Source organism: Sphingomonas sp. (genome assembly GCF_004799495.1).
Classification (GTDB): Bacteria; Pseudomonadota; Alphaproteobacteria; order Sphingomonadales; family Sphingomonadaceae; genus Sphingomonas.
In genome coordinates this window covers 1-56,311 of the sequence record NZ_SSMY01000004.1, presented here as the reverse complement: position 1 = coordinate 56,311, position 56,311 = coordinate 1, and the positions used below count along the sequence as shown (strand labels likewise).

The 56,311-nt window shown below is 66.4% G+C and carries 53 protein-coding genes, 1 tRNA gene and 1 pseudogene (1 of these 55 cut by a window edge); 22 read left to right on the top strand and 33 right to left on the bottom strand.

The genetic code is table 11. The features are described from left to right. The 4 genes from E7773_RS04035 to E7773_RS04020 form a co-directional block, all read right to left on the bottom strand. Positions 1-530, bottom strand: partial view of an efflux transporter outer membrane subunit gene (locus E7773_RS04035; RefSeq protein ID WP_293988520.1) — the start only. The gene continues 970 nt to the left of window position 1, outside the view; only the first 530 of its 1,500 coding nucleotides appear in the window; it begins with the start codon at positions 528-530; the stop codon falls past the left edge of the window. Next, complete coding sequence (locus tag E7773_RS04030; protein WP_293988518.1) at positions 527-3,703, bottom strand: efflux RND transporter permease subunit; 3,177 nt, start codon at positions 3,701-3,703, stop codon at positions 527-529. The genes E7773_RS04035 and E7773_RS04030 overlap by 4 nt, the downstream gene beginning before the upstream one ends. Positions 3,704-3,709: 6 nt before the next feature. After that, a complete protein-coding gene (locus E7773_RS04025) occupies positions 3,710-4,936 on the bottom strand; it encodes an efflux RND transporter periplasmic adaptor subunit (protein ID WP_293988516.1) in 1,227 nt (408 codons plus the stop codon). Positions 4,937-5,017: 81 nt separating this feature from the next. Further along, entirely contained in the window at positions 5,018-5,476 is a 459-nt protein-coding gene (locus E7773_RS04020) for a hypothetical protein (protein ID WP_293988514.1), read from the bottom strand. A 90-nt stretch (positions 5,477-5,566) separates the two neighbouring features. Between E7773_RS04020 and maiA the strand changes: the two genes are divergently transcribed. The 5 genes from maiA (at position 5,567) to E7773_RS03995 (ending at position 8,144) form a co-directional block, all read left to right on the top strand. Continuing rightward, positions 5,567-6,181 carry a maleylacetoacetate isomerase gene (gene maiA / locus E7773_RS04015; RefSeq protein WP_293988511.1) on the top strand — a complete coding sequence of 205 codons (615 nt, stop codon included), beginning with the start codon at positions 5,567-5,569 and terminating at the stop codon, positions 6,179-6,181. A 224-nt stretch (positions 6,182-6,405) separates the two neighbouring features. After that, the gene (locus E7773_RS04010; RefSeq protein ID WP_293988508.1) at positions 6,406-6,600 is read left to right on the top strand and encodes a hypothetical protein; all 195 of its coding nucleotides are present in this window, start codon (positions 6,406-6,408) and stop codon (positions 6,598-6,600) included. 82 nt (positions 6,601-6,682) lie between these two features. After that, complete coding sequence (locus tag E7773_RS04005; RefSeq protein ID WP_293988506.1) at positions 6,683-6,907, top strand: hypothetical protein; 225 nt, start codon at positions 6,683-6,685, stop codon at positions 6,905-6,907. Beyond that, complete coding sequence (locus tag E7773_RS04000; RefSeq protein ID WP_293988503.1) at positions 6,904-7,248, top strand: hypothetical protein; 345 nt, start codon at positions 6,904-6,906, stop codon at positions 7,246-7,248. Before E7773_RS04005 ends, E7773_RS04000 begins: the two co-directional genes overlap by 4 nt. Next, complete coding sequence (locus tag E7773_RS03995) at positions 7,245-8,144, top strand: aldo/keto reductase (protein ID WP_293988500.1); 900 nt, start codon at positions 7,245-7,247, stop codon at positions 8,142-8,144. The genes E7773_RS04000 and E7773_RS03995 overlap by 4 nt, the downstream gene beginning before the upstream one ends. 31 nt (positions 8,145-8,175) lie before the next feature. On the opposite strand, the gene E7773_RS03990 is transcribed toward E7773_RS03995, so the two are convergent. Further along, positions 8,176-8,250, bottom strand: a tRNA-Glu gene (locus E7773_RS03990). A gap of 166 nt (positions 8,251-8,416) precedes the next feature. Between E7773_RS03990 and E7773_RS03985 the strand changes: the two genes are divergently transcribed. The 4 genes from E7773_RS03985 (at position 8,417) to E7773_RS03970 (ending at position 12,918) form a co-directional block, all read left to right on the top strand. After that, on the top strand, positions 8,417-9,640 hold the full coding sequence (locus E7773_RS03985; protein ID WP_293988497.1) for a hypothetical protein: 1,224 nt from the start codon (positions 8,417-8,419) through the stop codon (positions 9,638-9,640). A 37-nt stretch (positions 9,641-9,677) separates the two neighbouring features. Beyond that, positions 9,678-10,304 (top strand): methylamine utilization protein, encoded by a 627-nt coding sequence (locus E7773_RS03980; RefSeq protein ID WP_293988495.1) that lies wholly within the window; start codon positions 9,678-9,680, stop codon positions 10,302-10,304. Further along, a complete protein-coding gene (locus E7773_RS03975) occupies positions 10,304-12,655 on the top strand; it encodes an EAL domain-containing protein (protein ID WP_293988492.1) in 2,352 nt (783 codons plus the stop codon). Before E7773_RS03980 ends, E7773_RS03975 begins: the two co-directional genes overlap by 1 nt. A 116-nt stretch (positions 12,656-12,771) precedes the next feature. Beyond that, a complete protein-coding gene (locus E7773_RS03970) occupies positions 12,772-12,918 on the top strand; it encodes a lmo0937 family membrane protein (RefSeq protein WP_293988489.1) in 147 nt (48 codons plus the stop codon). Positions 12,919-12,957: 39 nt separating this feature from the next. Here the strand turns inward: E7773_RS03970 and E7773_RS03965 are convergent, their stop codons facing one another. The 4 genes from E7773_RS03965 to E7773_RS03950 form a co-directional block, all read right to left on the bottom strand. Further along, positions 12,958-13,521 (bottom strand): lysozyme inhibitor LprI family protein, encoded by a 564-nt coding sequence (locus E7773_RS03965; RefSeq protein WP_293988487.1) that lies wholly within the window; start codon positions 13,519-13,521, stop codon positions 12,958-12,960. Positions 13,522-13,556: 35 nt separating this feature from the next. Further along, positions 13,557-14,075, bottom strand: a complete 519-nt coding sequence (locus E7773_RS03960) for a hypothetical protein (protein ID WP_293988485.1) — start codon at positions 14,073-14,075, stop codon at positions 13,557-13,559. A gap of 35 nt (positions 14,076-14,110) precedes the next feature. Beyond that, complete coding sequence (locus E7773_RS03955) at positions 14,111-15,652, bottom strand: YadA-like family protein (protein ID WP_293988482.1); 1,542 nt, start codon at positions 15,650-15,652, stop codon at positions 14,111-14,113. 207 nt (positions 15,653-15,859) lie between these two features. Beyond that, entirely contained in the window at positions 15,860-17,230 is a 1,371-nt protein-coding gene (locus E7773_RS03950) for a class II 3-deoxy-7-phosphoheptulonate synthase (RefSeq protein ID WP_293988480.1), read from the bottom strand. 165 nt (positions 17,231-17,395) lie between these two features. Between E7773_RS03950 and E7773_RS15535 the strand changes: the two are divergent. Next, positions 17,396-17,833 (top strand): annotated as a pseudogene (locus tag E7773_RS15535) (DUF2490 domain-containing protein); the annotation flags it as partial. A gap of 116 nt (positions 17,834-17,949) precedes the next feature. Here E7773_RS15535 and E7773_RS03945 read toward each other — a convergent pair. Beyond that, a complete protein-coding gene (locus E7773_RS03945; RefSeq protein WP_293988478.1) occupies positions 17,950-19,383 on the bottom strand; it encodes a carotenoid oxygenase family protein in 1,434 nt (477 codons plus the stop codon). A 60-nt stretch (positions 19,384-19,443) separates the two neighbouring features. Here E7773_RS03945 and E7773_RS03940 point away from each other — a divergent pair, with 60 nt between their 5' ends. Continuing rightward, a complete protein-coding gene (locus tag E7773_RS03940; RefSeq protein ID WP_293988475.1) occupies positions 19,444-20,016 on the top strand; it encodes a TetR/AcrR family transcriptional regulator in 573 nt (190 codons plus the stop codon). A 3-nt stretch (positions 20,017-20,019) separates the two neighbouring features. Here E7773_RS03940 and E7773_RS03935 read toward each other — a convergent pair whose 3' ends face one another. The 4 genes from E7773_RS03935 to cysS all read right to left on the bottom strand — a co-directional run bounded on the left by E7773_RS03935 (position 20,020) and on the right by cysS (position 23,429). Continuing rightward, entirely contained in the window at positions 20,020-20,955 is a 936-nt protein-coding gene (locus E7773_RS03935; protein ID WP_293988473.1) for a D-2-hydroxyacid dehydrogenase, read from the bottom strand. Next, positions 20,952-21,386 (bottom strand): TM2 domain-containing protein, encoded by a 435-nt coding sequence (locus E7773_RS03930; RefSeq protein WP_293988470.1) that lies wholly within the window; start codon positions 21,384-21,386, stop codon positions 20,952-20,954. Before E7773_RS03930 ends, E7773_RS03935 begins: the two co-directional genes overlap by 4 nt. A gap of 64 nt (positions 21,387-21,450) precedes the next feature. Further along, entirely contained in the window at positions 21,451-21,993 is a 543-nt protein-coding gene (locus E7773_RS03925; protein WP_293988467.1) for a hypothetical protein, read from the bottom strand. After that, positions 21,990-23,429, bottom strand: coding sequence for a cysteine--tRNA ligase (gene cysS / locus E7773_RS03920; protein WP_293988465.1), 1,440 nt, complete (start codon positions 23,427-23,429; stop codon positions 21,990-21,992). The genes E7773_RS03925 and cysS overlap by 4 nt, the downstream gene beginning before the upstream one ends. 280 nt (positions 23,430-23,709) lie before the next feature. Here cysS and rpsU point away from each other — a divergent pair, with 280 nt between their 5' ends. The 5 genes from rpsU (at position 23,710) to E7773_RS03895 (ending at position 27,273) form a co-directional block, all read left to right on the top strand. Then, the gene (gene rpsU, locus E7773_RS03915) at positions 23,710-23,916 is read left to right on the top strand and encodes a 30S ribosomal protein S21 (RefSeq protein ID WP_293989036.1); all 207 of its coding nucleotides are present in this window, start codon (positions 23,710-23,712) and stop codon (positions 23,914-23,916) included. Between the two features lie 103 nt (positions 23,917-24,019). Further along, entirely contained in the window at positions 24,020-24,616 is a 597-nt protein-coding gene (locus tag E7773_RS03910; RefSeq protein ID WP_293988463.1) for an FKBP-type peptidyl-prolyl cis-trans isomerase, read from the top strand. A gap of 130 nt (positions 24,617-24,746) precedes the next feature. Next, positions 24,747-26,150, top strand: coding sequence for a cytochrome ubiquinol oxidase subunit I (locus E7773_RS03905; RefSeq protein WP_293988460.1), 1,404 nt, complete (start codon positions 24,747-24,749; stop codon positions 26,148-26,150). Continuing rightward, positions 26,147-27,157: a cytochrome d ubiquinol oxidase subunit II gene (gene cydB / locus E7773_RS03900; RefSeq protein ID WP_293988457.1), complete on the top strand. Its 1,011-nt coding sequence runs from the start codon at positions 26,147-26,149 to the stop codon at positions 27,155-27,157. The genes E7773_RS03905 and cydB overlap by 4 nt, the downstream gene beginning before the upstream one ends. Continuing rightward, positions 27,157-27,273: a DUF2474 family protein gene (locus E7773_RS03895; RefSeq protein ID WP_293988455.1), complete on the top strand. Its 117-nt coding sequence runs from the start codon at positions 27,157-27,159 to the stop codon at positions 27,271-27,273. The genes cydB and E7773_RS03895 overlap by 1 nt, the downstream gene beginning before the upstream one ends. Here the strand turns inward: E7773_RS03895 and E7773_RS03890 are convergent. Beyond that, the gene (locus E7773_RS03890; RefSeq protein WP_293988453.1) at positions 27,270-27,527 is read right to left on the bottom strand and encodes a PqqD family peptide modification chaperone; all 258 of its coding nucleotides are present in this window, start codon (positions 27,525-27,527) and stop codon (positions 27,270-27,272) included. The two genes, E7773_RS03895 and E7773_RS03890, sit on opposite strands and share 4 nt — an antisense overlap. A gap of 121 nt (positions 27,528-27,648) precedes the next feature. On the opposite strand from E7773_RS03890, the gene E7773_RS03885 reads away from it, so the two are divergent. Further along, complete coding sequence (locus E7773_RS03885) at positions 27,649-28,197, top strand: aspartyl/asparaginyl beta-hydroxylase domain-containing protein (protein ID WP_293988451.1); 549 nt, start codon at positions 27,649-27,651, stop codon at positions 28,195-28,197. A gap of 77 nt (positions 28,198-28,274) precedes the next feature. Beyond that, positions 28,275-29,018 carry an FkbM family methyltransferase gene (locus tag E7773_RS03880; RefSeq protein WP_293988448.1) on the top strand — a complete coding sequence of 248 codons (744 nt, stop codon included), beginning with the start codon at positions 28,275-28,277 and terminating at the stop codon, positions 29,016-29,018. Here the strand turns inward: E7773_RS03880 and E7773_RS03875 are convergent. The 3 genes from E7773_RS03875 to asnB (E7773_RS03865) all read right to left on the bottom strand — a co-directional run bounded on the left by E7773_RS03875 (position 28,987) and on the right by asnB (E7773_RS03865) (position 33,224). Beyond that, on the bottom strand, positions 28,987-29,985 hold the full coding sequence (locus tag E7773_RS03875) for a GDP-mannose 4,6-dehydratase (RefSeq protein WP_293988445.1): 999 nt from the start codon (positions 29,983-29,985) through the stop codon (positions 28,987-28,989). The genes E7773_RS03880 and E7773_RS03875 overlap by 32 nt on opposite strands. A 9-nt stretch (positions 29,986-29,994) precedes the next feature. After that, positions 29,995-31,254, bottom strand: coding sequence for a nucleotide sugar dehydrogenase (locus tag E7773_RS03870; RefSeq protein WP_293988442.1), 1,260 nt, complete (start codon positions 31,252-31,254; stop codon positions 29,995-29,997). Between the two features lie 65 nt (positions 31,255-31,319). Next, on the bottom strand, positions 31,320-33,224 hold the full coding sequence (asnB, locus tag E7773_RS03865) for an asparagine synthase (glutamine-hydrolyzing) (RefSeq protein ID WP_293988439.1): 1,905 nt from the start codon (positions 33,222-33,224) through the stop codon (positions 31,320-31,322). Positions 33,225-33,335: 111 nt separating this feature from the next. Between asnB (E7773_RS03865) and E7773_RS03860 the strand changes: the two genes are divergently transcribed. Both E7773_RS03860 and E7773_RS03855 read left to right on the top strand, forming a co-directional pair. Continuing rightward, positions 33,336-34,289 carry a M48 family metallopeptidase gene (locus E7773_RS03860; RefSeq protein ID WP_293988436.1) on the top strand — a complete coding sequence of 318 codons (954 nt, stop codon included), beginning with the start codon at positions 33,336-33,338 and terminating at the stop codon, positions 34,287-34,289. Between the two features lie 115 nt (positions 34,290-34,404). Then, a complete protein-coding gene (locus E7773_RS03855; RefSeq protein WP_293988433.1) occupies positions 34,405-35,685 on the top strand; it encodes a sugar transferase in 1,281 nt (426 codons plus the stop codon). On the opposite strand, the gene wecC is transcribed toward E7773_RS03855, so the two are convergent. Further along, a complete protein-coding gene (gene wecC / locus E7773_RS03850) occupies positions 35,686-36,927 on the bottom strand; it encodes a UDP-N-acetyl-D-mannosamine dehydrogenase (RefSeq protein WP_293988430.1) in 1,242 nt (413 codons plus the stop codon). A 1-nt stretch (position 36,928) separates the two neighbouring features. Then, positions 36,929-38,062: a UDP-N-acetylglucosamine 2-epimerase (non-hydrolyzing) gene (wecB, locus tag E7773_RS03845; protein ID WP_293988427.1), complete on the bottom strand. Its 1,134-nt coding sequence runs from the start codon at positions 38,060-38,062 to the stop codon at positions 36,929-36,931. Between the two features lie 320 nt (positions 38,063-38,382). Here wecB and E7773_RS03840 point away from each other — a divergent pair, with 320 nt between their 5' ends. Further along, on the top strand, positions 38,383-38,634 hold the full coding sequence (locus tag E7773_RS03840) for a hypothetical protein (protein ID WP_293988424.1): 252 nt from the start codon (positions 38,383-38,385) through the stop codon (positions 38,632-38,634). Between the two features lie 103 nt (positions 38,635-38,737). On the opposite strand, the gene E7773_RS03835 is transcribed toward E7773_RS03840, so the two are convergent. The 4 genes from E7773_RS03835 to E7773_RS03820 are packed head-to-tail and all read right to left on the bottom strand — an operon-like array spanning position 38,738 to position 44,398. Then, a complete protein-coding gene (locus E7773_RS03835) occupies positions 38,738-39,988 on the bottom strand; it encodes a hypothetical protein (RefSeq protein WP_293988421.1) in 1,251 nt (416 codons plus the stop codon). A gap of 11 nt (positions 39,989-39,999) precedes the next feature. After that, the gene (locus tag E7773_RS03830; protein WP_293988418.1) at positions 40,000-42,219 is read right to left on the bottom strand and encodes a polysaccharide biosynthesis tyrosine autokinase; all 2,220 of its coding nucleotides are present in this window, start codon (positions 42,217-42,219) and stop codon (positions 40,000-40,002) included. 9 nt (positions 42,220-42,228) lie between these two features. Next, positions 42,229-42,987: a polysaccharide biosynthesis/export family protein gene (locus tag E7773_RS03825; RefSeq protein WP_293988415.1), complete on the bottom strand. Its 759-nt coding sequence runs from the start codon at positions 42,985-42,987 to the stop codon at positions 42,229-42,231. A 1-nt stretch (position 42,988) separates the two neighbouring features. Then, the gene (locus E7773_RS03820; RefSeq protein ID WP_293988412.1) at positions 42,989-44,398 is read right to left on the bottom strand and encodes an O-antigen ligase family protein; all 1,410 of its coding nucleotides are present in this window, start codon (positions 44,396-44,398) and stop codon (positions 42,989-42,991) included. A gap of 278 nt (positions 44,399-44,676) precedes the next feature. On the opposite strand from E7773_RS03820, the gene E7773_RS03815 reads away from it, so the two are divergent. Continuing rightward, complete coding sequence (locus E7773_RS03815) at positions 44,677-45,825, top strand: glycosyltransferase family 4 protein (protein WP_293988409.1); 1,149 nt, start codon at positions 44,677-44,679, stop codon at positions 45,823-45,825. Here E7773_RS03815 and E7773_RS03810 read toward each other — a convergent pair. The 9 genes from E7773_RS03810 to E7773_RS03770 form a co-directional block, all read right to left on the bottom strand. Further along, the gene (locus tag E7773_RS03810) at positions 45,809-47,014 is read right to left on the bottom strand and encodes a hypothetical protein (RefSeq protein WP_293988406.1); all 1,206 of its coding nucleotides are present in this window, start codon (positions 47,012-47,014) and stop codon (positions 45,809-45,811) included. The genes E7773_RS03815 and E7773_RS03810 overlap by 17 nt on opposite strands. Before the next feature lie 29 nt (positions 47,015-47,043). Continuing rightward, complete coding sequence (locus E7773_RS03805; RefSeq protein ID WP_293988404.1) at positions 47,044-47,904, bottom strand: FkbM family methyltransferase; 861 nt, start codon at positions 47,902-47,904, stop codon at positions 47,044-47,046. 7 nt (positions 47,905-47,911) lie between these two features. Next, positions 47,912-48,736 (bottom strand): FkbM family methyltransferase, encoded by an 825-nt coding sequence (locus E7773_RS03800; protein WP_293988401.1) that lies wholly within the window; start codon positions 48,734-48,736, stop codon positions 47,912-47,914. 63 nt (positions 48,737-48,799) lie between these two features. Next, positions 48,800-50,719, bottom strand: a complete 1,920-nt coding sequence (asnB, locus tag E7773_RS03795) for an asparagine synthase (glutamine-hydrolyzing) (RefSeq protein WP_293988398.1) — start codon at positions 50,717-50,719, stop codon at positions 48,800-48,802. A 1-nt stretch (position 50,720) separates the two neighbouring features. After that, positions 50,721-52,061: an oligosaccharide flippase family protein gene (locus E7773_RS03790; protein WP_293988394.1), complete on the bottom strand. Its 1,341-nt coding sequence runs from the start codon at positions 52,059-52,061 to the stop codon at positions 50,721-50,723. Continuing rightward, complete coding sequence (locus E7773_RS03785; RefSeq protein WP_293988391.1) at positions 52,058-53,242, bottom strand: glycosyltransferase family 4 protein; 1,185 nt, start codon at positions 53,240-53,242, stop codon at positions 52,058-52,060. The genes E7773_RS03790 and E7773_RS03785 overlap by 4 nt, the downstream gene beginning before the upstream one ends. Continuing rightward, entirely contained in the window at positions 53,239-54,009 is a 771-nt protein-coding gene (locus E7773_RS03780; protein ID WP_293988389.1) for an FkbM family methyltransferase, read from the bottom strand. The genes E7773_RS03785 and E7773_RS03780 overlap by 4 nt, the downstream gene beginning before the upstream one ends. Before the next feature lie 43 nt (positions 54,010-54,052). Continuing rightward, positions 54,053-54,913 (bottom strand): FkbM family methyltransferase, encoded by an 861-nt coding sequence (locus tag E7773_RS03775; protein ID WP_293988387.1) that lies wholly within the window; start codon positions 54,911-54,913, stop codon positions 54,053-54,055. Then, positions 54,913-56,049, bottom strand: a complete 1,137-nt coding sequence (locus E7773_RS03770; RefSeq protein WP_293988384.1) for a glycosyltransferase — start codon at positions 56,047-56,049, stop codon at positions 54,913-54,915. The genes E7773_RS03775 and E7773_RS03770 overlap by 1 nt, the downstream gene beginning before the upstream one ends. Between the last annotated feature and the right edge of the window lie 262 nt (positions 56,050-56,311).

The window sequence follows — 56,311 nt, the reverse complement described above, 5'->3', positions numbered from 1 at the left end:
CCGACCATGGTGAGCCGCGTCGCCCGCGCCGCCGCTTCGGTCGCGAAATAGCGGTTTTGCGCTTCGCTGGTCAGCGACCGCACGCGCCCGAACAGGTCGAGCTCGAACGAGGTAATGCCCAGCGTCGCATCGAAGCTGCTAGTGGTCGTGCGGTTGGTAGTCGCGCCGCCCGCGCCGTTCGACGTCGTCGTCTGGCCGTTGCGCGCAGTGACGCCGGCGTTGGCATCGACCTCGGGCAGCAATTCGGCGCGCTGGACGTGATATTGGCCGCGCGCGATCGCGATGTTCGCTGCGGCGACGCGCAGGTCGCGGTTGTTCGCCAGCGCTTGCGCGATGAGCGTCTGCAACCGGGTATCGCGGAAGATATCCTGATACCGCACCGTCGGCAGCGCCGCCTCGCTCGACCGCAGATAGGCGTCACCGACCGGCCAACTCGGCGGCACCGGCGCTTCGGGGCGGACATAGGGCGGCGCCAGCGAACAGGCGGTCAGGCTCGCGATCGCGGCGGCGGAGACGATACGGCGGATCACGCGGCGGCCTCCGGCTCGGGGGGTGGCGTGGGATGCTCGTGGTGCAGATGCTGCAACGCGCTGCGCGTCGTGCGGCGGACGAGCACGAAGAACAGCGGGATGTAGAACACCGCGAGCAACGTCGCGGTCAGCATCCCGCCGATCACCGCGGTGCCGATCGCGATCCGGCTGTTCGCGCCCGCACCGGTCGAAATCGCCAACGGCAGCACGCCGAAGATGAACGCGAAGCTGGTCATCAGGATCGGACGGAGACGGATGCGCGCGGCCTCCAGCGCGGCATCGATCACGCGCTTGCCCTGCTTCTCCGCCTGCTCGGCGAACTCGATCATCAGGATCGCGTTCTTCGCCGCCAGCCCCATCGTCGTCAGCAGGCCGATCTGGAGGTAGACGTCGTTCTGCAACCCGCGCAGTGTCACCGCGAAGATCGCGCCGACGAGTCCCAGCGGGATCACCAGCAACACCGCGACCGGGATCGTCCAGCTCTCGTACAGTGCTGCGAGGCAGAGGAACACGACGAGCAGCGACAGGCCATACAGGATCGGCGCCTGGCCCGACGCCAGTGCTTCCTGATACGACACGCCCGCAAGCGATACGGAAACGCCCGGAATCTGTCCGGCCAGTTCCCGCATCTTCGCCAGCGCCTCACCGGAGCTTTTGCCGGGGGCCGACTGACCGGAGAATTCGTAGGACGCGATGCCGTTGAAGCGGCTGAGCGACGTCGGTGCGGTCGACCAGCCGGTGCTCGCGAAGGCGGAGAACGGAGCCATCTGGCCGGTCGACCCGCGGACATACCATTTGCCGATATCGTCGGGTGCCGAACGGTACGGCGCATCGCCCTGAACGAAGACCCGCTTCACCCGGCCGCGATCGTTGAAATCGTTGACGTAGCGGCCGCCCCAGGCGGTCGACAGGGTGTTGTTGACGTCGGTCTGGTTGAGTCCGAGCACCGACAGCTTTTGCGCGTCCATGTCGACCTTCAGCGTCGGCTGATCGGGAAGGTCGCTGAGGCGAACGTTGGCGAGATCAGGGTCGCTGCGCGCAGCGGCGAGCAATTTATCACGGGCGTCGCGAAACTGGTCGCGCGTCAGGCCGCCGGTATTTTGTAGTTCGATGGTGAAACCCGACGACTGGCCCAGGCCGCGCACCGCGGCCGGCACCGTTGCGTAGAATTCGACGTCGCGCAGACCGCTCAACGCGCGCGTCGCGCGGCGTGTGATCGCATCGGCGCTGTTCTCGCTGCCCTTGCGCTTGTCCCACGGCGCGAGCGAAATGAAGCCTCGGCCGGCGTTCTGGCCGCCGCCGCCGCCGCCGGCGGCGCCCGCGACGGACAATATGGCAGAAGTGTTCTTGCCTTCGGTGGTGAGGAAATAATTCTCGATCGCCTTCTGCGCTGCCTGCGTGCGGTTGATCGTGGCGCCGCCCGGCAGGTTGAACTGGACTTGCGCGAAGCCTTGGTCCTCGGTGGGAAGGAAGCCGGTCGGCAACCGCACGAACATGATCACCAGGATCGCGACCACCAGGGCATAGATGCCGAGGAACAGCCATTTGCGGTCGACGACGCGCGACACCGTGCCGGTGTACCAGCCGACCAATCGTTCGAACCGGTCGTTGAACCAGTGCCGCGCGCGCTCGGTCTTGCGATAGACCCAGGTGTCGTGGTTCTCGTCCTCCTTGCGCTTAAGCAGGGTCGCGGTAAGCGCCGGCGTCAGGATCAGCGCGACGATCACCGACAGCACCATCGCCGACACGATCGTCAGCGAGAACTGGCGATAGATCACGCCGGTCGATCCGCCGAAGAATGCCATCGGCAGGAACACCGCCGACAGGACGAGCGCGATCGCGACCAGCGCGATCTGGATTTCGCCCATCGATTTGATCGTCGCCTCGCGCGGACCCATGTCCGGGTTTTCGTGCATCACGCGCTCGACATTCTCGACCACGACGATCGCGTCGTCGACCAGTAGGCCGATCGCGAGGACCAGGCCGAACAGCGTCAGCGTGTTGATCGAGAAGCCCGCCACCGCGAACACCCCGAACGTGCCGAGCAACACCACCGGCACGGCGATCGTCGGGATCAATGTCGCGCGCCAGCTTTGCAGGAACACGAACATGACGATGACGACCAGCACGATCGCTTCGAACAGCGTCTTCACCACGTCGTTGATCGACAGCTTGATGAAGGTCGTCGAATCGTTGGGGAAATCGTATTCGTAGCCGGGCGGGAAGTCCTTGGCCGACGTCTCGATCTGCTTCTTCACCAGCTCGGCGGTGCTCAGCGCGTCGGCGCCGGGGGCCAGGCTGACCGCGATGCCGGCGCCGGGGTGGCCATTCACGCGGCTGATCGACGCATAGCTTTCCGCGCCGAGCTCGATCCGCGCGACGTCGGCGATCCGCACGGTCGATCCGTCCGGCTGGCTCTTGAGCACGATGTTGGCGAATTGCTCCGGGGTCGACAGGCGCGACTGCGCGGTAACGGTCGCGTCGATATACTGGTCGGGGCCGCTCGGCACCGCGCCGACTTCGCCGGCCGCGAGTTCGGCGTTCTGTGCTGTGATCGCGGTGACGACGTCGCCCGGCATCAGCCCGACCGCGGCGAGCTTGTCGGGGTTGAGCCAGATCCGCATCGCATATTGCGACCCGAACACGTTGATGTCGCCCACGCCCTTCAGGCGGCCGATCGTGTCCTGCAGGTTGGTGACGAGATAGTCGGAAACGTCGATGTTACTGGTACGGTCGGTCGTGTCGTAGATCGCCGCGATCAGCAGGAAATCGGGGTTCGACTTGGTGACGGTCAGGCCTTGCTGCTGAACCTGTTGCGGCAAGCGGCTCAGCGCCTGCTGAACCTTGTTCTGGACCTGGACCTGCGCAACGTCCGGATCGGTGCCCTTGGCGAAGGTAATGCCGATCGACACCGCGCCGCGCGACGACGAATTGGTGCTGAAGTACAGCAGCCCGTCGATGCCCTGAAGCTGCTGTTCGATCACCTGCGCGACGCTGGTTTCAAGCGTGGCCGCAGACGCGCCCGGATAGCTGGCGCGGATGTTGACCTGCGGCGGCGCGACGTCGGGGAATTGTTCGACCGGGAGGGTAAAGATGCTGCCCAGCCCAACCAGCATGATGATGATCGCGATCACCCACGCGAAGATCGGCCGGTCGATGAAGATCCGTGACACGGCCGGTCAGCCCGCTCTGCTGCCGCGGTTCCCGCCTTGTTTTCCACCCCCGCCCTTGCCCGTGGGCACCAGGTTCTGCGGCGATCCCGCCGGGACCGGCTTGACCGGCTGGCCGGGCTTCACCTTGCCGATGCCCTCGGTGATGATCCGCTCGCCGGGTTTCAGCCCCGCCGTAACCACCCAATTGACCCCAACTGTGCGCGTCGCCGTGACCGGCCGCGCCGCCGCCTTGTTGTCCGCGCCGACGACATAGACCTGCGGATTGCCCTTGGGGTCGCGCGTCACTGCGACTTGCGGGATCAGGAAGGCATTGGGATCAGTCGCCTGTGCGAAGCTCGCGCGGACGAACATGCCGGGCAACAGCAATTGCTGCGGATTGGGGAAGCGCGCGCGCAGCGTGACCGTGCCGGTCGTAGTATCGACCATCGCCTCGGCGAACTCGACGGTGCCGGTGAAGCTATAGTCGCTCCCATCCTCCAGCTTCAGCCGCACCACGGCGCTCGCTGGGGTGGCGCCGCCATTGGCGAGCGCGCGGCGCAGCGCGAGCAGGTCGGCGGAGCTTTGCTGGATGTCGACATACATCGGGTCGAGCGACTGGATCGTCGTCATCGGGTCGGTCTGACTGGCGGTGACGAGCGCGCCCTCGGTGAACAGCGACCGCCCGATCTTGCCGCTGATCGGCGCGGGGACGTTGGTGAAGCGCAGGTTGATCCGCGCGGTGTCGAGCGCCGCGCGGTTCTGGTCGACCGCAGCACCCGCGGCGCGCGCGGCGGCGGCGGCATCGGTGTAATCCTGCGCCGCGACCGCCTGGTCGGCGGCGAGCGGCTTGTAGCGCGCGGCCTTGACGCGGGCCGCCTCGGCATTGGCTTGCGCGCTCGCGAGGTTCGCCGACGCCTGGTTGGCGGCGGCGCGATAGAGGCTGGGATCGATCTGATAGAGCGCCTGGCCCTTCTTCACGTACGATCCTTCGGTGAAGAAGCGGCGGCGGATGATGCCCGACACCTGCGGGCGCACTTCGGACGTCTGGAACGCGTTGGTGCGGCCGGCGAGTTCGGTGATCAGCGGCACCGCGGTCGGCTGAACGACGATATAGCCGACCTCGGGCGTGCCCTGCTGGCCGCGCCCGCCCTTTGCGGCGTCGTCACGCGCACCGCACGCGGCGAGAAGCAGCGCCAGCGACACGGTAGTGATGAGGGGACGCGCCGATCGTTGCCGGCCTGCAGACAAAAGCATCAAGGCCTAGTGGTTCCCCCGCTTGTGCGAGTCAAACATGGGTTTGTCGCAAGATTTGTCAGTTGCCGAACGCGCCGATCGTCATTTGGCTGCGATCAATATACGCATCGGCGCGGCTTTGGCGCCCGACAATTGGATCGCATAGCGACCCGGCGCCAGCGCGAAATCGACGATCTTGCGGATGCCCGAGCATGACGGACCTTCGGCATGCGCGACCGATTCCAATACCTTACCGTCGCGTACCACGTCGATCCACGCACCCGCTTCGAGCGCGATCCGGTACGTGCCCGCGGTCGTCACGGCGACTTGATAGGCTCCGCCGAACGTCCCCGGCCTGGGCGCGCGCGAAGGGGCGGGAGTGAATGTCACCTTGTCGACCGGCCGGAGCATCAGTCCGGTGGTCTGTCCGATTGCGATCGGACCCATCGCGATCGCGGAGACGGTGCCCCACGCCTCGAGCCCGGCAGGCGGCGCCACCGTCGCGGTGCAGACGGGGACGGGGGCGGCCTGAAGCGCCAAAGCGAGCAGGACGGAGATCATACGGGGATAGCCTTTCGATGCCTTGACCGGCACGATCTACGGCGCGACGGATGCGCCTGCAATGCCGCCGAACCACATCAGGATGTCGCGATGATACTCCACGATTTTCCCTTGTCTTCGGCGGCATTCCGCGTCCGCATCGTGCTCAACCTCAAGGGGCTGACATACGAGAAGCGCAACTACGCGCTGCGCGCCGGGGAGCAGCGCGCGCCCGATTACCTCGCGATCAACCCGGCCGGGCTGGTTCCCGCGCTGGAGGTGGACGGGCTGCACCTCGGCCAGAGCCTCGCGATCATCGACTATCTCGACGCGATGCATCCCGAACCGCGGATGATTCCGACCGATCCCGCCGAGCGCGCCCGCGCGCTGGAGATGGCGCTGACGATCGCGTGCGACATCCACCCGATCAACAACCTGCGTATCCTGCAATATCTCGAGCACGAGATGGGGCAGGACCGGGAAGCGGTCGAGCGCTGGTATCGGCACTGGGTCGGCACGGGGTTCGCGACGCTGGAGAAGCTGTTGCCCGACACGCCGTTCGCCGGCGGCGACGCGCCGAACATCGTCGATGCTTGCCTGGTGCCGCAGATGTACAACGCGCGGCGCTTCAAGACCGACCTGACGCCGTTCCCGCGCGTCACTGCCACGGCGGATCGCGCCGCGGCGCTGCCCGCGTTTCAGGAAGCCGCGCCACCGCCGCTGTAGGTTGTGCGAAAGGTCGCGCGCTGGCAGCGGCAGCACCCGCGCGAGATTAATCCAATCCGGTCCAAAGGTGCCCCTCGATCGCATCCAACGGAACGTCCGTATCGGATCATGTATCGGCTATGATCGCGTAAATGCGCCAAAGTAGGATGGCAATCGCCAGATCGATTCGCAGCAATACTCGAAAGAATTGAGTGCGATAGTCATCTGCGGAGAGGGAGGTTGATATGTCCGGTAAACCTGTGTGCGGTGTGGAAAGCCTCCACGCCGAAATAAAGAATGTCGTCTGCGGCGTCGAAAATCTGCAGGCGAAGATGAAGGACAAGCACGTCTGCGGAACCGAAAGCCTCCATGCGGAGATCAAGAACGTCGTGTGCGGGGTCGAAAGCCTCGGCGCGAAGCTGAACGAGCGTTCGCGCTGACGTTTCGTCGGAGGGGCGGCGCCTCTTGGTGGGAAGATGCGCCGCTTTCCGTCGCTGCCGATCGAACCACCAGAGGCGAGGCATGGCCGAGAATACGCTCATCACGGCGCGCAAACTGACGCCGATCGAACTCAAGATGCTCGACGTCGGTGCTCCGGTGATCGTCAATTGCCGGACGGCCGCGGGCGAGTCCGTCGCGGTCCGGCTTCAGACGGCCAACCTGTTGCAATCGGACGACGAAGCTGCCGGATATTGGCTGGCGCACGGCGCCTATGTGGCGGTGATGCCCGAGGGGAATTGGGAATGACGTCGTTGGCGATCGACCAGATGTATCGCGTGCTGCGCGGGTTGCCGGGCACGATGGAACTGCGCTCGGAGGGGGGCGACAGCTATACGCTGACCGTCGTGAACCCTAATGCCCCGGCCAATCGCTGCCAGGAAACGCCCGGCCTGGCGGTGACGCTCGACGGCCCGCGCGGCGACGCGGGCGCGCGATCGGTCACGCACGAATTCACGGGGGACGAGCTCGATGTGCTGCGTTCCGGCGCATCGCTCACGATCGCGTTCGGCGAGATCGAGGTGGACTTCCAGTCCAATCCGGGCGGGCACATGGTCGTGCTCGAGCAAGCCGAAGCCATGGCGCATTGACGCGACCTGCGGCCCCCGTCCGCCGGATGCTCGGCCGGACCGGGCGAACGGTGTTCCCGGTCGGGCTGGGCGCCATGCCGCTGTCGATGGGCGGCCGGCCCGACGAAGCCGCCGCGGTGGCGACGCTGCACGCCGCCTTCGATGCCGGGATCGATTTCGTCGACACGGCAAACGTCTATTGCGCTGGCGACGACGAGATCGGCCACAACGAACGGCTGATCGCCAAGGCGCTGTCGTCGTGGCCTGGCGAAACCATCACCGTGGCGGCCAAGGGCGGCGTCGATCGGCGGATACGGCGGGTCGATGCGAGCCCGTGGTTCCTGCGGCAATCATGCACAGACAGTCTCCGCGCGCTGGGGTGCGAGGCCATATTCCTGTACCAGCTTCACGCGCCCGATGCGGAGATACCGTTCGAGGATTCGATCGGCGAGCTCGCCCGGCTGCAGGAAGAGGGCAAGATCGCGCATATCGGGCTTTGCAACGTTTCGGTCGCCCATCTGCACGCCGCGCAACGGATCGTGCGCATCGAGAGCGTGCAGAACGCATGCAATCCGCTGGACCCGGAGGATTATGAGAACGGAATGCTCTCAGCCTGTCAGGACCAAGGCGTGAGCTTCGTGCCGCATTCCGTCATCGGTGGGGCGCATCATCACCACGCGTTGGCGCGGCATCCTGTCCTGGTCGATCTCGCGGCAAAGTATCGGACTACGCCCTATGCCGTCGTCATCGCCTGGCATTTGGCACAGAGCGATTGCGTGATCCCGATCCCGGGCGCCAGCAAGCCCCAAACCGCCGCTGCCAGCGCGTCGGCGGCAAGCTTGTATCTGGAGGACGACGATATCGCCGCGGTTTCGGCCTTGTCCCGTGCCGAAGAGAGCGTTGGCGCGGCGGGATGAGCGAGCAACGCTCGCGTCCACCCGCTTCGCTTGGTGACCCCTACGGGAATCGAACCCGTGTTTCAGCCGTGAGAGGGCCGCGTCCTAACCGCTAGACGAAGGGGCCGTAGAGCGGGACGCGGCGCCTTAGGGCGGCGGGCGCGGGGCGTCAAGGCGCATGCGGCACTGCGGCGATTTGGGCCGATCTCGACCGATCGTTAACCATTATCGCCTATGATCGGCGCGTGACTAGCCGACTGAAAATATTCAGATCCTTGATCATCGGCGCGCTGATGGCATCGCCGGCCCCCGCGATCGCCCAAAGCGCGACCGAATTGTTCACGCCGGAGACGGTGGCTGTGAGCGGCGACGTCCGCATCATCGGGGGCGATGGCGAGACGAGCTGGCTCGACGGCGGGTACGGCAAGACGCGGTTCGACACCGATTCCGCCAACCGCAATTTCCGCATCGAACCGCAAGCGGTCGAGGGCGACCTGATCTGGACGCCGCGCTTTACCTGGTCGCTGGGCGGCACGCTCGTCGCGACCGCGCAGCAGGGGCAGGACAAGGCCGTAGACCTGTCGGAAGCCTTCCTGACGTACAAACCGCTGTTGCCCGGCGGGACAAAGGTGGTGGGGCGCGCGGGGCTGTTCTGGCCGCCCGTCAGCCTCGAGCACACCGGTCCCGAATGGCGGGTGCGCGACACGATCACGCCGTCGGCGATCAACGCGTGGATCGGCGAAGAGGTGAAGGTCGGCGGGGTCGAGGCGCAGGTCTCGCGCCCGGTCGGCGGCGGGCGAATCGGCGTGACCGCCGCGATCTTCGGGCTCAACGACACGGCGGGGACGCTGATCGCGTTTCGCGGCTGGGCGTTGCACGATCAGAAGGCGGTCGCGTTCGGGTTACAGCCCTTGCCGCCGCTCAATCCGTTCTTCGCGGCGTACGTGCAGGCGACCAGGACACGTCCGGTGATCGAACTCGACAACCGGCCCGGTTTCTACGGTAAGGTCGACTGGGCGCCGACCGCCTGGCTCGACCTGCAGGCCTTCCATTACGACAATCGCGGCAATCCGGAGGCGGTGACGCCGACGCTGCAATGGGGTTGGCGCACGCGGTTCGACAATGTCGGCGCGGTGCTGAGTTTCGGCGACTGGCAAGTGAAGGCGCAAGGGATGGCCGGACGCACGCTGATGGGCTTTCGCGAAAACGGCCGGCTGTGGGTCGATACGGCTTTCCGCTCGGCGTATGTGATGGCGACGCGCAATTTCGCGCGCGGCTCGGCGTCGCTGCGCGCGGAAGCGTTCGGCACGACCAGCATCGGGTCCGAGCTCGGCCGCGACTGGTCCGAAAACGGCTGGGCGCTGACCGCGGCGGGGCGGCGCGATATCGGCAAGCATCTGTCGGCGCTGGTCGAGCTGCTCCACGTCGACAGCCGCAAGGATGCGCGCGTCTATGTCGGCCTTGCGCCGCAACAGGATAAGACGCTGCTCCAGTTCGCGCTCCGCCTGCACCTATGAAGGGATTGTTTACGCCAAGTCGCTAGGATCGCTGGCGATGCGTATGTTGCCCGTCCTGCCGTTCGCGCTGCTCCTCGGCGCGGCGCCGCCACCGCCGGTTGCGGGGGTGAGCGTCATGGTGCGCGGCCCCGGAGGCCAGCCGATCGCCAACGCCGTCGTCACGATCCACCTGATCGGCCGCGACACGCCATCGGCGCGACCGGGAAGCGGCTATGCCGTGCGCCAGCAGAATATCCAGTTCGCCCCGTTCCTGACCGTCGTGCCCGTCAACGCCGACGTGTCGTTTCCCAATTTCGACGCGGTGCGGCACCAGGTCTATTCCTTCTCGCCGGCCAAGCGTTTCGAATTGAAGCTCTATGCGCGCGAACAGAACCGCACGGTGCGCTTCGACCGCGCCGGACCGGTGTCGCTGGGGTGCAACATCCACGACCAGATGACGGCGTTCATCTATGTCGCCGACAGCGCATTCACCGCGAAGACGGATGCGTCGGGTAATGTCGTCCTGAACGGCGTACCACAGGGGCCGATTTCGGTCGGCGTGTGGCATCCGTATCTGCGGAGCCCCGGCAACCAGGTGTCGCACACGATCAATCTGGGCGGTGGCGCGCGCGAAGCTTTCACCGTAACGCTGCGCCCGCCGCCCGCCACGTCGTCGTCCTACTGATGGCGCTGCCGTTTCGCCTTCCCCGGTTCCGCCGGCTCCGCACGCGACTGACGGTGTTGTACGCGGCGCTGGTCGTGGCGGCGATGCTCGGCATGTCGACGACGTTGCTGGCGATCGCCCAGCGCAGTGCCACGGATCAGGTGCAGCGTGAGCTCGCCGCGAGCGGCACCGTGTTCGACCGGTTGTGGAGCCAGCGCGCGGCGGAACTGGGCGGCGCCGCCGGCCTGCTCGCACGCGACTTCGGGTTCCGCGCGGCGGTTGCGACCGGCGACAAGGCGACGATCGTCTCGGCGCTCGTCAACCTCAAGCGGCGCATGGGCGTGCCGATCGCGTTCGTCGTCGGGGTGGACGGCAACGTGACAGGGCTCGCCGACCCCGGGCTCGCGGGGCAAGCCGCCGGATTGTGGAACGCGCTCGACGGCGGGCAGATGTCGGGCGTCGTCCAGCTGGGCGGCAGCGCGCGGCACGTCATCGCCGCCCCGATCCTGACACCGCAGCTGACCGGCTGGGTGGTGTTCGCGACGAACCTTGACGCCAGGGAAATGCAGGGTCTGCAAAGCCTGTCGGCAATCCCGATCCAGGCTGCGGTGTTCCAGCGCCGTGGCGACGGTCGCTGGGCCGACCCGGCGGATCGCGAGGCGGGCGCGCTGTCGGGCTTCATCGACCGCGCGGCGAAGGATCGGTTGGTGTCGGACGTGACCACGCCGAACGGCACCGCGCTCGCGCTGGTCAAGCCGCTGCCGGTAATGACGGGGTCGCCGCAAGCGGTACTGATGCTGCGCTACCCGCTCGACCAGGCGCTCGCGGGCTACCACCGGCTGCAATACGCCATCCTGCTCGCCGGGCTGCTCGGGCTACTCGGCACGGTGTTCGCGACGATCCGCATGGCGCGATCGATCACGCGGCCGATCACCTTGCTCGATGCCGCCGCGGCGCGGCTGGCGGCGGGCAACGAGGCACGCGTGCCGGTCGAGGGTAATGACGAACTGGCGCGGTTGGCCGAAAGCTTCAACCGCATGGCGACCGACATCGCCGAGCGCGAGCGGCGGATCACGCACCTGGCGTTCAACGACACGCTAACCGATCTACCCAACCGCGCGCATTTCCTCGAACATGTCGAGCACGAGCTGAAGCTGGCCGAGCGCAACGACGAGCGCGTCGCGGTGATGATTCTCGACCTCGACGATTTCAAATCGGTCAACGACACGCTGGGCCACCCGGTCGGCGACGAAGTGCTACGCCGCGTCGCGGCGCGAATCGACGGCGATCTCGCGCAAAGCTTCGTGGCGCGGCTGGGCGGGGACGAATTCGTCATCGTCACGCGCCAGGCAGCCGACGGCGAGCCGTTCGAGCGCCTCGCCAAGCGCGCCGGCGAGGCCGCGGCGGAGCATATGCGGATCGACGGGCACGACGTGACCCAAACCGCGAGCATCGGCATCGCGATCTCGCCCGCCGACGGCATGGACGCGCGGTCGTTGCTCAAACACGCCGACCTCGCGTTATACCGCGCCAAGGAGCTTGGCCGGGGCATGTTCTGCTTCTTCGAGGAAGCGCTCAACAGCCGCGCGCAGGAGCGCCGCCGGATCGAGAGCGACTTGCGCACTGCGCTCCACGAAGGTCAGTTCGAGCTGCATTTCCAGCCATTGTTCGACCTCGACGCCAACCGCGTCGGGTCGTTCGAAGCGCTGATCCGCTGGAACCATCCGACGCGCGGCATGGTATCGCCGCTCGATTTCATTCCCGTCGCCGAGGATACCGGGCTGATCGTCGAAATCGGCGCCTGGGTGTTGCGCGAGGCCTGCGCGCAAGCCGCAGCCTGGCCGGACCATGTCCGGATTGCGGTCAACGTGTCGTCGGTGCAGTTCCGCCGGCCCGGACTGAACGAAACGGTGATGCAGGCGCTCGCCGCGAGCGGGCTCGCGCCCGGCCGGCTCGAGCTCGAGATCACCGAATCGATCTTCCTCGAAGGGCTGGAGGAAACGACGCGGCTGCTCCACGGCCTGCGCGCGCTGGGCGTCCGCATCGCGCTCGACGATTTCGGGACGGGCTATTCGTCGCTCAGCTATTTGCAGTCTTTCCCGTTCGACAAAATCAAGATCGACCGCTCGTTCATCCAGGATCTGCTCACCCGCCCCGGCGCCGTCGCGATCGTCCGCGCGATCACCGACCTCGCACGCGCACTCGGCATGGAAACCACCGCCGAGGGGGTCGAGGAAAACGATCAGCTCGCCGAATTGCGCAAGCACGGCTGCTCGTCGGTCCAAGGATATCTGTTCAGCCGCCCGATCGACGCCGCCGCGGTGCGCGAGCTGCTCGCCGAGAGCACGCCACGCCGCGCCGCCGCGGCGTAAGCGCCGCGCGCGAGACGAAGCGCGGAACCCTAGCCGGGCTGGCGCGTCTTTCCGTTCCTGTGGCGTAACGTCGGGCGACCGGTGGCGGGCCGCGCAAGAAACAGGAAGGAAATGTCATGCTTTGGACGATCGTCGTCATCCTCCTCGTGCTGTGGGCGCTGGGCTTTGCCGTACATGTCGGCGGCGGGCTGATTCACCTGTTGCTGGTGATTGCGCTGATCGTGGTCGTGGTTCAGCTGATCCAGGGCCGCCGCGTCGTCTAGCCGATTCCCGGCGCGGCGGGCATCGTCCGCCGCGCCGGATCATCTCTTCGCGACGCAAATCCGCGCATCGATCTGGAGTCGGTCGCCACCGTCATACGTCATGCCGGTGTCGTACCGCCCGGTCAGCCGCGCCGACCCGGGCGTCGCGACCAACGGCTGGCCTTCATGGGTCGACGGCATCGAGATATAGGCCTGCGCAGGCGTTAACTTGAACGTCGTGACGAAGGCGTCGGGAAAGCCGCCGTCGCACGTAAACTGGATCGGCCCCGAAGAAATCCCGCCGGCGTCCCCGCCGAACCCGGCCAACCGGCGCAAGTCCGCAATGTCGCCCAGATACGCGTCGCGCACGCACTGCGGCACGGTGTCGGTCGTCTCTTCCTCCACGCATTGGTCGCGATCGCGCAGGAACTGGCGTTGCCGGGCGATCAGGCCGTTGCGATCCTGCGCCGGGCCGGCGAGCGCGAGCCGGTAGAGCCGCGCTTCCTCGCGGTCGAGCAGCGCGAGCTCGGCGTCCGCGCAGATCGCGCGCTCGATCTTCGTCCGCGCCCGCGCGCAATCGAAGCTCGGTCCGCTCGCCGCCGCCATCGCCAACAAACCGATCATCGCGGCCCCCTGTTACGATGGATCGTGAAGCGTCGTCATTTCCGGCCCGGAGGTTGCGCCGCCGGCGTCGGGCTCACCCCCGATGGAATGCTGCGTGCGCCGACCGATACGCCGAACAGTTTCCAACGGTTGCTCACCCACTGAAACGTCAGGCTGAACAGCACCGCAGTCGGCCGAAGCCCGAACCCGCCCTCCAGGTGCATCATCCCCTGATTGTCGATCCCCGGCGCCCGGGTGTAGGTCGGCGCGAGCAGCAACGTGTTCGACAGGTCGATATTGGTCGCGCGGATCCCGTTGAAGATCTGCCCCAGCTTGCTCGGGTCGTTGACCATCTGGAACGCGGGCGACGAGATGTCGCGCAGCACCGAATAATTGCCCGATTCGTTGGCCTGCTGGATCGCGACCATCGTCGTCCAGATCAGCCGCGCGCGTTGCAGTTCGTCGGGCAGCGGCTGAGTCGAGACCGGGGCGCTATAGGCGACCGGCGGCGCCGTCTCGGGCGCAGGCGCCGGGGCGGACTGCGCCGATGCCGTTACCGGCATCAGCGCAGTCACTCCCCCGACAATCCAGCGCCACGCGGGTGCCCGGGTCAAAAGGCCACCGCGAAGCCGCCGCGCGCGCCGACCTCACCCGAGGTGAAGCCAGTGCCGACCCCGGCCGAAATATAAGCTTTGGGTCCGACGCGCGCGCTCATCGCGATCGTGCCGGCGGCGCGGTTGTTGAAGTAACCGACACCCCCGGACACCGCGAAGTTGGAGCCTTCGGGCACCGACGGCGAGTCCATCGCCAGCGCCATCGCCACGCCTTCGTTGGTGCGGTTCAAGTCGCGCCGCAGTCCCTGGGTTTGTGTGAACAGCGAGGACACTTGCCCGTTCAACGTGCCGATCTGGCCGTTGATCGTCCCGATCTGGCCATTGATGGTGTTGATCGACGCCGTGTTGCCCGCGACCTGCGTGTTGAGCGTATTGATCGACGCGGTGTTGCCAGCGACCTGCGTGTTGAGCGTATTGATCGACGCGGTGTTGGCCGTGACTTGCGTTTGAACCGCGGTCACCGAGGCGGCGGTGGCAAGTGACGACACCGCGACGCCGCGACCCAGCGTACCGCTGGCATCGGCGGTGACGAGCGAGAGCGTCCCGGTCTGTGCCGCCGTGCTCGCGGTCAAGTCGCCGAGGGTCACCGATTGGCCGGTGCCGCCGATCACGACCTGGTTGGCACGCGTGGTTGTGGCATTCATGCCGATCGCGACCGAATTGTTTTGCGCCGCATTCGCGCCGCTGCCGATCGCGATCGAATTATTACCGGCTGCGCTCGCATTGAACCCGGCCGCGATCGAGCCCGTCCCCGAAGCATTGCTCTGCACGCCCAGCGCGGTCGATGCGAACCCGGTCGCCTGCGCGAGCGATCCCACCGCCATCGCGAAGTCCTGCGATGCGTTGGCATTCTGACCGATCGCGATCCCCGCGGTGCCCGCGGCGTTTGAACTACCGCCGACGGCGACGCTCAACAGGCCGCCGGCCTTCGAACTCGTCCCGACCGCGGTGGCGTTGCCGCCCGATGCTGTACTGTTGAAGCCGCTCGCCAGCGCACCGCCGCCCGTGGCTCGCGCGTTATAGCCGAGCGAAGTAGCCCCCGCCGCGGTTGCTTGCGCGGTCGATCCGACGGCGGTCGATTGAGTGGACGCCGCATAGGCCGAGGCGCCAGACGCCAATGAATTGGTGCCGCTGGCATAGGCGGCGAATCCGTTCGCCACCGAATAATCGCCGGTGGCCTGCGCCTGCACGCCGAACGCTTGCGCGGCATAGCCGCTCGCGACCGAGTTGGTGCCGACCGAACTGGAGAAGTCGCCGCTCGACTGCGCGTTCGATCCGACTGCGGTGGCGACGAGACCCGACGCGGTGGAGAAGCTGCCGATCGCGCTGCCGTAATCGCCGGTGGCGTTGGTGTTCGTTCCGACCGCGCTCGAATAAGACCCCGTCGCCGTGCTGTTCACGCCGCATTCCAGCGCGGTCGCGACGCCGGCATTGGCGTTGCATTCGGGGGTTGCGTCCGCTCGCGCGGGCGTCGCCGCGAGCGAGAAAGACAGCGCCATCAAGCACGCGCCGCCGGCAAGTAAGGTAACGATCCGCATCAGGTCCTCCCAGGTTATGACTCGCTTCGCCCGATGCCCCCTGGCAGCGACGAAACGATGGTCCAAAACTGGCGACCCGTTTATCGGGATTGGAATTCCCTAAAGAATTCATGCCTGACGTAGCGTAAAGTATTCGGCCTGCCTAGAATGAATCTGGCAGACAATCTGTCGTACAAAAGCGTCATGCAAGGGCGCGTTGACGGAGAGCTAGGCGGCGTCCTTGCGCCGTTCGTTGAGTTCGTCGTTGAGCATCTCGGCCAACAGGAACGCGAGTTCCAGCGACTGTCCGGCGTTGAGTCGCGGGTCGCAATGCGTGTGGTAGCGGTCGGCGAGCGACTGTTCGGTCACGTCGACCGCGCCGCCCGTACACTCCGTTACGTTCTGCCCGGTCATCTCGGCGTGGATGCCGCCCGCGAACGTGCCTTCGGCGCGGTGCACGGCGAAGAAGCCGCGCACTTCGGTGAGGATACGGTCGAATGGCCGCGTTTTGTACCCTGCGACCGCCACGGTGTTGCCGTGCATCGGGTCGCAGCTCCACACTACCGGATGCCCCTCGCGCTTCGCCGCGCGGACCAGTTTGGGGAGCGCCGCCTCGATCTTGTCGTGCCCATAACGCGTGATCAGCGTCATCCGTCCTGGCGTGCGCCCCGGGTTGAGCGTGTCGAGCAAGCGGAGCAGCAGGTCGGGCTCGAGGCTGGGGCCGCACTTGACCCCGATCGGATTGCCGATGCCGCGCAGGAACTCGACGTGCGCCGAGCCGTCGAAGCGCGTGCGGTCGCCGATCCACAGCATGTGCGCGGAGGTGTCGTACCAGTCGCCGGTCAGGCTGTCCTGCCGGGTCAGCGCTTGCTCGTACGGGAGCAGCAGCGCCTCATGACTGGTATAGAACGTCGTCTGCGACAGCTGCGGCACGGTGTCGGGACTGATCCCGCACGCTTCCATGAAGGCCAGCGCCTCGCCGATCCGGTCGGCGGTTTCCTCATACTTCTTCGCCCAGGGACTGTGCCCGAGGAAATCGTGCGTCCAGCGATGGACCTGGTGGAGGTTGGCGTACCCCCCTTGCGCGAACGCGCGGAGCAGGTTGAGCGTCGCGGCGGACTGGCTGTAGCCCTGCACCATGCGCTGCGGATCGGGCGCACGGCCTTCGGCGGTGAAGGCGATGTCGTTGACGTTGTCGCCGCGGTAGCTGGGCAGTTCGACCCCGTCCTGCACTTCGGTATCGGCGCTGCGTGGCTTGGCGAACTGGCCTGCCATGCGGCCGACCTTCACCACCGGCAGCTTCGACGCATAGGTCAGCACGACCGCCATCTGGAGGATGACGCGGAACGTGTCGCGGATGTTGTTGGGGTGGAATTCGGCGAAGCTTTCAGCGCAGTCGCCGCCCTGGAGCAGGAAAGCTTCGCCGTTCGCCACGCGCGCGAGGTCGGCGGTCAGGTTGCGCGCTTCGCCGGCGAACACCAGCGGGGGATAAGAGGCGAGCTGCTTGGTCGCGGCGGCGAGCGCGGCGGCGTCGGGATAGGTCGGGAGCTGGCGCGCTTCGGCGTTGGTCCAGCTGTCGGGAGCCCATTGGGCGGCCATGATCGTTGCTTCGCTTGGGTGAAATGGAAGCAATTCCCATGCGGGAAAGGGACGGCGTGCGCAATGAAGGAAAGTTTGGCACATGGGCGCGATGAACTTGCGCGCCGTGCCGGTCGCTCTCGCGGCGTTGTTGCTGCCGGGTGTGGCGCAGGTCGATGACGGCGGGTGTGGACGAGCGTCGGGGCGAGCGGGCCGATATCGGGGAAGATACGCGGGTCGATCGACAGCATCGGACGGTTCGATGGTGGCGGGCTATACGAATGGGTGATCAGCGGCGCGGTCGGATATCGCATCAACGATCACGTCACGCTGTGGGCGGGGTATGTCCACAAGACGGCCTACGCCAACAACGTCACCTCGATCGAGCAACGCGCGCGGCAGGAGGTGGCGTTCGAGGACATCGCGCGGATCGGACCGGTGCGGATCGGCGGAAGGTTGCGCGTGGAGGAACGCTGGGTCGAGGCGTGGCCGGGAACGGGGTGGCGCGTGCGGCCGCAGCTCAAGCTCACGCTGCCGCTCAGGCAGGATGGTCCCGCATTGGTCGCGGCGGCGGAGGGGTTCGTCAATCTCGGCACCGGCGCGGGGCAACGCGACGGATACGACCGCACGCGCGTCGCTCGGCGTGCAGGTGCCGCTCGCCAAAGCCCTGCGGCTCGATGCCGGCTATCTGCGCCAATCGACACGCGGCGCCGACACCGTCAGCGCCGCAACACTAGGGCTCAATTTCCGCTGGTAGGCACCCAATTACCGTGGAACCCCGGCGGCACGCGGTGCGGGATGCGGATGCTCGCGACCGGCGCGGCTTCGAAATCCATCGCGTCGACGATCACGAGGTCGGTGGTCTCGTTGGCGAGGTCGATCACCAGCCCGACCAGCCAGCCGTCGCCCTCCGGCGCGTCCGCCGCGCGCGGGACGAAGACGAATTCGCCGGGATAGCGGCCCGAGCCGAAATCGTGTGTCTGCTTCGCGCCGGTGTCGAGGTCGTGCTTGTAGAGCCGCGTCTCGCTGATCGCGAAATCGTTCGCCGGCAGCGCCATCGTATAAGCGTAGCGATAGGGCTGTCCGAAGAAGCGCTCGTCGGGGCGCGGGAATTCCTGCGGGGTGGCGTCGATCGTGCGGCGCTCGACCGTCTTGGCGACCGGATCGATCGTCCAGCGCTCAAGTCCGAGCGGCTTGCCGGTTGGGCCGCCGGTCAACTCCGCGAACATCGTGTCGTACACGCACGCGTCGAGCACGACCTTGCCGTCGTCGGCGTCATAGGCGTTGGCGACGTGGAAGATATACGTTTGCGGACAATCGACCCAGATCACGTCTTCCGCCCCGCCGTTGCGCGGGAGCAGCCCGACGCGCGCCTGATGTTCGGGATTCCAGCGGTACGGGAAGCTGTGCCCGCCGATCAGCGCCTTCATCGAGAAGGTGACAGGGAGGTCGAGGATAAGCGCATAACGGTTTGTAATTGCGCAATCGTGGATCGATGGGCCGTGCTTGACCGGAATCGCGACCTCGCGCGTCACCTTGCCGTCGGGCGCGATCACGACGTGGCGGATTTCGTCGGGGACGGTCGCTTCGTAGCAGATCGCGTGGTGCTCGCCGGTCGCGCGGTCGAGGTGCGGATGCGCGGTGAAGCTGCCCATCAGCGTGTCGTCGAACGGGTTGTAGGTCTGATCGTCGAGCGTCTCGCCGAGCTCGACCGGGTACGACCCCGCCTCGACCAGCGCCCAGGTCCGCCCGGCAATCCCCAGCACGTTGGTGTTGACCGTGTCGAACCCGCCATGGCGCGGGCCGGGGGCGTGCGGCATGCCGGTTTCGGCCTCGACTCGCTTGGATCGGATCCAGCGGTTGCGGTACCACAACGCCTGGCCGTCCTTGAGCGCGACGCCGTGGACCATTCCGTCGCCGGTGAACCAGTGATAGCCTTTCGCCTCCGGCCGCGCCGGGTTGGGGCCGATCCGCAGATAGCGCCCGTCGAGTTCGGCGGGAATCGAGCCGGTTACAGGCAGATCCTCGAGCGTCAACTCACGACCCATCGGTGTGTGGATGCCGGTCAGGAACGGATGGTCGGTGCTGGGCATGCGCTTGCGGTTGAACTCGGCGACCACGCCGATTCCCTTGGTGACGGTGCCGCGGATTGCATTTTCGATGACACTGGCCATGACTGGACTCCGACTCGATGTTTATGGTGTCAACATACGATTTATGGTAACAGTGTCAACATGAAAGAAGCGGTAAGCCGATCCTACCACCACGGCGATCTGCGCGCGGCGTTGGTTGAGGCGGGGATGACGCTGCTCGCGACGCGCACCGCGGACGATCTGTCGCTGCGCGAAGTCGCGCGCCACGTCGGAGTCAGCGCGACCGCGGTCTATCGCCATTTTCCCGACAAGGCCGCGCTGATACGCGCGCTGGCGAGCGAGGGGCTGGCGATGCTGGGGAAGGCGCAGCACGCGGCGTTCGACGCCGCGGGCGGCGGCACCGCGGGGTTCAGCGCGACGGGCGCGGCCTACGTCCGCTTCGCGCGGCGGCACACCGCGCTGTTCCGGCTGATCTTCGCGAGCGGATCGCACGGTGAGGTAATGGAGCTGGACGAAGTGCCCGACGACGCGATGCGCTTCCTGATGGAAAACGCCGCGAAGCTCGCCCCGCCGGGGATGACGCCGCGGCTGTTCGCGCTCCAGGCCTGGTCGATCGCGCACGGCCTCGCGATGCTGATCATCGACGGCCAATTGCACGTCGACGACGCGACGATCGACGCGGTGATTGACGCGCATCTGGTGGCGGCGAAATAGCGTTCAATACCCCGCGTCGAGATCGACGACATTCTCCATCGGCCGCCCGTTCACGAACGCCTCGACGTTGCGCAGGAACAGCGCGGCGGCGCGCGGGAACATTTTCGTCTGGCTGCGGCCCGACAGGTGCATCGTGATCAGGCAATTCGGCGCCGACCACAGCGGGTGATCGGGTGGCAGCGGTTCGGGGTGCGTCGGGTCGAGGAATGCGCCGGCGATCTTTCGGCCGTTGAGCGCCGCCAGCAGCGCGGCCTCGTCGATCATGTCGCCGCGCGCGATATTGATCAGCCACGCGCGCGGCTTCATCGCGGCGAGCTCGTCCGCGCCGATCATCGCCTTGGTCGCATCGGTAGAAGGCGCGGCGAGGATCACCCAGTCGAACTCGCCGAGCTTCGCTTGCCATTGATCGGGCGTCAGCGTTCCGTCGCGGCCCGACCGCGTGACGCCGACCACCTCGACCCCGAATGCCGTCAGCCGCTCGCCGATCAATTTGCCAATCGCACCCATCCCGACGATCAGCGCGCGCGTTTCGAACAGTTCGACCTGGCCCGGCGCCTGGAGCGTCCATTCGTGCTTGTCGGCGAGCCGCACGACTTCGTCGTAGCGCTTGGCCGCGACGAGCACACCCATCACGGCATATTCCGCGACCGCCAGCGCGTTGATCCCCGTGCCGTTGGTCACCGTCGTGCCGTTGGCGCGCAAGGCGTCGAGGTCGAGGAAATCGATCCCCGCGAAGATCGTCGACAGCCATCGGAGCCTGGTCGCCTTCGCCACGGCTTCCGCGGTCCACACCCCGCGCTGCATGTCGACCCAGGCGATGTCGGCGTCGACGATCATCGCGCCGGCTTCCTCGCGGCTGGCGAACCACGATACCTCGAGTCCCGCGGGCAGGTGTGGCTCGAGCAGCGGGCGTGCGAGCGCGGGAAGGACGGCCTTCATGCCTGCTGGTATCGCGCGGCGAACTCGGCGTCGGACATGATCAGGTAGCGGATGAAGTCGATGAACGCCCAGATGCCGGTGACGACCATCCCGACGATCGTGCAGGTCAATAACAGCATGACGACCCCGGAGCCGATCCGCCCGAGATAGAAGCGGTGCACCCCGAACACGCCGAGGAAGAAGGCGAGCAGCGCCGCGACGATCTTGTTGCGGTCGCTGCGCGGCGCGGGCGGGGCGGCGGTATAGCTGCCGGGCAAACGATAGATGCGCCGCGCCTGGCGCCCTTCGGCCTCGAAATCGATCAGCGCGCCGACCGATGGCCCGACACGATCGGTCCAATCCTCCGGCCGGAAGACGTAGCGCTGGCCGTCGTCGCCCGAAATCTGGCCGTCGCCGGTCGAGACATCGACCCCAAGCACTTGCCCACGCATTGCAATCCCCATTGAAAGACTATGCCGCGTATCTAGCCGAGCGGCGGCGGCGTTCAAGCGCGAGTCAGGGCGCGCGGCACACTTCGACCACCGCGGCGGCGGCGTCGAGGTCGCCCTGGTCGAGCGCCATCTTCTTCGCTTCGGCGCACTTGCCCTGCAGGATCAGTTGCGACGCGGCGCGGCCGAGGAAGCTGTGCTCGCGCGCGCGGTTCTCGCTCCAGTTGGACGGCGCGCTGCCCATCGGCACGCTCGGTACCTCGCCGGTCGCGGTGTAGCGCGGCAGATTGGGATCGGGCTCGAACGGAAAAGCGGGCTTGCCGTTGGGATCGGCAAACTCGATCCGCGTCACGCCCTTGTCGAACAATTGCTTGGCGATCTTGCGCACACACGGGAAATCGGCGCTGCTGCGCAGGATCAGGCGCACCGGCTTGCCCGCCTTCCATTCCTCCGCGCGCGCGTTGAATTGCGCATCGGTCATGGTCTTGTCGGCGAAGCGCAAGGTGCACGTGTCGCGCGAGGCGCTGACGATGATGTCGTCGGCGCGCGGGGTGTTGTCGACGGGCGGCGTCGTGGCCTGGAGCGCGAACAACCAGAACAAGCCGATCATAATGTTGGCCTCCAATCCCATCCCAGCGGGTCGCCGTCCATCACCTCCACCCCGGCGGCGGTGAGCTCGTCACGGATCGCGTCCGAGCGCGCGAAATCCTTCGCCGCGCGCGCTTCCTTACGCTCGGTGAGGCGGGCTTCGATGTCGGCTTCGGTGAGCGTCGCGGTCGTGGGGCGAACGCGCAGGTCTTCGCGGGTGAGCGTGAGCAGGTCGAGGCCGAGCACCGCGTCATAGTCCTCAAGCAAGCGCAATTTGTCGGCTGGCGACGTGGGGATGTGCGCGAGCATGCCAGTGAGGTGCGACAGCGCTTTCGGCGTGTTGAGATCGTCGCTCACCGCCTCATCGAGCAAGCCGCGGAAATGCGGCACGGCATCCGGGTCGTCCGCGAAATCCGCCGCATTCATTCCGGGCAGCGCGGTGACGAGATGCACCATTCGCTTCAGCCGCGTCAGCGCCGCCAGCAAATTCTCCTCGCTGAACTCCAGCTCCGACCGGTAATGCGCCTGCAGGCACATCAGGCGGTAGGCGAGGGGGTGCACGCCGGCATCGACCAAGGTCTGCAGCGTGCGGAACTCCCCCGTCGACTTCGACATCTTCCCGCCGCGCTCGACCAGGAAATTATTGTGCATCCAGATCCGTGCGCCAGTGTCGGAGCAGCCGCAAAACGCCTGGTTCTGCGCGATCTCGTTGGGGTGGTGGATCTCGCGGTGGTCGATCCCGCCGGTGTGGATGTCGAACGGGTGGCCGAGATGCTGAAGGCTCATCACCGAGCATTCGAGGTGCCAGCCCGGCGCGCCCTTGCCCCACGGCGAATCCCATTCCATTTGGCGCTGCTCGCCCGGCGGGGATTTGCGCCAGATCGCGAAGTCCTGCGGGTGGCGCTTGCCGGAGACGGGGTCGATCCGGCTCTCGCCTTCATCGGTCGCTGCCCGCGCCAGCGCGCCGTAATTGGGCACTGTCGAGGTGTCGAAATACAGCCCGCCTTCAATTTCGTAGCAATCGGCTTCGATCTTTTTCGCGAACTCGATCATCTGCGGGATGTGGTCGGTCGCGACGGTCCATTCGGCCGGCGGCTCGATGTTGAGCCGCGCCACATCGGCCTTGAAGGTGTCGGTATAGTGTTTCGCGATGTCCCAGATCGACTTGGCCTCTCGCGCCGCCGCCTTCTCCATCTTGTCGTCGCCGGCATCGGCGTCGCTGGTCAAATGGCCGACATCGGTGATGTTGATGATGTGCTTGGTCTTGTAGCCCTTCCAGCGCAGCACGCGGCCGAGCGTGTCGGCGAACAGGAACGCGCGCATGTTGCCGATATGCTGGTAGTTATAGACCGTCGGCCCGCACGTGTAGACGCGCACCAGGTCGGGGTCGATCGGGCGGAACTCCTCCAGGCTGCGGGTCAGGCTGTTGTACAGGGTAAGCGGGGCGCCGGTGGACATGCGCGGCGCTTACCGGTGCGGGCAATTTCCCGCAACCTGACCGCTTGCAATGTAGGATTTCGACGGTCAGCCTCGGCGCGCTCGATGCGGGCGGGTCGACCGACGGCGGGGATCGATACCGCTCCGATCGGTCGCGATAGTGTCAACCTAGTGGCAACTTTGGTCCGCTCACCCGCGCCGCGCTTGCCTTCTGCGCGCTCCGCTGTTAGGGGCGCGCGCTTGAACGTCCGGACTCGTGTCCTGGGCGGCCATTCCATTCGATTCGGAGTTGACGGGTTTTATGCAAATCATCGTGCGCGATAACAATGTCGATCAGGCGCTTCGGGCTCTCAAGAAGAAGCTCCAGCGCGAGGGCGTGTATCGCGAGATGAAGCTGCGCCGGCACTACGAGAAGCCGAGCGAGAAGCGCGCCCGTGAGCGTGCCGCCGCCGTCCGCCGCGCCCGCAAGATGGACCGCAAGCGGATGGAGCGCGACGGGATCAAGTAAGACCCGTCTTCCGGGGACTTGCCGAGCGCGGTCCCCGCATCTACCGACAGCGTGTCCCGGCCGCGCGTTGAGAGCGGCCCATCCCCGTCGAGGCCGTTTTCCCATGACCGTGACCGCCGTTCCGCTCCAGCCCGTCAAGCGCAGCTACCTCACGTGGCTGTGGGTCGGCATCGTGATCCTGCTCGCCGCCGCCTTCCTGCTCGCGCGCCAGGGCGACGATTATTGGACGAAGTCGCAGCGCGGCTGGATCGGCACGGATTCGGACATCAAGACCACGGCGTCGGGGCTGCAGTACAAGGTTCTTGCCCCGGGCACCGGTGCGCACCCGACCGATTCCGACGTCGCGCTGATCCAGTACGAGGGCAAGCTGCGCTCGGGCCTCACCTTCGACAAGTCGAAGCAGCCGACCCCGCTTCCCGTCGCGCGCTCGGTTCCCGGCTTCTCCGAAGGGCTGAAGCTCATGAACAAGGGCGCGAAATACCGCTTCTGGCTGCCCGCCAAGCTCGCATACGGTGCCTCGCCGCCCCCGGGCGCACCCGCCGGCGACCTGGTGTTCGATGTCGAACTGATCGAATTCCTGCCGCAGGCGGTGCTCGACCAGTACCAGCAGCAGATGGGCGGCATCGGCGGAGCCGGTGGTCCTCCGGGCGGAGCGCCCGGTGGCGCGCCGGGTGGAGACGTGGCACCGCCGGGCCAATAGGAATGAAGTCGAAAGGCCGGGGTCGCTCCCCGGCCTTTCTCATTGGCGCGGCCACCGCATGCCGGGCTGCACAGCGCGCACTTGCCTTGGGTTGGCGACAGGCGCATCGGCGCTCGGCAAGGAGGTGGCGATGACAGCCGCTGGAACTGCAATCCTGCTCGCCCGAATCCAGTTCGGGTTCACCGTCAGCTTTCATTTCATCTTCCCGAGCTTTTCCATCGGGCTGGCGAGTTACCTGATGGTGCTCGAAGGCTTGTGGCTGTGGACCAAGAAGCCGCTCTACCTCGACCTGTTCCGTTTCTGGGTGAAGATCTTCGCGGTCGCGTTCGCGATGGGCGTCGTGTCGGGGATCGTCATGTCGTACCAGTTCGGCACCAACTGGGCGGCGTTCACCGACAAGGCCGGGCCGGTGATCGGTCCGCTGATGGCGTACGAAGTGCTGACTGCTTTCTTCCTCGAGGCCGGGTTTCTCGGCGTGATGCTGTTCGGGATGAAGCGCGTCGGGCCGGGGCTGCATTTCGCCGCGACGTGCATGGTCGCGCTGGGCACGTTCATCTCGGCCTTCTGGATCCTGAGCGCCAACAGCTGGATGCAGACCCCGACCGGGTTCGCGATCAACGCGCAGGGGCAGTTCGTCGTCGCCGGGTCGTGGGCCAGCGTGATCTTCAACCCAAGCTTCCCGTATCGGCTCGTGCACACCGTCATCGCGGCCTATCTGACGACCTCGCTGGTCGTGGGGGCATGCGGCGCGTGGCACCTGCTCCGCGACGGCGGCAATGCGCACCATCGCAAGATGTTCTCGATGGCAATGTGGATGGCGGCGCTGGTGGCGCCCGTCCAAATCCTAGCAGGCGATGCGCACGGTCTCAACACGCTCGAGCACCAGCCGGCCAAGGTGCTGGCGATCGAGGGTGACTATGATCCCAGCCCGAGCGGCGCGCCGCTGGTGCTGTTCGGCCTGCCGTCGAACACCGACGGCACGGTTCACTACAAGGTCGAGGTTCCCAAGGTCGGCTCGCTGATCCTCAGGCACGACCCCAACGCGCCGCTCCCCGGTCTCAAGGATTTCCCGCGCGATCAATGGGCACCGGTGCCGGTGGTGTTCTGGTCGTTCCGCGTAATGGTCGGGCTGGGGTTCGCGATGCTCGGGCTGGGATTATGGAGCCTCGTCGCGCGGTGGCTGAAGAAACTGTACGACTGGAAATGGCTGCACCGCGCCGCGATCGTCATGGGGCCGGCGGGGTTCGTCGCGGTGATCGCGGGATGGGTCACGACCGAGGTCGGACGCCAGCCATGGACGATTTACGGTCTGCTTCGCACCAGCGAGTCCGCTTCACCCTTGGCCGCGCCCGCGGTCGCGACCTCGCTCGCGGCGTTCGCCATCGTCTATTTCGCGGTGTTCGGCGTGGGGGTCTGGTACATCCTCAAGCTGATGCAGAAGGGTGCGGTCGCGCACGAGCCGGAGATCGGCAGCGGCCCGCCGATCCGTACCGCCGGGATCACCCCCGCCGCGCAAGGCGGGATCGAGCAATGACCGCCGATCCCACGCTCGCGCTGATCTGGGCGTTCGTCATCGTGTTCGCGGTGTTCATGTACGTCGTGATGGACGGGTTCGACCTCGGCATCGGCATCCTTTTCCCGGCGTTCGGCGTGGGGGAAGAGCGCGATCAGGCGATGAACGCGATCGCGCCGGTGTGGGACGGCAACGAGACGTGGCTGGTGCTGGGCGGCGGCGGGCTGATGGCAGCGTTCCCGCTCGCTTTCTCGGTGCTGATGCCGGCGATGTACCCGCCGATCATTGCGATGCTGCTGGGGCTGGTGTTCCGCGGCGTGGCGTTCGAGTTCCGCTGGCGCGACCCGCGGCACCGCGCGTTTTGGGACTTCGCGTTCACCGCCGGGTCGGTGACGGCGGCGCTAGCGCAAGGAATCGTGCTCGGCGCGCTGCTCCAGGGAGTGAAGGTGAGCGGGCGCGGGTACGGCGGGGGGTGGCTCGACTGGCTGACGCCGTTCTCGCTGCTGACCGGGGTGGGGGTGGTCGCGGGGTACGCGCTGCTCGGCGCGTGCTGGCTGATCTTCAAGACCGAGGGCGGCGCGCAGAAGCACGCGTTTCGCCTCGCGCGGGTCACCGGAATCGCCGCGGCGCTCGCCGTGACCGCGGTCAGCGCGGCGACGCCGTTCCTCGAATACCGCTATTACGAACGCTGGCTGACCTTCCCGAACATCCTGTTCGCCGGTTCGGTGCCCGTGCTGCTCGGCGCATTGTCGGTCGGGTTCTGGTGGGCGCTGCTCAACAAGAAGGAGTTGCTGCCCTTCCTCCTGACGCTCGGCCTCTACCTGCTGTGCTTCGCGGGGCTGGGGATCAGCATGTACCCCGACATCGTTCCCGGATCGGTGTCGATCGTCCAGGCTGCTGCGCCCGCCAAGAGCCAAGGGTTCATGCTGCTGGGGGCGGGGACCATGATCCCGATCATCCTGGCCTATACCGCGTTCTCGTACTGGGTGTTCCGCGGCAAGGTCGGCGACGCGAGCGGATATCATTGATGCAGACGGCCGCACCCTTGTGGAAACGCCTCGTATGGATGGCGGCGATCTGGCTGGTCAGCGTGACGGCGCTCGGGATCGTCGCATTGGCAACCCGGCTGGCGTTGCGGCTCTAATCGATCCGGACGGCACGGCGCGATACCAGCGTCGCGAGGAAATCGTCGATCGCGCGGCGGCACTCCTCGGGCGGCACGTCGTATTCGGCGATCAGTGTAGCGTGCAGATCGTCGCGCGATTGCGGCCGCTCCAGCAATTCCCACACGCGTGCGCCGACTTCGCTCAGCCGCAAGTAATTGCCCTCCGCCGCGCTCATCATCACCAGATCGTCGCCGACCCGCGCGGTCAGCCAGTCGCCGTCGCGATGGATCATCTCGTCATTCATCCGCGCCTGACAGCATCACGGCGACGCCTTTGCAAGGCGATAGGGCGCGGATAGTGTCGCGCCCGTGCACAATTCCGCCGTCCAGCCACCATCGGCCTATCCTGACCGCGTGCGGTTGCCGCTGGCGTTCGACCCCGATCGGCTGCGCGCCGACCTGAAGGCGGTCGAAGCGGCGACGTGGACCGACCATTTCGTCACGCAGAATTACGAGGGACAATGGGACGTGCTCCCGCTGCGCCACACGGCGGGCGCGACGCATCCGGTGATGCAGGCCTATTCGGACCCCAACGCGACCGAGTTCGTCGATGCCGCCATCCTGTCGCGCGCCCCCTATTTCCGCGAGGTGCTTGCGGCGTTCGACTGCCCCTTGAAGGCGGTCCGGCTGATGCGGTTGACCCCGGGCTCGCGGATCAAGGAGCATCGCGACCACGACCTGGCCGCCGATTGGGGCGAGGCGCGGATCCACATCCCGGTCACGACCAACCCCGGCGTGACGTTCCTGCTCAACCGGACGCCGATAGACATGAAGCCGGGGGAGGCATGGTACCTGCGGCTCGCCGATCCGCACGCGGTGACCAATGACGGGACCGAGGACCGGGTGCATTTGGTGATCGACTGCCTCGCGACCCCGTGGCTGACCGACCAGCTCGCGGCGTGACACGGCCTTCGTTCGCGCTTCGCCGGCTGCGCTTCCTCCAACGGCACTTCAATGAACGGCCGCGCTTGCGGGAAGCGGTGACGCGCTTGCTGCATGGTCGCCGCGATCATGACGTGCGCTTGTTCGGCCGAGATGTGCGGATCAATGCCCTGCGCGAAGCGGGCTATTACCGGGCGTCCAAACTGATACGGGCGAACAGCCTGCTGCGCGACGAGACGCTGGTGCTGCAGCGCGTGAGCATGATGCTCGGGCCGGATACGACATTCGTCGATATCGGCGCCAATATCGGCATCTTTTCGTGCGTGATCGCCGACGCCGCGCGGATCTTCGACAACTTCCGCGTCGTCGCGTTCGAGGCCAGCCCGGACACGTATCGCCGGCTTGCGGTCAACGCCGAACGGTTCGGCTTTACCGCGATCAATGCCGCTCTCGCCGCCCGTGACGGCCCGCTCGACTTTGTCGATGGTGCCGTATCGGGCGTCGCCACGGCGAGTGACAAGGCTGGCATCGCGCATATCCGGGGGCGCGGCTTCGCCGCGGACGGGCGCCGGCTCGACGGTTTCGACCTGCCCGGGCGGCTGGTGCTCAAGATCGATGTCGAGGGGATGGAACTGGCGGTGATCGAGGGTGCGCGCGGGCTATTCGACGCCGGCCGAGTCGCGGCGGTCTATCTCGACGATTTTGCCGACAAGCCCGCGGTGCTGACCTTTCTCACGGGTTACGGATTCGACCTGTACGCGCCGGGACGGCTCAACGCGTATCACGACCGCGCCCGCGCGCTCCTCGCGGTCAGACGTGGTGATACTCGCGGTACCAGGTGACGAACGCGGGCACCCCGACATCGATCGTCGTGGTGGGCTCGAACCCGAGATCGCGCTGGATGGCGGAGATGTCGGCGTAAGTCGCCTGCACATCGCCGGGCTGCATCGGCTGGTAATCGCGCACCGCTTTCTTCCCGCACGCCTGTTCGATCAGGCCGATCATGTGGCCGAGCTGCTCACTGCGGTGGTTGCCGATATTGTAGACGCGGTGCGGCGACACGCTGCCCCCCGCCTTGACCCGGCCATCGTCGGGCGGCGGATTGTCGAGGCACGCGACGACGCCGGTCACGATGTCGTCGATGTACGTGAAGTCGCGCTGCATATCGCCATTGTTGAACACCGGGATCGGGCGGCCTTCCAAAATAGCCTTGGTGAAGATCCACATCGCCATGTCGGGGCGGCCCCACGGGCCGTAGACGGTGAAGAACCTGAGGCCCGTCTGCGGCAGCCGATAGAGGTGCGAATAGGTCTCGCTCATCAATTCGTCGGCCTTCTTGGTCGCGGCATAGAGCGAGAGCGGGTGGTCGACGCGGTCCTCGACCCGGAATGGCAAGGTCTCGTTGCCGCCATAGACCGAGGACGATGACGCGTAGACGAGGTGCTCGAGCTGGCGGTGGCGCGCCACTTCCATGATGTTGAGATGCCCGACCAGGTTCGAGTGGATGTAGGCGCGCGGATTGTCGATCGAATAGCGCACCCCCGCCTGCGCGCCGAGATGGACGATGCGGTCGAACTCCTTGCCCGCCAGCGCCGCCTCCAGCGCCTTGTCGTCGGCGAAATCGACCTGGATGAACTCGAAGCGATTGGTGTTGAGCGCATTGATCGCGGCGATCCGGTCGCGCTTCAGCTCGACTGAATAATAGTCGTTGAGGTTATCGATCCCGACGACCAGGTCGCCGCGCTCGAGCAAGCGCCGGATCACCCAGGAGCCGATGAACCCCGCCGCGCCCGTTACCAATACCCGCATCGTCGTTTCCTATAGCGTCCAGCGCGCCGCGCCGGAGAATTCGGGGATGCCGTTCTTGAGGTCGGCGAACAGGCCGCCCGGCGCGACGAGTTTCGCCAGCCCGTCGCCCATATCGAGATAAGCGGCGTGCGACACCGCGAGGGCCACGACGTCATAGGTGCGGTCGAGGGCACCGGAATCGAGTGTGATGCCGTATTCGTGAACCGCCTCCGCTGCGTCGGCCATCGGATCGTGGACCGTCACGTCATGGCCAAGGCCGGTCAGCGCCTTCACGAGATCGGCGACCTTCGAATTGCGCAAATCGGGGACGTTTTCCTTGAACGTCAGTCCCAGCACCAGCGCCTTGCCCGCCTTGCCCGCGCGCGCGTGGATCTGCCCGGCGACCCAGTCGGCCATGCCGTCGTTGGTCCCGCGCCCCGCGAGAATGACCTGCGGGTGATAGCCGAGCTGCTCCGACAGATGGCTGAGGTAGAACGGGTCGACCCCGATGCAGTGCCCGCCGACTAGTCCGGGTTGGAAGGGCAGGAAATTCCACTTGGTCCGCGCCGCTGCCAGCACGTCCCAGATCGACAGGTCGATCCCGGCGAAGATGTGCGTGATCTCGTTCATGAAGGCGATATTGATGTCGCGCTGCGCGTTCTCGATCACCTTGGCGGCCTCGGCGGCCTTGATCGACGCGGCGCGGAACACCCCGCCGCTGGTCACGCGGTCGTAGAGCGCGGCGACGCGGTCGAGCACGTCGGGCGTCTGCCCCGACACGACCTTGGTGATGCGCTCGATCGTATGCTCGCGGTCGCCCGGATTGATGCGTTCGGGCGAGTAGCCGAGGAAGAAGTCCTTGCCACAGGTCAGCCCCGTCAGCTTCGCGATTTCCGGCCCGCACAAATCCTCGGTCACGCCGGGATAGACGGTGCTCTCGTACACGACGATCGGGGTGCGGCCAGCGTCGATCATCCCCGCGACGGTCCGCGTCGCCGCCATCACGATCGACAGGTCGGGGCGATTGTCGGCGTCGACCGGGGTAGGGACGGTGACGATGTAGAAATCGGCTGGCGGGCAGTCGGCGGGATTGCTGGTCAGCTTGAGCGTCGTCGCCTGGAGCGCCGCACCGTCGAGCTCTCCCGTCCGGTCATGCCCGTCGCGCAGTTCGGCGATGCGCCGCGCGTCGATGTCGAGCCCCCAGCACTCGGTCGATTTCGCCAGCGCCGCCGCGAGCGGCAGCCCGACATAGCCAAGGCCGATGACGACAACAGTCGGACGCTCGCTCAAAACTCAAACTTCCCAATATGGAGAATTCTTTGCCCGCCCTAAGAGAGCAGAGCGAATATGCAACCCTAGGCGGCGGCGCTGACCGGCGCGACTTGATCGGCAAAGGCGCGGCACCACAGCTCGATCGCCATCAGCGCAAGCAGCGAATAATGCCCGTCGACGCGGCCCGCCTCCGTCGCGGCACGCAACGCGGCGACCGCGCCGGGATCGAACAGCCCGCGCCGCTCGACCGTCGCCGGGGAGAGCAGGTCGGCCATCATCGGTTGCAGCCCCGACTTCATCCATGCGCGGAGCGGCACGCCGAACCCGGTCTTGGGCCGATAGATGATGTCGCGCGGCAGATACGGCTCCATCGCCTTGCGCAGCGCCCATTTGGTCTCGCCGCCGCGCAGCTTGAACTCGGTCGGCATGCTCGCGGCGAACGCCATCAGGTCGGGATCGAGGAACGGCACGCGCACCTCGACCCCCGCCGCCATCCCGGTCTTGTCGGTGTAATTGAGGTTATGGTCGATCAGGAAAAAATGCTGTTCGAGCCGGAGTGCGCGCTCGACCTGGTTGCCTTGGGGATAGGCGGCGAGCGTGTCGCGCATCGGCCGCCGGGCATCCACCGCGAGGCCCGGCGACGCGCCACCGATCAGCGCGGCGGCATCCTCCAGCCGCAGCCATTCGAAGTAGCTGAGCAGCCGCGAATCCTTCTCCTCGCCCATCGGCGACAGTAATTTGCGCAAGCGCCGCGCGGTCGCCGACTGGCCCGGAATACGCGCGCCGACCGACCCGAGCCCCGCGCGGACCGGGGCGGGCAAGCGATCGATCCGCGCGTCGAGCGCGGCGGCGCGGTGGCGGCGGTAGCCGGTGAAGACATCATCGCCGCCGCTGCCGCTCAGCAGCACCTTGATCCCGTGGCTGCGTGCGAGCGAGGCGATCTTGAGGCTGTTGAGTGCCGCCGGGTCGGCCTGCGGCTCGTCGAGCGTGTAAACCAGTGCCTCGAATTCGCTCGCCATGCGCGAATCGACCGCGATCTCGTGCAGATCGACGCCGAGATGCTGCGCGGCTGTGCGCGCATAGGGCAGGTCGTCGATCATCTCGCCATCGTCACTGCCGCGATAGTCGATCGTGAAACAGGCAAGCTTGTCGGGCGTATGTTCGCGCGCAAACGCGACGATCGCGCTCGAATCGAGGCCGCCCGACAGGAATGCGCCGACCTGGACGTCGGCGACCATCTGGCGCTCGACCGCGGTGCGGAGTGTGGCCTCGGTTCCTGCGATCGCCTGTTCCGCGCTCATCGCGGAGGGCGCGTAAGTGGGAATAGTGTGGAATTGCTCGGTCGTGCGGCGGCCATCGGCATCGATCTGCAGCCAGGTTCCCGGTGTGAGCTTGCGCACGCCTTCGAACATGGTGCGTTCGCCGGGCGAATAGAGATAGCCGAGATACGCCGCGACCGCGGTGCGGTCGATGCTGCGGTCGAGCCCGGGCACGGCGAGCAACGCCTTCAATTCGCTCGCGAAGGCAAGGCCGATCGCGGTTTCGGCGAGGTAGAGCGGCTTCACCCCCATCCCGTCCCGAACCAGCCACAGCCGCCGCTCGACCGAATCCCAGATCGCCAGCGCGAAGATGCCGTTGAGCCGCGCGAACATCGCCGTGCCCTCGTCGGCGAACAGTTCGAGAATCACCTCGGTGTCCGAATGGCCGCGCAATCGGCGGCCCCGCGCGATCAGTTCGGCGCGCAACTCGCGGTAATTGTAGATCTCGCCATTGTACGTGATCGTGTAGCGGCGCGACCCGTCGGCCATCGGCTGGTGCCCGGCGGGCGACAGGTCGATGATCGAGAGGCGCCGGTGCGCGAAGGCGATCCCTGCCTCGCGATCCTCGAACACGCCGTGATCGTCGGGCCCGCGCCGCGCGAGCAATGCGCCCATCGCGCCGATCGTGCCGGGGGGAAAGCGGCCGACAAGGCCAGCGATGCCGCACACCGCGTCAGTCCCTGCCGTGCCGATCGTTCGTCATGGCCGCTCCCTTACGGTGCGCATGCCGATGCGTCGAGCGATCTCGCCAAGCCGGACTGCACCGTCTAGCGCAAAGGCATGTCATGGCGCCGAATCATCCTGCTGGCTGCTCTGCCGTTGCTGGTACCGGCCGCGCGTGCGGATTCGAAGCAGGATCAGGCGGATGCCGTCGTCCGTGCGTTGCTGGGCCAGGACGTCGAGGTCGCGACAGTCGGGTACCGGCTCGTCACCGGCAATGCGGCGCAATGCGCGAAAGGGTTCGTCGAAACCGGCGCGACGCTTGGCACGCTGGCACAATATGATGCGCCGTACCGCGCGGCGGCGGCGCGCGTGCTTGGGATGACCAACCGGCCGACGGTCGAGCTGGTCGTGCCGCAATCGGCCGCCGAGCAAGCGGGGATCAAGCCCGGCGACGTGTTGATCGCGGCCGATGGCCTCCCGTTCGCGGCGTCGCCGCCGTCTGCCGGCGCCAGCTTCACCCCGGTCGAGGCCGCGATGGACACGCTCGACAAGGCGCTCGCCGATGGCCGCGCGACGGTGACGGTCGATCGCGCCGGCCAGCTGATCGCAATCGAACTGGTCGGCGCCCCCGCCTGCCAGTCGCGCTTCCAGATTTCGATCGACGAGCTTGATGCGTTCGGCACCGACACGATCTGGATCAAACTGTCCTCTGCGATGGTCGATTTCGCGCGGACGCCCGATGCGCTGGCGGCGGTCATGGCGCACGAGCTCGCGCACAACGTGCTTGGGCATCACAAGACGGGGATCGGTCCCGAAGCCCGTCGCGCGCAGGAATTGGCGGCGGACCGGCTGGCGCCTTACCTGATGGCCGGTGCGGGGTACGATCCGGCCGCGGCGGTAGTGCTGTATCGCCGGTTCAAGGCGAAGCATCTGGGCGGGCTGTTCACCAGCCCGACCTATCCGGGCTGGGGCCAGCGCGTGAAGGCGATCGAGGCCGAAGTCGCGCGAATCGCCGACCTTCGGGCGCGCGGCGAGCCGATCTTGCCGCCAACCGACCTGCGCCCGCGATGACCCTAAGCCAGGCCAATGGACTTGAGACGACCTAAAGGTGTAACGCCGCGCTGCGAATAGGGTGCGAGTACAAGCGTATAAAAGGGATTTCTCCGGCATGTTGATGAGTCGGGCCATGGCAGCGACGCGGCCGCGATCGAGCATTTTCGAATCGTTTCGGGTCGAGGCATTCGCCGTGCTGGTATTCGCCGTGCTGGTGCCGCGGGCCTTGTTCGCGCGTCCCGTGATCCTCGAAAACCCGAACGGGGCAACCTTGATCGGGCAGATCGACAACGTTTTCGTCGGCGCGATCTTCGGTGCCATCGTGGGGTTGTTCCTGTTGCGCCGCGTGACCGCTTTTCCGGGCTCGCGCGTGTTCAGCTATATCATCCCGACCTACGCGACATCGTATGGATTGGTGCTCGTCGCGCTCCTGCTGCTGCGGCTCGATTATAGCCGCGCTTATCTGGTGTCGTCGTTCGTGCTGGCATCTGCTACGTCCTACGCCATCCACTTCTACCTCGCGCGGACCACGACCAAGCCGTTCTACATCGTGCCGTTCGGCAAGACCGCGGCGCTGACCGAGATTCCCAATGTCGACTGGATTCCGCTGACCGAGCCGCGCATTCCGCCGGGGCGTGACGCGGTGATCGTCGCCGATCTGCGTTTCGACCATGACGACGCGTGGGAGCGCATGCTCGCGGAGGCCGCGATCAAGGGTCACCCGATCTATCACACCAAGCAGATCCGCGAATCGCTGACCGGGCGCGTGTCGATCGAGCATCTGTCGGAAAACAGCTTCGGGTCGCTGCTACCCAATCTCGCCTATCGCAAGATGAAGCGCGGGCTCGACCTCCTCTTCACGCTCGCGGTGCTGCCGATCCTGATCGTGCCGCTGATCGTGACCGCGATCGCGATTCGGCTCGATTCGCCCGGTCCCGCTTTCTTCCGGCAGGAGCGGATGGGCTATCGCGGCAAACCGTTCCACGTCTGGAAATTCCGTACGATGACGGTCGATCCGTCGACTGGCGACGGTCGTGACGATTATATCACGATCGAGCAGGATCAGCGGATCACGCGGCTCGGCCGCTTGCTGCGGCGCACGCGGTTCGACGAACTGCCGCAGATGATCAACATCGTGATGGGCGAAATGAGCTGGATCGGCCCGCGGCCGGAGGCGGTCGCGCTGTCGAGCTGGTACGAGCAGGAAATCCCATTCTATTCGTACCGCCATATCGTGCGCCCGGGGATCAGCGGCTGGGCGCAGGTCAATCAGGGGCACGTCGCGGACCTCGCCTCGGTCCATTCGAAGCTCAATTACGATTTCTATTACATCAAGAACTTCTCGGGCTGGCTCGACCTGCTGATCCTGCTCAAGACGGTCGGGACCGTCGTCAGCGGGTTCGGCGCGAAATAATCAGCCGCGCCAGATGCCGCGCGTGTCGTAGATCGCCTTGCCCGCGCGGGCTTCCGCCGGGACCGTCTTGAACTCGTTATGATCGACCAGCACGACCAGCATGCCGCAGTCGGCAAGCGCCTGGTCGAGCGTTGCGAGCATTGCGCCGGTACCGTCGAAATCCTTGGGGAGCGCGGCGACGTGCGGTTCGACGACGCGGACGCGTGAGCCGTATTTCCTGGCCAGTTCGACCGCGATTTCCAGCGCGGGGCTTTCGCGCAGATCGTCGATGTTCGCCTTGAACGCGAGGCCGAGGCACGCGATTGCCGCGTCCGGGTTGGCGTCGGCCAGCGCCGCGGCACGCGCGAACGAATAATGCGCTTTGCCGTCGTTGACCTCGCGCGCGGTCTTGATCAGCCGCGCGTTGGCGGGATCGCTGTGGACGATGAACCACGGATCGACCGCGATGCAATGCCCGCCGACGCCGGGGCCGGGCTGGAGGATGTTGACGCGCGGGTGGCGGTTGGCGAGGCGAATCACCTCCCACACGTCGAGGTCGAGCGTGTCGCACACCACCGACAACTCGTTGGCAAACGCGATATTGACGTCGCGGAACGAGTTCTCGACCAGCTTGCACATCTCGGCGGCGCGTGCAGTAGTGGCGATGCACTCGCCCGCCACGAAGCCGCGATAGAAAGCCACCGCGCGTGCTGCGCAGGCCGGGCTCAGCCCGCCGATCGATCGGTCGTTGCTGACGAGTTCGTCAAGGATCTTCCCGGGCAGCACGCGCTCTGGGCAATAGGCAACGCAGACATCGGCGGCGTTGCCGCTTCCGTCCGGAAATACCAGGTCGGGCCGCGCGTCGCGCAATACGTCGCGAACCGCCTCCGTCGTGCCGACCGGGCAGGTCGATTCGACGATCACCAGGCTGCCGCGGCGCAGCGCCGGGGCGATCGAGCGCGTTGCCTCCAACACATACGTGATGTCGGGCGCGTGGCCGTCGGTAAACGGTGTGGGCACCGCGAGGATGAACACATCGCTCGGCTCGGGTGCCGTCGCGGCGCGCAACGCGCCCGCTTGGACCATCTCGCGCACCAGCGAATCGAGATTGGCCTCCTCGATATGGATGTTGCCGGCGTTGATCGTGTCGACCACCGCGGGGCGGATATCGACGCCGAGCACGCTCGCGCCGCTGCGCGCGATCACCGCGGCGGTGGGCAGGCCGATATAGCCGAGCCCGACGATGCAGACGCTCTGCGTCATGTCAGGCGAACGATTCGACGACAATGCGCGCGATTCGCTCGCTGCTCTTGCCGTCTCCGAATGGGTTGTGGGCGCGGGCCATGGCTTCATAGGCGGCGCTATCGTCCAGAAGTCGTGAAGCTTCGGTAACGATGAGCTCCTCGTCGCTGCCGACCAGCTTGGCGGTGCCGGCGGTCACACCCTCGGGCCGCTCGGTCGTCTCGCGCATCACGAGCACCGGCTTGGCGAGGGCAGGGGCTTCCTCCTGCACGCCGCCGCTGTCGGTCATCACGAAATCGCACAGCGACAGCAGCCGAACGAAACTGGGGTAATCGAGCGGATCGATCATCGCGACATTGTCGAGCCCCGCCAGCACCTCGGCCATCGGCCCGCGCACATTGGGATTGGGGTGCACCGGAAAAATCACCGCGACGTCGGGCCGCCGGGCAATTCGGCGGACGGCCTGGGCGACCGATTTGAGCCCGCCACCGAAATTTTCGCGGCGGTGTGTCGTTACGGCCACAATCCGTTTGCCGGCGTATTTGGCAGCGATGGGTGCGATCGCCGCAGCCAGCGACGCGTCCGAATCGACCCGTGCTCGCGTCTCGATCAAAGCATCGATCACCGTGTTGCCGGTGACGTGGATACGGTCGGCGGGCACATTTTCGGCGAGCAAGGCGTCGCGCGAAGTCTCGGTCGGCGCGAAGTGCTGGTCGGCGATGCTGCCGACGACCTTGCGGTTCACCTCTTCGGGCCAAGGGTGATAGATGTTGCCGCTGCGCAGCCCTGCCTCGACATGGCTGACCGGGATCTTGCGGTAATAGGCGGTGAGGGCGCCGGCCATTGCGGTCGCCGTGTCGCCCTGGACGATCACGCGGTCGGGCTTGTCGGTGTCGAGCACGCGCCCGAGCTCGGTCAGCAGCCGCGCGGTGAGCGCGTCGAGCGACTGGTTGGGCAACATCAGGTCGAGATCGTAATCAGGCGTAATTTTCGCGATCTCAAGGACTTGATCGAGCATTTCGCGGTGCTGCGCGGTCACGCAGACGCGCACGTCGGCGGCGGTGCGGCGAAGCGCATGGACCAGCGGGAACAGCTTGATCGCCTCCGGCCGCGTGCCGAAAACCACCAGGATGCGCGGACGAGCGGGCGACGACATGACTGGCCCTTTCCGGGATTGGGCGACGACAGACAAGGGCTTTGTCGCTGCGCTTGGCTTGCGGATTGGCCGGTCGATCGGTGTCACCATAATTTAACCGTGACGCGGCAATGACCGGTCGATCGTGGCCGATTTCGGAAAAAACTCTGTTGCGTCGCGCAACAAATCCTCCGAACTTGCGTTTGCGATCTGGTTGACCGTCGAGCGGACAAAAAGGGTAGGAACCGTTGCCGTAACTACCCGCGATATGGTTGACAGTCGTCGCGTTTGTGTGGCAAGCGCACGGGGAAATTGGAACGAATAACCAAGGGAGTTTGCTAATGGTGCTGTTTAAGTCCGCTATGACCGCGCTCGCGTCGGTGGCGCTCGCGGCTGCGCCGGCTGTGGCGCAGGCTGCGCCCGCAAAGGGCACCGTCATGGCCAAGGTCAGCACCGTGCGCGCTGGCGCCGATGCGAAGGACGCCAACCACATTCACGGCACCGGCGCCGTCGTCGCCGTGCTCGCGGTTCTGGCGATCATCGCCGGCGTGATCGCCGCGGCCTCGGGCGACTCGAAGCCGAAGAGCCCGTGATTCGCTGATCGCGAAAGAATTCAAGGGCGCGTAGTCATCGACTGCGCGCCCTTTTTATTTGTCGCCGCTCGATGCCCGGTGAAACCCGCGCGCTACTGTCGTCCTAGCGCAGTCGTTTCAATTGCAGGCCGTCGACATAGAGGCCCGGCGTGTCGAACGAGTCTCCGACGGCGGCACCGACCAGCGCTATCCCCTGCTGATCGCAATCGGCCGGCACGTCGAACTCGATCGCATAGGACACCAATTTGCCCGGGATCGTCGTGATCGGTGCTTGGCCAAGTTGGGCTTGATGCTCCTTGGTCATACAGATGACCGACCAACGAAACGTGCCCTTGTCGATCGCGTCGTCGGCAAACGCGCGGCCGCTCAGGCGGTAATGGCCGGGGTAGAGCACGAGTTCCTGGTTGGCGAAGACGGTTTCCTTGTCGCCGGCGAACGACGCAAATAGCGCGCTCCCCATGCCGCCGGGCCCGGGGCCGCGCTCGGCGTAGACGCCCTCGCTGGGGTAGAGCCGCCAGCCGAACGGCGGCGGCGCGTCGAGCCCCGCAAAGTCGGGGTCGTGGAGCAGCGCGGCGCTTTCGCCCTTGGCGCTCGACGGCAGGAGCGCGACCCATTGCGCATAGAGCGTTCGCACCGGGGTCTTCTGCCCCGCGACGACGAAATATTGGTCGAGCTCTTCCTTGCTCGCTGCCGACCCCAGGGCTTTGAGCCGCTGAAGCAACGCGAAGGTCTCGGGCGGGTTGGGGTTCGCCTCGCTCAGCTTGTACAGGAAAGTGCCGCGCCAGTCGGGCTTGGCCGCCAGGGCTCGCGCTAGCGGATCGATGACGCGCGGATCGTTGGTCAGCGCGACGAGCGCCGGCATGATGATTTCCCAGTTCTCGGGCATTTGGCGCAGCACGATATCGGCCTCGCGCACCGACGCCGCGACCTGGCCGGTGCGGAAGCGGTAGTCGAGCAGCCAGGCGTGCGTCAGGTAATCGCGCAGCGACAGGCGCGAGGCGAGCGACAAGAGCCGTTCGGCGCCGGGTTCGTCGTCATTGGCGGCAGTGATGATGCCGATATCGCGCAAGGCTATCACATTGTACGGCGATTGTTCGAGCGCCTGTCGGCTGAACGCCGACAGCTTGGCGGCTTCGTCGCCCATCTGGACGGTCTTCAGCCACTCGTCCGCCCGCGTGCTCATCGCGTCGCCGTTGGTCGGGTCGATCTGTAGCGCGATCTCGGCTGTCGCGGGCGTCGCGAGAAAGAACGCCGCGCCCGAGCGGATCGTGAAAAATCCGCCGACCAGCGCCAGCGCCATCACCGCGATCCGGACCGGGCGAGTCCCCCGCGGAAGCGTGATCGTGACCGGCACGGCGCGAGAGCCTAGCCGGCCGACCGCTTCAGGAACCCGATCCGCTTGTCGCCATATTCGTAATTATAGCCATAGTCGTAGCCGACCTTCTTGGCGTCGAACTTGGTCAGCACCGCTCCCAGGATGTTGGCGTGGACGTCGGCCAGGCGGCGGAGCGAGATGCGCGCGGTCCGGGTGTGCGTATTCTTCGCCGCGACGACGAACATCGTTGCTTCGGCGTAACTCGCGATCAGCGGCGCGTCGGCCAGCCCCAGTACCGGCGGGCCATCGACGACGATGTGATCGAACTGCTCGAGCAAGCGCTCGAACGTCTCGGCCAGTGCCGGGCCGGCCAGCAACTCCGCCGGGTTGGGCGGGATCGGCCCAGAGCTCATCACCATCATGCGGTCGACCGGTCCGGGCCGGATGTAGGTGTTGATGTCGGTCGCCCCGGCGAGGAGATTGGTCAGCCCGCCGGCGTTGGCGAAGCCGAGCATCTTGTGCACCGAAGGGTTGCGCAGGTCGGCGTCGATCAGGATCGTCTTGCGGCCCAGCGCGGCGAAGTTGCGCGCCACCGCCATCGCCGTGGTCGATTTGCCTTCGGACGGGCGCGAACTGGTCACGAACAGGACGCGCGGCGCGCCCTTGGCGGTGGTCAGCCGCAACGCGGTCTGGAGCGACAGATAGGCTTCGGCCAGCGGCGTCTTGCTGTCCTCGAGCAAGTCGAGCGACAGTTCCGATTCGGACACGCGCGGGACGCTGCCGAGCAAAGGCACGCCGAGTTTTCGCTCGAGATCGTGCGGCGCGATGATCGATTCGTCGAGCTGTTCGAGCATGAACGCGACCGCCGCGCCGATCAGCGCGCCGAGCAACAGCCCGAGCAGCAGGTTCATCGTCGTGCGCGGCGTCACCGGCGACCGCGACGCGAGACCGCTGTCGACCACCGACACGTTGTTGGTGCCGACACCGCCGGCGATGCCGATCTCCTTATAGCGTTGCAGCAACGCGTCGTAGAGTGCGCGGTTGGTATCGGCGTCACGCTGGAGCGTCTGGTACTGGACGCTGCGCCCGCGCAGGTCGATGACGCTGTTCTTGAGGCCATCGACCTGGCGCTGGAGGTCGTTCTGGCGCTGAGTCGCGGCCTGATAGTTAGTGCGCAGCGAATCGAGCACGACCGAACCCTGGCGCCCGAGCTGCTTGTCGATCTCGGCGATCTGCTGACGCAACGCGACCATATTCGGATAATCGGGACGGAACGTCGCCGACAGCCGCTGATATTCGGCCTGCAGTTCGGCGCGCGACGACCGCAACTGGTTGATCGTCGGATCGGAGAGGCTTTCGGTCGCGTTCAGCCCGGCGCTACGCGCCGCTTGCTGGTACCGCGCCTCAGCCTGCGCGCGGTCGATCTTTGCGACATTCAACGCGTCGTTGAGCGCACGAAGGTCGGTCGACGTGACCGATTGCCCGGCCGACGGGTCGGCGTCCTTGCCGGTCGCGCCGGCTTCGTAATTGATGATGCGCTGCTGCGCGGCGTAGGCGACCAGCGCCCGTTCGGACGCTTCCAGCTTCACCCGCGTATTCTCGATCTGCTGCTGCAGGAAGCTGCGGGCATAAGCGGTCGCCTGGAACCGGCGGTTGAGGTTGGACGTGATGAAATTCTTGGCCATGGCGTTGACCACCGACGCCGACAGGTCGGGATTGGGACTGTCGAAGCTGACCGACACCAGGCTCGACCCGCGCAGCGGCTCGACCGTGAGATGCGCCATCAACAGCCCGGCTGCGGCGAGCTCGCGCTTGCGGCGATCGCCCTTCAGCGCGTCCGCCGGCGGATTGCCGCCGCTATAGCCGTAGAGAAACCCGACATTGTCGGCGAGCCGCAGCGTTTCGACGGTCTGCTCGGCGAGCGCGCGGCTGCGCAACAGGCCGTACTGGGTCTGATAGAATTCGGGCGACGCCGCCGTCGCCTTGGGCGTTCCGTCGTCGGTATTGACCACGCGCTGCGTCTCGCGCGCGACTTCGAGCGATGCGGTCGAACGGTACAGCTTGACCGTGGTGGCATTGATGAACACCGCGGCCAGCACGCCCGCCGCGATGATCGCCAGAACGATCCACTTCTGGCGCACCAGTACCTGGATATATTGCGTCAGCGCGCTCTCGGTGTCCTGCTGCTGCAGGAACTGCTCGAGCGCGAGCCGCGAGCCGTCGGGATGTGCGTCCGCGCCGAGATCGAGCGGGAGATTGCTAGTGGCCAAGAGAGAACCTTACTTGCTGATCTGATAGAATATGCCGGCCAGCGGGGCGACCGACAGGATGTCCTTGAACAGCTTCCTGCCCGCGCTTTCGCCGATCACGACCAGGTCGTTGCCGAAAATCTCGGGATCCTCGGCGCGCGCGCCGCGGATATCCTTGATATTGTATCGTGCGACCAGCCGCTGGCCGCCGACCGTGCGGAACACGATCGCCTCGCGCAGCGATGCCAGGTCAGACGTGCCGCCGGCGATCGCGACCACGCGGATCAACGTCGTGCGGCCGACAATGGGGTACTGGCCGGGCTTGTTCACGCTGCCTTCGACGGTGACGAGCTGACCGACCGCCTCCGTGACCGTCACGCTGACCTGGGGATTCTGCAGGTAGCGGCCGGCGAGCGCGGCCTCGATCTTGTGCGCAAGCTCGTTGGTGGTGCTGCCCATCGCCGGGATCTGTCCAATCAGCGGCATAGAGAAGTTGCCGGCCCCGTCGACCTGGCCGTTGGTGGTCAGGTCGGACACGCCAAATACGGTTACGGTCAGCTTGTCGAGCGGCCCGATCCGGTAATCCGCCTGCTCGCGCGAAATGTCGGTGATCGACGGAGCGGGCAGCGTCGTTTCCACCTTGGCCGCGCTAGCGGTCTGCGCGTTGAAATTGGAGCCCGCGCACCCGCCAACCATGCTGGCCAGAATGCCGACTGCGATAACCCTGCCGTAAATACGCGCCTCCCTGCGCGGCGACGCCGCGACGATACTCGATGCCCGGTACCACATCTTAATTCTGCTCATAGCCCGGAAAAGCCTCATTCGCCAATTTGCCGCGCGATCGCCGCCGCGTCGCGGTGCGGCTTTCGTTCGGCGCGGTCAGGAACGCCGCGAGAAACGCGAAGGTCGCCGCGATCGCACCGGTTCGCATCGGATAGTCCCCGCCGCTGTGCAGCAGCACCAGCGCCATGAACAGTGCCGCGGTCGCCTGTTGCCGCCGTACGCGCGACGATTCGTCGCCGTTGCGCCAGATGCCGACCACGCGGAACCCGTACCAGACGAGGAAGGCGAGCACCAACGCGATCCCGGCTAGCCCAGCCTCGATCGCGACCTGCGCATAATCGTGATGCGCCTGGTTCCAATAGCCGAAGTTGAGTTCCTGGGCCTTCTCGTAGCTTTTGAAGATCGGTTCGAAGCTGCCCAGCCCCGATCCGAACGGGAAGAAATCGTGAATGATTCGGCCGAACTGCGGCAGCAAATTGACTCGTTCCTGCGTATCCGATCCCCACGCGAAGCGGCCCGACAGCAACGTGCCGCTCAAGACCAGGCCGAGTCCGGCGGCCAGCGCGATCGTCACCGCTGCGGCGCCGCCCAGCACATAGCTCCGCCGCAACCCGACGCGCTCGAACGGCAGCATCGTCATGCCGCCGACGAGCGCAATGACCGAGAAGATCGCCCCTGCGCGCGAACTGGTGCCGGCGATGCCGAACAGCAGGACGGCGACGGCGACCCCTGCGGACACCACGGCGGGCGCGACGATGCGCCCCGTCACCGCCATCGAATCCCCCAGCCACGCCAGCGCGATGATGATTGCGCCGGCCAGGAACAGCGACAGATGGTTGGCGTTGGCGAAGAAGCCGACGCTCGAATCGTCGTTGGTGATATGGTAAAAATAGAGCGGGCTCGATGAGCCTGACGTGAGCTGGAGGAGGCCCACGACCGCGCTGATGAGCGCCAGCGCGAGCATTGCGCGCAACACTACCGCACGGCCCGCGAAATCGAGATGCGAGCCGAGCAAATACGCCGCCAGCGGCACGAACAGCGCGAGCAGGAAATCGAGCGTCCGGCTCGGCGACAGACTGATCGGCAACCAGGGCTGCACGCCGATCGCGGTATAGACGTCGCGCGCCAACCCTCGGCCGGGCAGGGCGGTCCACACCGACCAGGGCAGCGGGATCAACTGGATCAACGGTACCGCGAACAGCAGGAGCCAGAACACCAGCACCGGGCGCTCGATCTTGATCGGCGAACCGTGCCGCCGCCAGAACAGGTAGACGAGCGCAATCAGCGCGGCGAGCCGCGGGACGATCGATGTGCCGACGTTGTAGCGCGACGCGCCGCCGAACAGCACCGTCACGACCAGGAATATCAGCGCGGCATAGAGCGTGTGGGGCCGGTTCGACCGGAAAAAACTCGGCATAGGACGGTCGGCTGGCCCCGCGGGCGCGCCCCATGCGCGCGAAGCAAGCGCCCTAGCCGCTAAGCCCCGCGATGCCAAGCGCGGCAACCATGTCCGGGGAGGTTCGATTAACGAAGCTCGGCCTAATGTGCGATCGCCGTCATCGGTTTGCTCTGGCCAAGAGAATGGCTCCCTTTTTTGCCGCAGGAAAAGCCCGCACTGACCCACTCCGGTCAAAAATGCGATGAATCGCAATGGAATAGGCTTGCTTGGCAGAGGGTCAGCCCTATCGGCCCGTTATGAGCTTCATGCAGCATGAGCCCATTCCCGCGCCGGGGCGCGGGCGCCGCGTGTTGATGCTGGTGACCGACGCTTATGGCGGCCATGGCGGCATCGCGCTCGCCAACCGCGACGTCATCGAAGCGATGTGTCTCGACCCGACGATCGAGCAGGTCGTCGCGTTGCCGCGCATAGCGAAATTGCCCTTGCGGGACGATCTGCCGGACAAGCTCGACTTCGACACATCGGCGATCGGTGGCGCGCGCGCCTATTTGCGGGCGGTAGCCCGGACGATGCGCAGCGGTCCGTTCGACATGGTGTTTTGTGGGCATATCAACCTGCTGCCGCTGGCCCGCGCGGTCGCGACACTGCTGCGCACACCGCTGTCGCTGACGATCCACGGGATCGAAGCGTGGACGCCCAGCCGGCGCGCGATCACGCGCTGGGTCGCGCGGTCGGCCGATCTTGTCACCGCGGTCAGCGCGCTGACGCTCGAACGGTTTCGATCCTGGGCACCATACCCCGACGCGCAATGTGCGGTATTGCCGAATGCGGTCCATCTCGATCGCTTTTCGACCGGGCCCAAGAGCGCCGAGCTCGAAAGGCGCTACGATGTCGCCGGGCGGCGCGTAGTCATGACTTTTGGCCGACTCGCCGGGCACAAACGCTACAAGGGCTTCGACCGCATGCTCGAATCGCTCGGCGGCATGGTCGAGCGCGCGCCCGACCTGGTGTACGTGATCGCCGGCGACGGCGTCGATCGGCCGCGGCTGGAGCGCAAGGCGCTCGCGCTCGGCATAGCCGATCATGTCCGCTTCACCGGCATGGTCGCCGAGCACGAAAAGGCCGATCATTATCGTTTGGCCGACGTCTACGCGATGCCGAGCCGGGGCGAAGGCTTCGGCTTCGTCTTGCTCGAAGCGATGGCCTGCGGCATTCCCGCGATCGGGAGCACGCTGGACGGCACGCGCGAGGCGATGCGCGAGGGGGAACTGGGGCTGGTCGTCGATCCGCTCGATACGGTGGCGCTAGTCGACGCGGTGGTGTCCAGCCTCAACCGGCCGCATGTGGTACCGCCGGGGCTCGAACATTTCGCGTATCCGAAATTCGTGAAGCGCGTGCACCGCATCACCGCCCGCCTGATGGCGCGCGCTAGTGTGCCGGGCTGACGGCGCGCGCGAAAATATTCTCCAGCTGCGCGGCCCCGGCGTCCCAGCTCACGCCCGAAATGTCGAGATCGGGGGCTGCCGGGCGACGCTCTCGCCACAAGGCGTAAGCGCGGTCGAACGCACTCGCCAACTGCTCCTCGTTGCGACAGACATCGAGGTCGCCCGCGACGCGCTTGGCCAGGTCAATCGTTTCGGGGTGTTCGCCCGGAAAGACGATGACCGGGCGGCGACAGGCCATCAGCTCGAGCGCCTTGTGGTGGAACCCGAACGCCGCCCAGGTGTAGCAGTTCGCCCCTGCGTCGTGGCACAGGTCGGCGAGCTCGCCGTGCGGTATGTTCGGTGTGACCGTCGCCTCGCAGGCGAGCCCGGACCGCTCGACCACATCGGTGACGTCGGCGTGTTGCGCCCCGGCGTAACGGAACAGCGTCTCGCGAGCGCGGCTTTCGCCGCCCCGCGCTACCCAGCCGGCGAGCGCGCCGACGAAGCGCTGGAGATTGCCCGTGTCGTAGGCGCTGCCCACCAGCGTCACGAGGAATCGATCGGCGCGCGGCAGGCTGGTGTGCGATGCCACCATGTCCGGCGCGACGCCCGAATAGATCACCGTGCGCGGCTGACGGAACCATCGCCCTGCGGCGTCGCCGTGGAGCACGGCGTTCGTCGTGACCGCGACCGCGTTGCGAAAGCGGCGAGCGAGCGGCTTATGCAGGCCCGCGGGCACGTAATTCGCGAAATTGTCCTTGAAATCGATCGCCCACGGTGCGCGTGCGCGCGCCGCGAGCTGCTGGCCGACGACGAGATTGCTCAAGTTGCCGAAGTTCGCCCATACGATGCCGGGGCGGAATTCGCCGGCGATCGTATCGTAAACGGGTCGGGCGCCCGCCACCCAATCGCCCTGCACGCCACCCTGGGTGAGGATGAGCCCGGCGGTCAGCGCGCGCCGTACCACGCCCGGTGTCGAGGCTGAGCGTTGCAACGATAGCAACGCCTTGGGCTGCAGTGCGCGCTCGACCAGCAGCGGTTCGCACCAAGCGTGGCTGCGGATCCGTTCCGCAAGCGCAACTTCGGTCTCGTCAGCCGCCGCACCTCTGGGCGCGGGTGCGAGCATGAGGACCGAATGCCCCCGCGCCGCCATCGCGCGCGCCAGCGACGCCACGCGCAGCCCGTACACATGCCCGAGCGACGGGCTCATGTCCGAGACGAAGACGCAGCGCATCGGCGTCAGGGGCGGTCGTAGCTGCGCGGGATGCGGCACCCGTCGGGCAGCGACCGGCCCGCGGGCCACGCGACGTAATTGCACACTTCGTCGGCGCCACGCGTCAGCGATTCGAGCGGACGCAACTCGCCCTGATGCGTGATCTTGAGCAACGTGTAGCCGGCGTCGAGGCCGTGGAAGAACGCGACCGAGCGGCGCAGCACGTCCTCCTCGTACGCTTCGAACACGACGATCGGCTTGCACCGGAGGATCGTTTGGCGCGCGCCGGCGAGCACGACATCCTCGAACCCTTCGACATCGATCTTGATCAGGTCGACCGGCTCGGCGGCGAGTTCGAGGTCGAGCGTCGTCATCGGCACGCTCAGCGTCGTCGCGTCATGCTCGCTGCCACTGCCCGCGAACGACGATCGGTCGACTTGCGACCGGAGCTTGAACTCGGCGGTACCGGGCTCGGCGCCGACCGCCTTGGGGATGATCCGGACGCCGGGGAAATGCGCCGCGACCTGGGCGAGATAGGGCTGGCACAGCGCGAGCGGCTCGAACGTCAGGATCCGCGCATCGGGCGCGACCCCGGCCATCAGCGCGGTGGTATAGCCGATGTTGCCGCCGACATCGGCGATCGTGCGCGCGCCTTTCGCGGCGAAGGCAAGCACGTCGTCCTCGACCGCCTGATGTCGGTAATAACCGTACACGGCGAGCGGGTAGAAGACGTTGAGTGCGAGATCGCCGCGGAAGGTGAAGCCGTTGGCCTTCAGCGTCGCTGGATAGCGCGCCAGCCCCGGTAGGACCGGGCGCAGCAGCTTGACCAACCGGTGCCCGCCGCGCGGCATCGCGCGCGCAAGGCCCATCACGATCGACGACAGCATCCCGCCCTCAGAGCCCGTAATCGCGGACGGGAATGTCGCCGCGCGCCATCCGTTCGTCGCTCACGCCGACGTACATCGCGAACATCGTCGTGCAGGAATCGATATGGACGTCGTATTTGAGCGGGGTCAGGAAACCGTTGAACAGGTGGTAGAGCTTGTACGGCTTGTCCTCGAAATATTCGGTCACTTCCCACAGGTAGCGCTTCGATCCGGTCCATCCGCTGGCGAATTCGAACATGAAGATATCGATCGCCTGCTCGCCGAGCAGCCGCGTGGCGCCTTCGAGCACGTGGAGGTCATAGCCCTCCGCATCGACCTTCATGAAATTGACGCGATCGACGGCGTTGTCCGCGCACCATTGGTCGAGCGTGGTGATCGGCACCTTGTAGGTGCGGGGCTTCTCGCCCGGCATTTCCTTCCGCTTCGCCAGGCTGTTGCACATATTGTCGTAATCGTAGAACTCGAGCTCGCCCGGCTCGGCGGCGAGTCCCTGGTTGACGAAGGTTATGCGTTCGTCGCTCTTGAAGTCCTTGTCGTAGCATCCAAGAGCGAAGCGCGACGGGTCGAAACCGATCACCCGCGCCTTTGGCCGCGCTTTCAGGATTTCCGCGGTCGAGGCGCCGTCGTGGAAGCCCACGTCTATCGCGAGCGGCGCGTCGTCCATCAGCGTCGCCAGCCAGCGCTCGCCATTGGTTTCGCCGTTGAGCGAATAGTTGCGCACGACCACGTCGAACTTGCGGCTGAAGCGGATGAAGCGCCGCGCGATGCTCGCCCCCACGGGATTCCAGAACAGTTTCTGGAGGAGGTGATGGCGGGTCGTGGCATTAAGCATGTACGCACATCCAATTGCATGGCCCGGTGGTTGCCGGAAGCATTCGAGAAATATCGGTAGCGGTCAGGCGGCGTTGCGCAAGGCGGCGGATTGCTGGGCGCCGATTCGGCCGAGGAATTCACGGCGCCAGCTTTCGATGATGAACGGCTGCCACAGCGTCCAGCCGAGCCCGTCCTCGCCCGCTTCGACGCGCGCCAGCATGCGATCCCAATATCCCGCCATCCAGAACGGCGACTGGCGGAAACTGTCCGACGCGAAGATGTCGCGGACTTGCTGGATCATGCGCGGCGACTTGAACCACAAATCCTGCGGCGGGTTGAACCCCTGCTTGCGCCAGCGCGTGCGGATTTCCTCGGGCAGGATGCCGCGCATGCTTTCGCGCAACAGCCGCTTGTTCTGGACCTCGCCCATCAACAGGTGCGGCGGGAGCGACAGCGCGAAATCCGCGAGGCGATGGTCGCAGAAGGGCAGACGCACCTCGCGCGAATGCGCCATCGAATTGCGGTCGCCATAGCGCAGCAGCGTCGTTAGGAACCCGCCGAAACTGTCCTCCGCGAGCGCGCTGGATAGCGTGTTGAAGCCGGGAATGCGCGTGCGGCCGTTCTCGACCATGATGCGCTGCGCGACCCCCGGCTCGATCGCATAATACAGGCTCGACCCCGCACCGAGCCGATTGGCGAGCAAGTGGCGCAGGCGGAAGGGCAGGCGGTCGCGCCACGATCGCGACACGCCGTTGAGCGCTCCGCCGTAGCGCGCCTGGATCTCGGGCAGCTCGCGCTCGAGCCGCGCGGTGTCGCCGGTTTCCTGCAACGCCGCGACGTAGAGTCCGAAATAGGTCTCGTACCCGCCGAGCAACTCGTCGGCGCCTTGCCCGTCGAGCAGCACGGTGACGTCGTGCTGCTTGGCGAGGTGGAACACGCACCATTGCGCGAACTGGCTCGACCCGCCGGTCGGCAGCTCGTTGTGCCAGATGAAGCGCGGCAGATCGTTGAGCAGGCGGTCGACCGTGGGCTCGACCAGATGGCGCTTTACGCCCGTCGCGTCGATCACGACCTGGGCATAGTGCAGTTCGTCCGCCGGCGTGTCGGGGAAGTGGCCGGTGAACGTATTATAGTCGGCATCGGCGCCGACTAGCTCGCGCGCGATGCACACGATCGCGCTCGAATCGAGCCCGCCCGACAGGCACGACCCGACCGGCACGTCGCTGCGCAACCGGATGCGCACCGAGTCGGTGAGGAGATCGCGGAACTCGGCGAAAATATCGGCCTCGCTCGCGCCGGCGCGGTCGGTGTTGGGGCGCGGCGCGTAATAGCGCCAGATGTCGGGGCGGAGGGTGTCGAGGTCGATCGCGACCGCTTCGCCGGGCAGAAGTTGCTGGACGTCGCGGAACACGGTCTGCCGGTCGGCGTCGAGCCCGGTGCTGGGATTGCACGCCGCGCGGAGCAGGCGGAGCTCGTCATACTCATGACCGACCCCAGGCAGGCTGAGCAGCGCCTTGTACTCGGACCCGAACATGAACGCGTCGGGCCGCGAGACGAACAGGAATGGCTTTTCGCCATAGCGGTCGCGCGCGCCGAGCAACGTTCGGTTTGCGCGGTCGAACAGCATGAACGCGAACATGCCGTTCAGCCGGTCGAGCACGCCGCGGCCCCACGCGCGATAGCCCTCGATGATGACTTCGCTGTCGCTCTCCGACACGAAGCTCGCGCCCATCGCGATCAGCTCGCGCTTCAGCTCGACATAATTGTAGATCTCGCCGTTGAAGATCAGCGCGAAGCGGCCGTCGGGAGACAGCATCGGCTGGTCGCCGGCATGGCTCAGGTCGATGATCGACAGGCGGCGGTGGCCGAACCAGATGCCAGCTTCCGCGTCGCGCCATTCGCCTTCGCCGTCGGGCCCGCGATGCGCGAGGCTGTCGAGCGCGGCGCGGTACCGCCCCACCTCGATCGGTCCCTTGGCCACGACGCCCAATATTCCGCACATGCTACGCCATCTCCGCGGGTCGCGTGGCCGTTTCGCCCGGTGGGGGCACGAACACCGCGATCAGCGCCGCCGTTACCATCCACGCCGCCAGCTGAATATAGCCTAGAATCGCGCCGGTTAGCGTTTCCGCATACCAGAATGTCCCGCCGATCGCGATCAGCGCGAAGGGCACGAACAACAGCAACTGGAGCCACATCCGCCCGCTCGCGACCAATTCCTGTTGGCGCGCGGTGACATAGGCGGTCGGCACGAGCGCGATCAGAAACAGGCCGAACAGGAAGTTCTGCCCGCGAAAGGCCGGGCCGTAGAGCGCTAGGATCAGGCTGGACGCCAGTATCGCGACACCCGAGAACGCGAGCGCGACTGCCAGGTTGAGCCAGATGTGATAACGCTGCAGCCGCCGCGTCTGGGCGTGGTCGTCGTCACCGAGGTAGCGCCCGAGCATCGGCACGATCGCGCTCGCCAGCGAGGCCATGATGACGAGGATCGGCGATCGCCATTGCAGGCCCGTGTTGATGATCGCGAGATCCTTGAGCCCGAGTGGCTGGCGAGTCAGGTAGTAATTGCCGATCCACACCGACACGCCGGTCACCACCGACAGCAGCCCGCTGGGGAGCGAAAAGTGGACGATCGCGCGCGCCGAGCCGAGCGCCTGGCGGAAATCGGTTTCGGCAGCGAGCCGCTTGCTGATCGCGCGCGCGGGGATCGCCACCGCGATCAGGCGGAAGATCGTGCCCGCCGCGACGACCGCCAGCACCGTCGTCAAGGTCGGCGAATAATGCAGCACAAGCACCAATGCCGCGACGGACAGGACAGCGGTGGCGACGCGCGCCTGCGCGAGCACGCGGAACCGCTCGCTCGCCTGCAGCACCGCATCGCTCAACCCGGCCTGAACCGAGGCGAGCAGGATCACGCCGCCCAATACGATCGGCCAGCCGAATCCCCCTTCGGCGAACAGCCAGCGCGATAACGGGCTCGCGAACACAATCGCCACGGCGAGTGCGAACCCTGTCGTCGCCAGCGTCAGCCGACGCCCGAGCAATACGACGGCACCGGCCCGCGCAGGGTCGCGTGTCTGGAAGCGCGAGACGAAATACACCACCGAATAGGGCAGCTGCAGGCTGACGATCGGCGAGAGCAGGCTGATCGTCGAGAACAGCAGCGCGTACCGCCCGTAATTCTGGATATCGATCGCGCGGGCGATCAGGACGGTCTGGGCGAGCGCCGCGACGCGTTCGATCAGCGACGACAGGAACAGCCACCCCGCGCCGCGCAGCCAGCTCGCGATCGCGCTGTCGCTGCGCCAATAGCTCGGGCTGAACAGCTTGCGTGCGGCGCTCATCGCGGTCGCGCGCGCGCCGTGGCGATGCCTTGCTTCAGCCCGGCGACGCTCGCCGCGACATCGCATTCGTCGAAGATCGCGCGCGACCGTTCGCTCATCGCGGCGCGGCGCGCGTCGTCGCTCGCCAGCCCGTCGATCGCCGCGGCGAGCGCGGGGATGTCGGTACACGGGAAAACGATCGTGTTTTCGCCCGGCCGCGCGATGTCGGTCGGCCCCGCGGCGCCGATCCTGTCACTCAGGATCAACGGCAGGCCGATGCACGCGCCTTCGGAACAGATCAGCGGGTGCGGATCGTGCTGCGACGGGTGCACCAGCATGTCCGCGGCGGCGTAGAGCCCGGGCAGCTTATCGACGTTGACGAACCCGGCGAAACGCGCTTCGACGCCCGACGCTGTCGCCTTGGCGCGCAGTTCGTCCATCAGCTCGCCATTGCCGGCGAATAAGGCGGTGACTGTGCGTCCGCGGGTTTGCGCGAGCGCGTCGATCAGGTCTCCCGGGCGCTTGCGCGGTGACAACTTGCCGACGAACAGCGCGACGATCGCGTCGTCGGCGATATCGTATTGCGCGCGCGTTGCGGCGCGCAGCGCGGCGCGGTTCGCCTGCGCGGCGCGGTAGGTCGCTTCGTCGATCGTGAACGGAGAACGGAAGATGCGGTCCGCCGGCGCGCCGTAATAGCGGTAGAACTCCGCGTTGCGGTCTCCCACCGACAGGAGCGCGGAATAGCGCCGGAAGATCGCGCGGACGACGACTTCCTTGAGCGCCCTGGTGACCGTCGTGCGGTCGCGCAGCAATTCCGAATCGCCGATCGTCATCAGCGGCACCTTGTGCCGGCGGCACCACCGGATCGCGCGGAACACATTGGCCTGCATGTGACCGTAAACGAGGACGACATCGGGCCCGAACGCCGCCAGCCGCTGGCCGATAACCGGCGAATCGGGCTGGCGCACGCTCGACTGGCCGCCCTCTGGCACCGCGCCGAGGAACTCGTTCGAATAGCCACCGAGCATGTCCATGTTCCAAGAGATCTGCGTCCGCATCTCCTCGTCGTAATAGGATTCGACCCCGATCGGCGCGCCGAAGAGCACGTGCAGCTCGATATCGGAATCGGCCGCGATCGCGCGGTAGAACGGCACGAAATGCTGGATCGGATGGGTGACGACGATCGCCAGGCGCGTTTTCACGCCGGCCTCTTGGGCTCGAGCACGACGACCGGGCCATATTGGTCGAGCAGGGCGAACCGCCCGGTCGCCAAGATCGCGGCGATCAGATCGTCGTGGCTGCCATGATCGGGGGTACCGTGCGTCTCCATTACGACGACCCGCGCCTTGGCCAGCGCGTCGAGGTCGTGCTCGACGATCCGCCACTCGACGCCTTCGATGTCGCAGACCAGCGCGAAGTCGGTCAGACCGTGTCGCTCGATCAATTGTCCCAGCGTGACCGCCGGAACCTCGATCGTCGGCAATCCATCGGCGTCGGCGGCGATCCGCCCGCTGTCCGACCGTTCGCCCAGCGCGAACCTGACGGTGCCGCCGGCCCCGTAGCTGATCGCCGCCTCGACGATCTCCACGCCGCGCGCGCAATCGTTGAGCGCGAGGTTGCGGCGCAACACCTCGGCGAGCCTGGGGTCCGCCTCGACGACGAACTGGCGGCGGTCGGCGGCGATCCGGCGGCGAATCGTGCAGCTGATCACGCCCAGGCTGCCGCCCAGTTCGAGCACGTCGCAATCGGTCGGTAGGTAACGCTGGACGAAGCGGTATTCGGCCGATTCGTAGCCATTGACCAGCAACGCCGCCTTGGTCTCGGCATCGACCACCGGGCTAGAGGTGTCGATCGTCAGCCCCCGGTGCGGGATGCGGTTGCCGAGCACGCGCGCGGCGATGATCCCGGTCCAGCGGTTGGCGATGATCGGTCCGACGAAACGCTTCACATGGGTGGTCAGGCTGGTCATGGCGCCCCGATGGGTGAAGCGGCGGGGAGGGTCAAGGCGGGCTTCATCGCGGCACGATCACCCAGTCGCCCCCGACGATATCGGCGGCATCGGCTTCGACCAGTGTGGCGTGCGAGACGAGCCCGGTGCTTTCGGTCGACATGCGGAAGTAGCGGGCCGGGGCGGGCAGCAACGCGATCAGCGCGGCGATCTCGTCGGCCACGGTGTGCGCCCCGCCGCCGACCTCGACCCAGACGATCGGGCGGTCGCGGCGGATGATGTCCTGCAAGCCGGCGAACACCTGCACTTCGAAGCCCTGGACATCGCACTTGATCGCGTCGATCCGCCCGGGCGCATGGGCGCCGACATAAGCGTCGCCGGCTTCGATCCGCGACATGCCTATCCGTTCGAGCGGCAGATCGTATTGGTCAGTCGTCAGGAAAGTCCCGAGCCCCTGATTGGTCCCGACCGGCGCGAACAACTCAAGGTCGGCTGGCGCGTCGCCCAGCCCGACATGATGCACCGCGATGTTCCGCGCGTCGTTGAGCGCGACGTTGCGCCGCAGCCGGTCGATCACCAGCGGGTTCGGCTCAAACGACAGGACGTGCTCGAACGCCTGGCTGAAACGCAGCGAATGCGTGCCGATGTTAGCGCCGATATCGAGGATCGTGCCGCGCCGCTCGCGCGGGACCAGCGACAGGAACAGGTCGATCTGCTCGCGCTCGTAGCCGCCGTAGAGATAGAATTCGCGCTCGATCAGCGACCCCAGATCGCCTTCGAGCCACAGCCCGTCATTGGCGACACGGAACGCCCCGCTCGATCCCGCTGCAGCCGCGGCGACGCGGTGCCAGCCGCGCAGGTTGGTCAGGCCGCGCATCGCCCGCATCGCGCGCGCGGCGGCGGAAGGATGAAGTTCGCTCGGCATCAATGCCCCGCCAGCCGGTGAAAGAGGTGCGTCATATCGGTGCGTGCGGTGCTCGACGCGACGAACGCCTCGGCCGCCGCGCGCGCGCCGGCGCGCCATGCCGCACGGTCTGCGGCGGACATTGCCGCCAGCCGGTCGATCGCCGCGGCAATGCCTACCGGATCAGGAAGCGCGATGTCGAACCCCGCCTTCGCCGCCTCCAGTCCACGCCACGGGGTCTTGTCGCCGATCACGACCGGTGTTCCGGCGGCGAGCGCTTCGAAAATCGCGTGCCCGAAATTCTCCGAGCGCGATGGCAGCAGCAGCACGTCCTGCGCCGCCATCGCCCTGGGCACCGCGTCGTTGGTCAGTTCACCCGCATGATGCGCGGTGACGTTGGTGGGGAGCGCGGCGATCAACGCCCCGCACCGTGCCCAGTGCGCCGCGTCGCTGACGGGTCCGTAGATCGTGAAATCGACGCGCTGCCTGACCAGCGCGAGCGCCTCCAGCGCAATATCGAGCCCTTTGACGGGAGAGATGCGGCCAAGAAACGCCGCGCGGAACGTCGCGCCCGGGCAATAACCGGGCAGCGCAAACAGCGGCCGGACATTGCCGATCCGCTCGACCGGATTGCGCGGGAAGGCAGCGCGGATGTCGGCTTCCTCCTCGGTGCTTGTGACCTGGAAGGTTACCTGCTTCGCCAGTCCGAGCGCGGTGACGATGCGACGGTACAGCCCCTTGCGTCCCCCCTTCAGCCCGAGCGCGCCCGACGAGAATTCGCCGCGCGGCGCGATGATCGTGGGTCGCCGCGGCGCCTTGCCGAAGCGGCGCGCGAGCAGTGCCGGGATGGTGAACTCGCGGTCGAAGAAGCCGTTGGAAAACAAAACGTCGTGCGGGGTGTCCCGCAACAACGCAGCCAGCCCTTCGGCACCGTTCCGCCCGACGGTCAGGTAATGAATTTTCGCCCAGCCCAGATTGAACCACGCGTCGTTCGCGACCAGCGCCTCGGTCGCGCCGAACGGGCGGTCGCGCGCGACGAGCAGGAAATCGAATTCGTCGGACAGTGCCTGGCACATCGTCTTGACGCTCAGGTTCGGCCCGGCCGATTCGTGACCCGGCCAGAACGCGCCGATCAGGATGAGGATACGCGGTTTCACTTAGGGTCCGTATTCAATTGCCGCGCGGTCGTGACGGAGCCGATTTTGGTGTTGGGCAAGAAGCAAGGAGGGAGCGATGCCTCTGCGCATCGTGACCGACGAAGCGACGCCGCCCGGCGCCAAAATCGGCCCGCCGCGAAGCGGTCGCCCGGAGAAGCCCGCTGGATGCGCAGGTCGCCGTGTCCCCCGGACACGGCTAAACCGTCCGGGGGACGGTTTACCTGCGCATCGTCACTTGCTTGCGCGTAGCTTTGGCTACGCG

Bases quoted from the DNA above. Each gene is read 5' to 3' on its own strand.
- E7773_RS03815 (WP_293988409.1), top strand. From the start codon at position 44,677: ATGAGCTTCATGCAGCATGAGCCCATTCCCGCGCCGGGGCGCGGGCGC.
- E7773_RS03980 (WP_293988495.1), top strand. From the start codon at position 9,678: ATGCGTATGTTGCCCGTCCTGCCGTTCGCGCTGCTCCTCGGCGCGGCG.
- E7773_RS03925 (WP_293988467.1), bottom strand. From the start codon at position 21,993: ATGATCGGCTTGTTCTGGTTGTTCGCGCTCCAGGCCACGACGCCGCCC.
- E7773_RS03775 (WP_293988387.1), bottom strand. From the start codon at position 54,913: ATGCCGAGCGAACTTCATCCTTCCGCCGCCGCGCGCGCGATGCGGGCG.
- E7773_RS04000 (WP_293988503.1), top strand. From the start codon at position 6,904: ATGACGTCGTTGGCGATCGACCAGATGTATCGCGTGCTGCGCGGGTTG.
- E7773_RS04025 (WP_293988516.1), bottom strand. From the start codon at position 4,936: ATGCTTTTGTCTGCAGGCCGGCAACGATCGGCGCGTCCCCTCATCACT.
- E7773_RS03875 (WP_293988445.1), bottom strand. From the start codon at position 29,985: ATGCGGGTATTGGTAACGGGCGCGGCGGGGTTCATCGGCTCCTGGGTG.
- cydB (WP_293988457.1), top strand. From the start codon at position 26,147: ATGACCGCCGATCCCACGCTCGCGCTGATCTGGGCGTTCGTCATCGTG.
- E7773_RS03800 (WP_293988401.1), bottom strand. From the start codon at position 48,736: ATGCTTAATGCCACGACCCGCCATCACCTCCTCCAGAAACTGTTCTGG.
- E7773_RS03840 (WP_293988424.1), top strand. From the start codon at position 38,383: ATGGTGCTGTTTAAGTCCGCTATGACCGCGCTCGCGTCGGTGGCGCTC.
- asnB (WP_293988398.1), bottom strand. From the start codon at position 50,719: ATGTGCGGAATATTGGGCGTCGTGGCCAAGGGACCGATCGAGGTGGGG.
- E7773_RS03950 (WP_293988480.1), bottom strand. From the start codon at position 17,230: ATGGCCGCCCAATGGGCTCCCGACAGCTGGACCAACGCCGAAGCGCGC.
- maiA (WP_293988511.1), top strand. From the start codon at position 5,567: ATGATACTCCACGATTTTCCCTTGTCTTCGGCGGCATTCCGCGTCCGC.
- wecB (WP_293988427.1), bottom strand. From the start codon at position 38,062: ATGTCGTCGCCCGCTCGTCCGCGCATCCTGGTGGTTTTCGGCACGCGG.
- E7773_RS03970 (WP_293988489.1), top strand. From the start codon at position 12,772: ATGCTTTGGACGATCGTCGTCATCCTCCTCGTGCTGTGGGCGCTGGGC.
- E7773_RS03945 (WP_293988478.1), bottom strand. From the start codon at position 19,383: ATGGCCAGTGTCATCGAAAATGCAATCCGCGGCACCGTCACCAAGGGA.
- E7773_RS03935 (WP_293988473.1), bottom strand. From the start codon at position 20,955: ATGAAGGCCGTCCTTCCCGCGCTCGCACGCCCGCTGCTCGAGCCACAC.
- rpsU (WP_293989036.1), top strand. From the start codon at position 23,710: ATGCAAATCATCGTGCGCGATAACAATGTCGATCAGGCGCTTCGGGCT.
- wecC (WP_293988430.1), bottom strand. From the start codon at position 36,927: ATGACGCAGAGCGTCTGCATCGTCGGGCTCGGCTATATCGGCCTGCCC.
- E7773_RS03905 (WP_293988460.1), top strand. From the start codon at position 24,747: ATGACAGCCGCTGGAACTGCAATCCTGCTCGCCCGAATCCAGTTCGGG.
- E7773_RS03855 (WP_293988433.1), top strand. From the start codon at position 34,405: ATGGCAGCGACGCGGCCGCGATCGAGCATTTTCGAATCGTTTCGGGTC.
- E7773_RS03955 (WP_293988482.1), bottom strand. From the start codon at position 15,652: ATGCGGATCGTTACCTTACTTGCCGGCGGCGCGTGCTTGATGGCGCTG.
- E7773_RS03930 (WP_293988470.1), bottom strand. From the start codon at position 21,386: ATGCGTGGGCAAGTGCTTGGGGTCGATGTCTCGACCGGCGACGGCCAG.
- E7773_RS03940 (WP_293988475.1), top strand. From the start codon at position 19,444: ATGAAAGAAGCGGTAAGCCGATCCTACCACCACGGCGATCTGCGCGCG.
- E7773_RS04005 (WP_293988506.1), top strand. From the start codon at position 6,683: ATGGCCGAGAATACGCTCATCACGGCGCGCAAACTGACGCCGATCGAA.
- E7773_RS03895 (WP_293988455.1), top strand. From the start codon at position 27,157: ATGCAGACGGCCGCACCCTTGTGGAAACGCCTCGTATGGATGGCGGCG.
- E7773_RS03860 (WP_293988436.1), top strand. From the start codon at position 33,336: ATGTCATGGCGCCGAATCATCCTGCTGGCTGCTCTGCCGTTGCTGGTA.
- E7773_RS04010 (WP_293988508.1), top strand. From the start codon at position 6,406: ATGTCCGGTAAACCTGTGTGCGGTGTGGAAAGCCTCCACGCCGAAATA.
- E7773_RS03790 (WP_293988394.1), bottom strand. From the start codon at position 52,061: ATGAGCGCCGCACGCAAGCTGTTCAGCCCGAGCTATTGGCGCAGCGAC.
- E7773_RS03820 (WP_293988412.1), bottom strand. From the start codon at position 44,398: ATGCCGAGTTTTTTCCGGTCGAACCGGCCCCACACGCTCTATGCCGCG.
- E7773_RS03910 (WP_293988463.1), top strand. From the start codon at position 24,020: ATGACCGTGACCGCCGTTCCGCTCCAGCCCGTCAAGCGCAGCTACCTC.
- cysS (WP_293988465.1), bottom strand. From the start codon at position 23,429: ATGTCCACCGGCGCCCCGCTTACCCTGTACAACAGCCTGACCCGCAGC.
- E7773_RS03825 (WP_293988415.1), bottom strand. From the start codon at position 42,987: ATGTGGTACCGGGCATCGAGTATCGTCGCGGCGTCGCCGCGCAGGGAG.
- E7773_RS03975 (WP_293988492.1), top strand. From the start codon at position 10,304: ATGGCGCTGCCGTTTCGCCTTCCCCGGTTCCGCCGGCTCCGCACGCGA.
- E7773_RS03810 (WP_293988406.1), bottom strand. From the start codon at position 47,014: ATGAGCCCGTCGCTCGGGCATGTGTACGGGCTGCGCGTGGCGTCGCTG.
- E7773_RS03805 (WP_293988404.1), bottom strand. From the start codon at position 47,904: ATGCTGTCGTCGATCGTGATGGGCCTTGCGCGCGCGATGCCGCGCGGC.
- E7773_RS03985 (WP_293988497.1), top strand. From the start codon at position 8,417: ATGGCATCGCCGGCCCCCGCGATCGCCCAAAGCGCGACCGAATTGTTC.
- E7773_RS04020 (WP_293988514.1), bottom strand. From the start codon at position 5,476: ATGATCTCCGTCCTGCTCGCTTTGGCGCTTCAGGCCGCCCCCGTCCCC.
- E7773_RS03890 (WP_293988453.1), bottom strand. From the start codon at position 27,527: ATGATCCATCGCGACGGCGACTGGCTGACCGCGCGGGTCGGCGACGAT.
- E7773_RS03965 (WP_293988487.1), bottom strand. From the start codon at position 13,521: ATGATCGGTTTGTTGGCGATGGCGGCGGCGAGCGGACCGAGCTTCGAT.
- E7773_RS03780 (WP_293988389.1), bottom strand. From the start codon at position 54,009: ATGACCAGCCTGACCACCCATGTGAAGCGTTTCGTCGGACCGATCATC.